Here is a 57,671-nt window from a genome sequence, read left to right as displayed (position 1 = left end):
GGTGGTGGTTCCATCGCTGTAGGATACGGAGAACGGATAGGCTGCACTAGACCATTGTCGAGTACCGTCATCGTACGAGGCTGCAAGCGCGTCGTCGGCAATCGTGTAGCCTTGTTGGGGGGGGGTGCCGTCGTACAGGGCGTAGCGGTCTCTTTCGACGTTGAAGGAATCGACCTTGTGTACGACGCGAACAGTGAACTGGTAGATGTAGTAGTGCTGCGTGCTCTCCGTGGTGCTTTTAATTGATAGCTCCATGGAGCATGTGCCTCCCACGGTTGCCGTCGACGGGATCGAAAGCGTAAGGAGTCCCGAGGGATCCACGTTGGCTGAAAGCGGAGCTTCGGCGGTTGTTACGGAAAAGCTGAACCCTTCGTCGTCGGCAGGGGGAAGGTCTCCTCCTTTGGGCAGGTAATCGATGAGGTTGATGGTCGTTGCTTGCCCAGGGTGGATGTTTACCACGTAGCCGGGGTTGTTTTTGCCATCCGCGGCGGCGAAGGCCTGTTGCGTGCCGATCGGCGAGAGCACGAGGATGGATACGGCGGCAAGGACGCATGCAATCAGGGCGAGGCTGACGAAGCGTTGGGGGGGGGTGCGTGTTTCTAAGCGGTGTTTGCCTGGTGATATCGAGTCGGTCATCGGAGGTTCCTTTCTGTGCGCACAACGTAAAGATGGTTCGAGTTCCTATGTATGCTGCTGCGGTATCGTTGGCAACGTATCGCCAACTTTCTTCTTAACCATTCCTGCTCCTTGTCCTGGTCATACGGCTGTCTTTAAAACATGATGAAAACAATCATATAAACTATACGTTTGGCCACAGAGGCGAACCATCATACGGTATGAGGTTTTGGATACTTTTTATGGAATTCAGTCGGATTACCTGCTCATACCCCTGTTCCGGCGTCGAGATGCGCAGCCCTTCGTCCGGTGAAGGCGCCGCCAGGGCCGAAGCGCGTACCCAAGCAGCGCGCTCGCGGCGCACGCACTATCGAAATCGCGGCGGAATGCGGCCCCGTGTTTCCGTAAACCGCTTTGGTTTCGAGCGCGCTTATCGTTTTCCCCGTTGCCTCCCAGGCAAGATGGAGTTGTGTGTGACTTGCCGCTGTATGCCGTGGGGGATTTCGCGGTTTAGGAGAGAAGGCGCGTGGGCTTCGTTGGCGGTGCAAAATGCAAAGCGCCCGGCCCGCTTCCGAGAGTCGGGCCGGGCGCTTTGCTTGGAACGCCGTTTAGCGGTCGGTCGGCTTATTCTTGCACCGACGGTACTCCTGCACGGCGGCGACGCCCATCGTGCAGCCGAACGCGAAGAGACCGAACACGGCGAGCTGCGCGAGTCCCGCAAGGCCGTCGCCGGTCTTTGCGAGAACGGGGGACCCCGGTCTGGTTCCTGATCCGCCGGATTCTCCACCGTAGGCGTAGAACACCTTGTCGCCGGTGCTTCCCGCCGGTATGACGGTCGCTGCCTTCTGCGCGAAGAACGGGTCGGCATACCAGGTGCCGGTATTCGGTGTCGCGGTTTCGAACGTAGGCGGCGCGATGGCCAGATCGTCGTCGAGCACCGTGTAGGAGTGCGGGTTGCTCGCGGGGTTCGTGCCGATGCCTGCGGCGTAGAACAGGGGATACTCGATGAGGCGCCACTTGGCCGAAAGGCTTTGGTCGCTTGTGGCTCCGCGCGGGAGGATCGTGACGGGCTGCGAGAACGAGCTGTCGGCATACCAGCCCTCGAACGCGTAGCCCTCCTTCGAGGGGTCGCGCAGCGTGACCGTCGTGGTGTCGTTGGTGAGCGTATCGGGGTTGTCCGAGCTGTTCGTCCCGCCGTCCAAATCGTAGGAGATGGCGTACTCATCCTGCGACCACGCGCTGTACAGCGTCGTCTGCCCGGGGCCGGGCGCGAACGGGGGCTCGAACGGGTCTGCCAGGTCAGCGTCGGTGAACCAGCCCTCGAACTGCGCGCTCACCATCGCGGGGGCGATGTCGGGCAGGGGCATGTGCTTCGTGAGGGCGTAGGTTGATCCGCTGGGCAGAAGGCCCTCGGTGTCGCAGGTGAGCAGATGGGCGGCGCGCTCAGGCACCACCGTGCCGTAGTTGACGATGAAGTACTCGACGATGGGCAGCACCGTATCGACCGTGGGGCTGTCCAGCGAAAGACGAGCCTCGACTTCAAACACCCGCGCGCCCTCGCCCCCCGAAGGCGTGGGGGGCCAGTAGAGTACATCGGAGAACGGCTGCTCGTGTTCAAGCGTATGCAGTCCGTCTGTGAGGGCAAAATCCTTGCTCGTTCCGAAATTGCGGCTGCCGTTCTCGAAGGTGTACCTGGTGAGGGTGATTTTGCCGAGGCACGGGTTGCCCTCAGCGTCCTTCACGGTGAAGGCCATGTTGAATTCGCAGCCATAGGGGACGAAGAATTCGTTGTGATGCTGGACGATGGTGCTGCCGTCGGTGGGCGTCAGTTCGAGCGAGACGGTCGGCACCATCCTGAGCGTCGCCGCAGCAGCGTCGGGGTCTGCGATTGCGTTCGTTTGCTCGACGCCCAGCCGCGCCGGTTGCGAGCGCACCGTCGGCACCACGCCGCTTGCGTTGATCGTCCGGTCCATCACGTCCACGCAAAAGAGCGTTCCGTTCCACAGGGTATCGGCCGCGTCGATGACGTAGTCGGGTCCCGTTTCGCCTACGATGGGTTTCCATTCCGCATAGGCGTCGTTGCTTATGTCGAGGTAGAACCACTGATAGCTCAGGGTTTCGCCGCGTTGGGAGTGCGCGCGTACGGAAAGCGTGACGGGGTCTCCCCCGAATACGCTCGTGGTTTTCGGCTGCTCGTCGATGACGGGGGCATCGCCGCCGATCGTAGTGCCGACGATCGCGGGCCCCAAGGCGCTCGGGTTGCGCTGGTCCATGCCGTCGTAGGCCTGGAACCGCACCTGTCGGGTATCGCCCGCCGTGAGGCCGGTTTGACACCAGAACCTGGTCGTCTTGGCGTCCAGCACGTTTCCTTGCGTCGTCCAGCCGCCGGTGCTCGTGGGCAGTGCCACGCCGTAGGCTTGTGCAGGGCGGGTGGTGTCGTTGCTCCAGGCCCAGATGATGCTGGTTTCGTTCGCGCTGTACGCAATGGGGTAGCGCGGAAGGCTCTTTGGCGCGGCACCCGACCCGGTTCCCCCCACCACGTAGCCGATGACTAGCGGGTACTTTTTCACAGCTTCGGTTTGCCATACGGTCAGACGCACGTCGTAGGAGTATTCGTTTCCTTTGTGCTCCAGATAGTCAAGGGGGTGCAGCGAGGGGAGCGTAGTGGAGAACTGCGCGCCTTTCGTTTGCGAGGATACCCAGCTGGCGCCGCCCGACACTTCGGCTTTCCACCCCGCGTGCCCGGTAAACGACATGGCGAAGAAGATCGTCTCTTCGGCCTGCACGCCCAAGGACATGCCTCCGCCTACGGTTATGTCGAACCCGTTGGTGAACTGCGTCGTATCGGTTACGGTTACGCCCACCGACGTTTCCGTGCCCACATCGGCGGTAATCGGCACGGCGTTGGCGCTTGAGATCATGGCGCCGTTGTGCACGTTTGCGATCGTGCTCGTTTGGGTGGGATAGGTGGTGGGATCGCCCTGCGTGTGCGGGAACACCTGGTCCATGTCGATGACCGGTATGTCTTCGGTTCCCGCGTTCGCCGCCGCTTTGTTGTAATCGTCGAGCGTCATGAGCCCGAGGGTCGCATCGTAGGTGTTGGTCACCTTATAGGCTACGTGGGTGTTTCCCGCTTTGGTACCCACCTTCTCCCGCCCCCATTTTTTGTTGGGCTCTGCGTGCTTGTTGTACTCGTCGAGGTATTGCTGCGTGACCGTGAACTCGGGCACGTATACGTCGTACTCGTAGACGACGACCGGCACCGCCGATGTGACGACCATGTTCCTGCCCGCGTATTCCCCGTACGACAGCGAGTGCTCGACGTTGCGTTCGCGGTAGTAGCTGCCCGCGTAGTTGAACATCGCCTCGAAATCGAAGCCGCCACCCAGCATCGCTTCGTTTCCGAAGAACCCGGCACCCAAGAGCAGCTCGGCGGACATGTTGAAGCCGCCGCCTAAGCTCCACCTGCCCTCGGTGCCCGCCGATTCGGATGACGAGATGCCGAAGGTTGTGGTTCCGATGCTCGTCTTCTCGTCGCCGAGCCTCTCGTCGCTAAGCTCGCTCCAATACGGTACGCTGGTTAAGACGGCAAGGGGCTGCGGTGCGCTCCAGCCGAACGATTTTGATTTCAGCGCGAACTTGAAGGCGTTGTTCTTGTTGATATCGCAGGCAGCGATGGTTAGAAATGTGCCGTTGTCATCGGTTTTCGCGTTGCTGATGAAGCTGGGGTCGGTATCCTGGGTTGTGAGCTTGCCGTTTTGGTCCTGCACCCAGCGCACGTCGTAAGTGACCGTGTAGTTGCTCGACTCCGCGGCGCCGCTCTGCACGACGAGCTGTTCGGTGCCGATGTTCGTTTTGGCGAAGTTGCCGGAAACCGCTTTGGTGATGAAATGGTTTCGGTAGCCCGTCAGATCCATATGGTACAGCGAGGTGAAGCTGCCGTCCTTGAAGTGCGCAGCCTCCGAATCGCCCTTTTTGTTGGTGGAAGAGAGCGAGAACACGTAGCCCTCCAAGAAGAGCAGATCGTTGGCCTCGGAGCGCAGGAACTTGCCCGTGGCGAGCGCTGCGGGCTCGCACATCTCGTACTGCACGTAGATATCGCTTAATGCAGATACGACCTGCGGGGTGTCCCAGACGAACTGGTAGATGCTCTTCGCCGCGTCGAACGTGAACATTTGCACGAGGTTCTTATCTGATTCCATCCAGCCAACCATATCGCCGGTGTTGTACATGTTGCAGTGTCCAGCAAGGATAAGCTCGGGTTCGCCGTTGCCGTTGAGGTCGGTCTGCAACGCCGAAGCGAACCGCATGCGATACGGCACGTAATTGGGGGTATATCGGTATACTTGCTCGAGTTTGGATCGCGAATACCCGGTTTTCCTCGAATAGATGGTCATGCTCGAGGATTGGTTGCGATCCCCGAGGCCGGCCTGGTAGGTGAGCGGCAGGCTCATGGTGATGACGAGGTCGTCGTAGCTGCCGTGCGAGAACGTAGCCAGGTGGACGATAGGCATACGCCAGTCGTTGAAGGAGCCTTTGAAGCCGTATTCGATGTCGCCGAGGTAGATGGTCTGCTCGTTGACGAGGACTCCCTTCGAGGAATCGAAGCGGTAGATGACGATGTGGGGACCTGCGGGGTAGGGGTTGTAGATGGCGAGCTCCTGGTTTCCGTCACCGTCGAAATCGCCGCCGACCATGGCCAAGAGCCCGAGCGAGCCCTCCTGCTGGATGTGCTCCATGATGAGCGGATCGTTTTTCGCGGTCAGGTCGTGGCGGGCTCTGGCCATCGTTTGAACCCGCCCGTTCGCGAAGCGCTGCAGTTGGATGTCCTGCCCGCTTTCCCGATCGTTGCTGTGGCTTGACTGATAGGTGCCCGTGTAGATGGTGTTCGAGACGATGAGCTGCTCTCCGCTATGTTCGAGCGTGCACGCGTTGTTCGCGTGGTACTGGTAATCCTTCCAGTTGGTGTCGAGGGATGTTGCTCCGAGGGTTTTGCGCGCCATGCTGTCGAGCTTCATCGAGGGTGCGGAGAGCGCCTCGAGGCTGTCTGCCACGTAGGCGCTCCCCCTGTCGTAGTCGGTTCGGTTCACGTAGCCTACGTAGAGGTTCTGCGGGTCGAGCGTTGTGAAACCCGCGAGGGGGTCGTTTGACGTGTCGCCGTTGAAGTCAGCGGGCACGTTTTGCACGTCGAGCTTGAAGTCCTTGTAGGAAGCCGGATCGGAAAAGTAATTCTGCGCACCGGCCTGCGATTGCGCGGTTATCGAGTCGTCGGTCGACGCGGTTTCGGCTGTATCTTGCTCCGGTTCGTCGGCGTAGGCGCTCGGGATCGTCGGGTCGAAACCCAAGGAGGCAAGCGAGCAGGAAAGCGCCAAAACACCTGTTCCCGCTACGAAAGTACGCCTTGACAGCTCCATGCTGCCGTCATGTTTCTCGGGCATATGCCCTCCTTGTCATATGAGGTGAATTTCATATCAGTACAGTCGAATATACGTGTTCTTAGGCGGCAGCACCATCATACGGTATGAGGTTTTGGGCTATACTTTCGTTTGTCAGCACGAAAAGCAGGACGAGAGGACGGTGCGTCGGTCATGGGTCGGAACGGTCACGATGGAAGGGGGCGCACGTGCCAATCGGGAGCAGGGATCCTGCCGTTGGGCCTGCGAGCCCGCAGGCCGATCTCATCCTGAGCGACAAGTTCGAACCGGCTGCGTTGCCGGACGTCTGCGCACCGCGCTTGCGCGTCGTCGATGCCCTCGACCGCGCCGCGCGCAAACGCTACGTCTACATCGGCGCTCCAGCGGGCAGCGGAAAGACGGTATCGACGCTTTTGTGGTTGCAGAAGACGAAGCTGCCGGCGGTTTGGATCGGCCTCGACCGCTACGACGACGTTCCCTCGATGTTCTACAAGCAGCTTGCAACCGGGCTGTATTCCGTCCAACCTGAAAACGCGGCCATGCGCGGGGTGCTGGCCAGCCCGTCGTTCTCGCTTTCTCCCGTGGAGCACACCATCCGCCTCATAGCCGAGATGCAGCCGCTCGATCATCGCTGCGCGCTCGTTTTCGACGACCTTCACTTCATCGAGAACCGTGAGATCGTCAAATCGCTTTCCGTTGTTTTGAAGCGCCTTCCCAAGGCGTTCGTCCTGTTTTTCCTGTCTCGGCGAGAACCTCCCGACGAGTGGACGGCGTTCGGCATCGACCGGGATCCCGCTGTGCTGGATGCAGGCGATCTGCGGTTTGCCGCCGATGAGATCAGAGCCTACTTCAAATCGCTCGGGCGCTCCCTGTCCGTCGACGAAAGCCGCATCGTGCTTGCCGCAACCGAGGGATGGGCTATCGGTGTGGCGGCGTTGGCCAAGTCGGGCCAGGTGACAAAAGGAGATAGCCGGTCCTTGTTCGGCGATTTCTTCGACGAGCAGGTGTGGAGCACGTGGGATGAGGATCTTCGGAGCTTCTGCCTTGCTACGAGCGTGGCCGACGAGTTCGACGCCGAGCTTGCCGAGATACTATCGGGTTGCGGCGACGCGGCTGAAATCATGGACGAGCTCGCGCGCTCGAACACGTTTCTCATGCGGCTTTCCGGCAACTCGTATCGCTACCACCACCTCTTCCGCGATTTTTTGCAGGATAAGGTGTGTGAAAGCGGTATCGATCGAGCAGCGCTCTGCAAGCGCGCAGCCGAGTATTCGCGCGCACGCTTCGACTATACGCAAGCGTTGCGGTTCTGGCTGGAAAGCGGCGATTTTTCCGGCATGGACACGTACCTGCTGCTCTACCTCTACGAGAACAGATCGGGCTCGGTGGCCGATTGCGCCGATTTCATGCGTACGCTCGCGCTGGACGAGCTCCCCGAGCATGCGTACCGTGATTGCCCCCCGCTGCACATCCTGGCGCTGTGGTACGACTACCTCACCGGACAGCGGGAGCGCTTCGAGCACCATCTTGACGAACTGTACCGCGCGCTGCCGCGCATCGCCGCGTTCGATTCGCGCTTCGTGGAATCGGCGACGCTTTCCTACAGCATCGACCACCGCACCACCATCATCGACAAGGCGAAGCGATTCTCGAAGTTCGGTCGTCTGATCAAGCGCTTTACCCCGAACGGACTCGCCACTACGCTGGTGTCGTTCACGCAGAACCTTCCGTACCCACACCGCAGCAATGTGGACTACTCCGCCATTGCGCTTGAGGAACGGGGCATGGAGCTGCTGGGCGCGACGTTCGGTCCGCTTCTGGGAACCGAATGGGGCTATATCCAAGCGCTTATTCCGGCGAGCTTCGCGTATGAGCGCAACCGGCTCGGCGAAGCGCTCGACGGCGTTCTCGATGCCGAGAGTGCGCTTATCCCCGAAAACAAAGCGGACGGGCGTATCTGCATCGGCATCATGCGCCACGCGACGCTCTGGCAGATGGGGCGGAAGGACGAAGCGGCTGGAGCCATGGCTTGCCTTGAAGCGTATGTGGAAAGCGACGCCCCGCACTTCCAGCACAATCTGCTGGCGTACCAGGCGAAGCTGGCGTTGTTCGACGCCGACGCGCGCGTTGCCCGCGAATGGCTCGACGGGTATTTCGTCGACGTTGTCGACCGTATCGATCTGGTTCGCGTGTTCCAGCATTTCACGACGGCACGGGCGTTCGCCGTGCTCGGTCGCGTGGAGGAATCCGAGCATCTGCTGAAGGCCCTGCTGGAGTTCGGGCGTGGTTTCTGCCGCCCGCTCGACATCGGCGAGGCAGGCGCTCTGCTCGCGTCGCTTCGTTGGGCATGCGGGAAGAGGGAAGAAGCGCTCGAGGCTCTTGCCGATGCGCTCGAGGTGCTCCAGCCCTACGGGTTCTTCCGCGTTGTCGCCGACGAGGGGGCGTCGATCGAGCCGGCGCTCAAGAGCCTGGCATCGCATATCGCGCGGCCCGATTACAGTGGACCGCTCGCTCGCGTCTTTGTGCAGGAGACGCTCTTGGCCTCCCACGATCGGGCAAAGCGCTTCCGCGGGGTCACGGCAAACCTCACCGCGAACGACAAGCCCGTCAGGCTTTCGCGCCAGCAGGCGCGCATGCTGGAGCTTCTGGCCAGCGGGATGAGCAACGCCGAGATCGCTGAGGAAACGGGGCTCTCCATCCCCACGATCAAGAGCCATACGGCAGCCGCCTATCGCAAGCTCGACGTGCACACCGCCATGGACGCCGTGCTGAAAGCGCGGGAACTGGGCTTGATCGGGTAGCCTTTCGCGCGAGGATCCGGGTGGAGATCAGAGTGGGGATCAAAGGGAGGATCCGGGCGCGGACCAGGGCGGGCATCGGCTCTGGCTCTAGCGGCCCACGGCGCGTTTCGCCGCGCTGTGAACGATGATCCGCATACTTGGTGCTCCTGTGTGCATTGCCCGAAACCTCTTGGCCTGCTATTGAAAACAGTTATCATTAGTAACAATACAAGCAGATTATCTATGCGAGGTGGCTGTAGGGCGCCTCGCACCGAAAGGAAGGGATGGGCAATGGACCAAAAAGTCTATGAGCTTCTGAACGATCAGATCAACAAGGAACTGTACTCGGCGTACCTCTACCTGTCGTTTGCGGATTACTACGAGGACGAGGGCCTTACCGGGTTCGCGAACTGGTATATGATCCAGGCTGCCGAAGAGCGTGATCATGCGTTGATCTTCCGCAACTACCTGCTCGACAACAGCTGCAAGGTCCAGCTCAAGGCCATCGACCAGCCCGACAAGACCTTCTCTGCCTACATCGAACCCCTCGAGGCTGCGCTTGAGCATGAGAAGTACGTTACCTCGCTCATCAACGACATCTACAGCGCCGCCCATGACGTGAAGGATTACCGCACCTGCAAATTCCTCGACTGGTTCATCGACGAGCAGCTTGAGGAAGAGGCGACCGCCGACGACATGATCACCCGCATGAAGCTGTTCGGCCAGGATGCGAAGGCCCTCTACGAGCTCGATCAGGAGTACGCTGCCCGCACCTACACCACCCCGAGCCCGCTTGCAAACGCGGAATAAGCTTCTTTGCGGTGCTTGCGCACCGGTTGTGTGAAACGAAAGGCCCACGGCAGCGCTTGAACTGCCGTGGGCCTTTTTCGTCTCGGATGGCATGCCCATGCGCCGATGCACCGCGCATGGGCATGCTGGTTATTGGCGATGGCGGAGCACCTGTTTTGCACGGGGCTCCGCCATCGCTCTCAGTACGCGAGTCGTGCGCTTTCAACGGGAGTCGGGTAGTCTTCTTCCATGATGGCGTGCGCTGCGAGCCAGGCGAGCGTGGTGCATCGCCCCATGCAGAGTCCGCCGTAATACTCGGGGTAGTTGCCATTGAAGAAGCCGCCCACATCGAGGCCCGACATGTAAAGACCCTCGATCGCTTTGCCGTCTTTGTCGACTGCTCTGAAGCTGTAATCGACATGCACGCCGCCGAGTGTCGCAAGCGCCCATCCTGACATCTTCGCGGCATAGAACGGGGGTTCGTCGAGTTTCGAAAGGCGCCACGGGGCTTTGCCGTGATCGGTGTCTTCGCCCGATTCGGCGATCGTATTGTATCGATCGACGGTTGCCTTGAGCGTATCTGCGGGAACGTTCATCTGCTTTGCGAGTTCGTCGATGGTGTCGCATTTGATGAGGTTGCCGTTCTCGACGTTCGGCTGGACGTACACTTCATCCCACTCCTCGGCGCTGCGGCAAGGGTAGTATTGGCCGAGCAGAAGACAGTTCTTCGCGCCTTCCTGTGCGACGACGCGACTGCAGATGGTCGTACCGAAGCTGACGATGTCGTCCCAACTGCTTGAATCGAATATCTGCCACCAGAAATGTCCTGGCTGTTGTACGCCGAGATTGAACTCGAAGTCGTAGGGGCCGTCCTCGTTGCAAAAGCGTTGTCCGAGTACATTGACTTTAAGAAACGGCTGCGAGCCCGGCCACCAGAGGTTCGGGTTCGTGCCGCCTTGGCCTCCAATGTCACCGTTCTCCTCATCGGTGGTAATGCATCCTCGATCGAAGATGAGCATTGAGCCAGCAAAGGAGGAATCGATTTCGGCACCTGCCCATGTAGCGAGCTTGATTCCATCGCCGTTGCGCCCGTCGCCGCCTGTGTGGTTGGAACAGTATTTGTGCGCCGCAACGCCGAGTTGGTCCATCATGTCCTTGTTGCCGAGAAAGCCACCGGTTGCGAGCACGACACCGCGCGAGGCGTTGTACTGCTTGATTCCGTCGGGCCCATCGGCGACAACGCCGGTCACCTTGCCAGAGTCGTCTTGTACGAGCTCGACGACCTTCGCGCCATACTGCACGACGCCTCCCGCTTCCTCGAGAAGCTCGAGCAACGCAGGCATGGCGACTTCCGAACCCATTGGGTTGGCGGTCTCCTCAAAAGGAGGTTTGTAAGCTGTGTGGTAGACGTTCGTGTAGAAGGAATCGGCGGGATAGAACTCCTTCTTGATGGAGTCGAGCATGACGTCGAGACCTTTTTTCTGAAGGTTTTCCTGGTACCAATCGACAAATGCCCCCGAATTATACGCCCATAGGCGAATGAGGTTCTCGTCGCATTTGCCGCTTGCATAGCGAACCAAATCGTGGATGATAAACTCCTTGTCAACCTCGAATCCCTGTTCGAGCATCAATTTGCTGTCGCAGGCATCGATGTCGCCTGCCCACATGGTGGCGGCGTTCGATTGCTCGAGCACGATTACCTCGCCACCGAGCTGCGCCGCTTCGAGTGCGCAGACGACCCCCGAGTTTCCTGCACCGACAACGATGATCTCGTGGTCTTCCGTTCCAGCGATCTGCGATGCGACCGATTCGGGTTGCGTATCCCACAAAGCTTCGGAAGCGGTTTCCGTCGTTTTGCCGGATGCCGTGTCTGCTTTTCCCTCGCCGCTTGCTGCAGGTGCGCAGCCGAACATCGTTCCGGCTGCTGCAAACGCTCCCGTGGCGGCAACGCCTGTGAGAAAGCTTCGCCGCGAAATGTCGTTTCGGCCCTGTGTCTTCATGGATCCCTCCTGGTTGATCGATTGCGGTACCGCCGGCTACCCAGTGTCTTGCTGTGTTGCCGAGCCTCTTAGTTCTACGCTCTCGAGTCGACTTCGGGAATCGCCGAAAATCGGGCTTTTAAAAAATCGCGCGTTTTCGCTTCGAAAAAAACGTTCACGCAAAACAGGTGAGAAAGTAACATAGAGCCAGATCAAGCATTGAAATGTACCGTGTTGCAAAAGCTGTTCAGGCGAGGCGGTCCTAACTATACTTAAAGCAATCATGGTTTCCGGCCGATCAAGGGGAATAGCAGTGAGGGCATTTGGCGGCGGTTTCAGCGCAGGCGATTATCTGAGCGACATCGCGGAGAACTTTAAGTTCAGATATCTCGGGCTAGGGTTTCTTTGGGCTTGGATATACTGCACATGGTTTACCCCGGTGCTCTTTCCCGAGTCCACCGGCTTAACGGTCAACAACGACATCTCCTGGTTTATCTCTGCCGCTTCGGTGATGGTGACGCTCTTCGTCATGTCGCTGTTTGTGAGACATCGCGATCTGTCAACCGTGCCGGTCATCGGGTCGATTGCCGGGCCTGCGACGACGCTCGGGGCTATCATGATGGCAATCGAGCCCCTCTTCGGTATATCGTTGCCGGTCGTTTCGTTTGTCGGAGCCGCGCTTACCGGCGTGGCTTCAGGGTGGCTGTGGATGCTGTGGGGCGAGTTTACCGGTAAGGTTGACCAGGAGCTTGCCGAGATGTTCGTGCCGTTCTGCGTAGCGGTTCCGCTTGCGGGTATCTTCACCTGCACATTCGTTACCGGCCCTCTCGCAGGGGTTGCGGTATGCTGCCTTCCGCTCGTTTCGGGGTGGCTCTTCGACCTCTCCATTCGCGATACCGAAGTGCTGAAGCCCGTGACGTTGCTCTCAGCCGAAGACAGGCCGAAGTACATGGGGGATTTCCTGAGGGTTGGCTTGGGGTCGCTCTCTATCTACACGTGCCTTTCTTTTGCGTGGGGCACGCTGGACTATGCAACGATGACGGGGTGGGGCGATACCCATCTGATCTCGTATATAATCGGCGCAGCCTTGGCGATAGTCGTCGCAGTGCTGTCAATCCTGTATTTAAAGCGGCTCGATCTGTTCGCGTTGTACCGCTGGCTGATTCCCGTGATACTTATCGGGCCAGCGTTGCTGGCTGTGGAGTCGTTTTGGGCGAGATTCTTCTCGCTTATGCTCGTGACGCTTGCCCAGTACGGTTTCGACATCATCGTCTGGATATACTTCAGCCGCATTGCGCGCAAAGGAGTGTGCTCGGGCGGCTTTGCGATCGGGATAAACCGCGGATTCGTTCAGGCGGGCTGTTTCACGGGCAGTTTGATTGCCATGGGTTTGCGTCCCCTGATCGAACAAAGCGAGACGATGCTTTTGTTCGTGGTGTTGATATTGAGCGGCGTTATGACGTCGGTGGTGCTTATGGTGCTGAACCGGAAAGACGAGATCGAGCGAATGACCACGAAGGATGCGGCGCAACCGGCGCCAAGCGATGTTCCTTCCGTCGATTACGAGGCGGTATGCGATCGCCTTGCCGAAACATGCGGGCTGACGGCGCGTTAGCGCGAAATTCTCGGTTATCTCGCCCGAGGACGATCGCTTCCCTATATCCGAGAGACGCTCATCCTCTCCAAGAACACCGTGAGCACTCATGCGAAGAACCTATACAAAAAACTGGGGATTCATTCTCGGCAAGACTTGTTCGATCTGATCGAGCAAGGATAGAGCAGCCGCTTGAACGAAAAAGCAGCCGCCCGAATCGCCAGGCGGCTGCTTTCGTCAAAGGGATCGTCCGCTGTGTGCCGTGGCCTTAGCGTCCGTTCGCACTTATTCGCTTCTCAGCGCTTCCACGGGATCTTTTCGGCTTGCGGCCCGTGAGGGGATGAGGCCTGCCAAGAACGTGAGCAGCATACTGATCGCTACGAGGATGAGTGCCGCCTGCCATGGCAGCGACGCCACATCCTTCACATCGAAGAGCGAGTAAACGATCGCGTTTGCGGGAATGCAGGCCAGCGCCGTTACGCCGATGCCGATGGCACCTGCCACGAAGCCGACGATGAGCGTCTCGGCGTTGAACACGCGGCTGATATCGCCCTTGCTTGCGCCGATGGAGCGCAGAATGCCGATCTCCTTCTTGCGTTCGAGCACGCTGATGTAGGTGATGACGCCGATCATGATGGACGACACTACAAGCGAGATGGCAACGAAGGCTACCAGTACGTAGCTGATCATGTTGATGATGTCGGTCACCGAGCTCATGAGCGCGCCTACGAAGTCGGTGTAGGTGATCACCTTGTCCTCTTCGCCGTCGGCCTTCATCTTGTCGTTGTAGCCGTCGAGAATATCGATGATCTTCGCCTTGCTCTCGAAATCGACGGGGTAGATGTCGATGCCGGAAGGCTTGTCGAAGCTCGCGTACCCGAGCTTTTTCAGGTTGTTGTCATAGGAGTGCTCCTCGACCCTCATGAGCGACATCATGAGCTCGGTGAGTTCGGTTTCGTCCATGTTCATCTGGAAGGCGTTCTTGAACGCTTCCTCGTCGATGTGCATGGCGTTCGCCATGTTGGTAGCCATCTGGTTCATCGATTGCTGGAGAGCCGAGGTCACCTGCGACTGCAGCGATTGCGCCATAAGGTTCATATAGGTGGTCATGGTCGTTTGCACGTAGCTTTGCAGCGCGGTGGCAACTTGAGATTCGAGCTGGTCGGTGTCCACCATACCCTGGAGACCCGCCGCGATCTGTCCCTGCACAGCCGGTTGGGCGAGGTACTCCTGCGCAGTCATCGGCTTGGCGTTGGGGTCGTAGTTCGGGTTGGGCGAGCCGTCTTCGAGGACGGGGGAGTTGTTCTTGTAGAACTCCTGCACGTAGTCGGCATAACCCTGCATGATCTGCGACATCAGCGCCGCTACTTGATCGGTGGGGATGTCGATGTCGAGCGAACCGGCGATTTCGTCCATGTTCGGCTGCGGTGCGTCGGGCAGATTGGCCGCGGCGCTCGAGAGGTCCAGCGAGTTCGACATGTCTACGGCAAGCGCGCTCTCGTCGATGACGAACGCCGATTGCAGCGCGTCGCCGTCGATGGTGAAGAGCGAGTTCATGTCGAAGCTGTTGTCCGCCTCCTCGTCTTCCTCGGTAAACGATTTACCCGAGAACACGTCGATCGTCGGATCAGCCAGCTGGTCTTTGACGATCTTGGTGTCGGCGGCCTGCTCGATCACGTGGTCGGTCAGATCGGACGTGTAGTAGATGCCGGTCGAAAGCGCAGTGATGGTGGCGTCGGGCTTCGGCATGACGATGCCGCTGATTTTAAGGTCCTCGCCGTTGGCGACGATGTCCTTCATGTAGGCCGTGTCGTCGGTCTTGTCTTTCCAGACGCCGTACTCTTCATCGTATTGGTAGTACTCGGTAGAATTGACCAGCTTGAACGACACACCGAGAATGTCGTCGTACGAAACCGCCATGCGGTCTTCGGGCACTTCCACATCCTCTTCCGCGGCGAATTGCTTCACCATTTCGTTCAGCTCGCCGGGATCGCGTAACCCGAGCGTGTAGAGCAGAAAGTCGCTCACGTTCCCGTTGCCGGTGAGCACGACGACCAGCTCGTCGTAATCTGCCGGCCACGAGCCCGCGACCACGTCGTACTGCTCTTCGATCAGACGCCGATCGTCGGCCATCTCGTAGAAGGTATCGGTGCTCATCGACATCGACATGAGGCTGTTGGAGCTTGAATCCGATCCGAGGCCGAGCGCCGAGAACGACTTATCGGGATTCACCTGGCGTACGCCGTCTTCGGTATCGGAGCTGAATATCTGGGGCGTTACGTCGTAGGAGTACTGGATGGAGTTTACGTACTGATCGATGTCGCTCTGCCCGCTGTCGAGGTACTCCTTGAGCGAGGCGAGATCGTTGCTGCCGATGCTCGAGAACATGCGGGTGATCATCTTGGTTTCGCGCACTTGGCCTTCGGCTTCGCTCGAATCGTCGTCCTCGGTAACGCTTGCGGCCGAGCCCATCATCATGGAGGTCAGATCGAGCCCGGTGCTTTGTATCTGCAGCGGATACTGCGAAAGCGTATCCTCCTCGACGCTCTTGATGTAGTTGTTGACGCCGTTGGCGAGCGCGAGGATGGCGGCGATGCCGATAATGCCGATGGAGCCCGCGAACGCCGTCATGAGCGTGCGGCCCTTTTTGGTCATGAGGTTATTGAACGAAAGCGAGAGCGCCGTCAAAAACGACATCGAGGTTTTGCGCGGAGCCTTTTCGCTTTGGTGCTCGGCGATCTCTTCGAGCGTGGGGTCGTACGGGTCGCTGTCGGAGGTGATCACGCCGTCGGCAAGGTTGACGATGCGGGTTGCGTACTCTTCGGCGAGCTCGGGGTTGTGCGTGACCATGATGACCAAGCGGTCGTTGGCGATTTCGGTCAAGAGCGCCATGATCTGCACGCTTGTCTTGGAATCGAGCGCGCCGGTGGGTTCGTCGGCGAGCAGGATCTCCGGATCGTTGATGAGCGCGCGTGCGATGGCGACGCGCTGCATCTGGCCGCCCGAGAGCTGGCTCGGCTTCTTGTCCATATGGTCGCCGAGCCCCACCTTCTTCAGCGCGTCGGCGGCGCGTTCGCGGCGCTCGGTTCGCGAAACGCCCGAAAGCGTGAGGGCGAGCTCGACGTTGGCGAGGACGGTCTGGTGGGGAATCAGGTTGTAGCTTTGGAACACGAAGCCGATGCGGTTGTTGCGGTAGGTGTCCCAATCGCGGTCTTTGTACTGTTCGGTCGAGATGCCGTCGATGACGAGGTTGCCCGAGTCGTAATGGTCGAGCCCGCCCACGATGTTGAGCATGGTGGTTTTACCCGAGCCAGACGGCCCGAGAACGGCAACGAACTCGTTATCGCGAAACGAGATCGATATATCGTCGAGGGCAACCTGCGAGAAGCTGGCCGTGGTATACGACTTGCGGATATCTATGAGTTGGAGCATATGGGGCCCTTCCGGCTCAGTGCAATCGTGTATGGTCAACCGGCACGGGCCGGATTCGTTTTCTGGGAACCCGCTTCGCGGTGTCGGGTTTGCGCTTTCAGCCGTGCGGCATCGGGTTCGCTCTTCCTGATTCCTCGAGAACTTGGGTTTATCCTAAACCGAACAGTTTAGTAGCTAAACTACTTTCAGCCGTGTGTGGCAAAACTACACAGATTTGTCGCTCGTTTGTAACCAAACCAAGGGATTTCTCGTCTGCTCGGTCGGCTGGCGGGCCGACGCACGGGCGGGCGGCCGTACAATTCGGCGTGGAGTCCGACCGTCAACGGTTTGGTGGTTCGAAGTAACAAAATGCTCGTTGTCTATTCAGGTTCACACAGAAACGGTCTATAATCGGCGTGTCCGACAGTGTTTCAAATAACGCAGTTTTATAAACTAAGACTATCTTCGCCAAGTTAGTGTCTGAAGCTTATATCCTGCAAACGCCCGTCGCTTCGGCGGGGGCTGGTAGGCTAAGAGCAAGCTTTAAGCGTACTGTCGGTATTCCTTTCGGCAAGGCCGGGCTTCGTGCCCGGCCTTGTTGCGCAAGACGATGATGGACGATTGCTGCGGGGGTAGCGAGACGATGAGCAGAGCAGTGGGCGACGATAGGGTGTCGCCAGGGGAGAAGGCGATGGATGCCGCTTCGCCGGATGCACGGCGAATGGCACCGGGGGGCGATGTCCCCGAGGCGCTTCGCGAAAAATTCGGGCTGCGACGGTGCGCGGGCGGCGGTTTGGTTTCGCTGTACCGTTCGCGCGAGCTGACCGAATCGACGGCGGAGGACGTCGTCGGGTTGCAAAGGCTCGGCATCGAGACGGTCTACGATCTTCGTAAGAAGGCGGAGCGCGATTTGGCGCCCGAACCCGGCATCATCGAGGAGTCGTTCGAGGTCCGCGTGTGCCCGGTCGATCTTCAGGACGATGAAAACCGAACGCGCGCGACGATGGCTTCCAACGTGAAGGCCGCATACGGCAAGCCGGGCCAGCGCATGATCGATCTGTACGGGATCATGGCTGCTCACGGCGATGCCGTGCGTGCGATCGTCGGCGCAATAGCGGATTCGGAGGCACCCGTGCTCGTGCATTGCGCGAACGGGAAGGACCGTGCGGGCATCGTATGCGCGAGCGTTCAGCGCCTCAGCGGAGTACCCTACGAGACGATCGTGGAAGACTATCTGGCTACCAACGCAATGAACGAGGAGATCAACCGTCGTGATTTGCGGCGGTATGCGGGCATCATGCAGCCCGAGGACGTGGAGGTGCTTGCCGCCATGTTCGAAGCGCGCGCCGAATACCTCGAAACGTTCTTCAAGGCGGTCGACGCGCGGTACGGATCGTTCGCGGCGTGGATGCGGGTCGGGGCGTAGCTCCTTGTCGCATCGGTTGTGGGACAAACGGGCGCTACCCGTCTGCCGTCTTGCTCGCGGGGCGTTGCGCCTCTCGCGCATACCCCGATTTCCCGCCGTGCCGCCGCACAAACCGCAGACGGTAAAACAGGTAACACGAAAGTAAACGCTCGCGCATTCCCGTTTCCGAAGGCGTACACTGACGTGCAGAATCGAAACGACAGGAGGTACGGCGTTGCAGGAAGCGCTTACATGGGCCGCGGCGGGAACGGGATTTACCTTTCTCATGACGACGCTCGGGGCGGCTGCGGTGTTTTTGTTCCGCAAGCGGGACAGCGTCACCATGCAGCGGCTGTTCCTCGGGTTTGCCGCCGGCGTCATGATCGCCGCCTCGGTGTGGTCGTTGCTCATACCCGCCATCGAAGCCGCCGAAGAGGCGGGCCAGATCGGATGGATTCCCGCGGCAGGCGGCTTCGCGCTCGGGGTCGCGTTTCTCATGGGTCTGCATGCGCTTTTGCCTCACCTCCATCCCGGCGAGAAGGATCCCGAGGGGCTTCCCTCGAAGTGGAATCGGCCGACCTTGCTGTTTACCGCCGTTACGCTGCACAACATTCCCGAGGGTATGAGCGTCGGCCTTTTGTTCGCGATGGCGGCGCAGTCGGGCGGAGATCCCGGCATGTTCGGTATGGCTGCCGCGCTCGCTCTCGGCATCGGCATTCAGAACGTCCCCGAAGGAGCTGCCGTGGCCCTGCCGTTGCAGCAGGAGGGCATGAGCGCGCCGAAAGCGTTCGCCATGGGCAGCCTGTCGGGGCTTGCCGAGCCGGTGTTCGGTATCCTCGTCGTGCTGTTTGCAGCGGCGATTTCGCCCTATATGCCGTGGATGCTCGCGTTTTCCGCCGGAGCCATGATGTACGTGGTGGTCGAGGAGCTGATTCCCGAAGCCCATCTCGGCGATCGGTCGAACGTCGGCACCCTGGGCGTTATGATCGGTTTTCTTGTAATGATGATCCTCGATGTTGCATTGGGGTAGAATGCCCAGAAAGCTTGTGCGGGAAAGGAAGCTCATGGAAGATTTCGAATTCGTATCGCCCACCCACTTCATATTCGGACACGACGCCGAACTGAAGGCGGGCGCTATGCTCGCCGAGCGCGGTGCACGCAAGGTCCTTATTCACTACGGTGGCGGAAGCGCCGTCGAAAGCGGGCTCATCGATCGAATGAAATCAACGCTTGATAACGCGGGTGTCGAGCACGTTCTGCTCGGGGGAGTGCGCCCCAACCCCGAAGTGGGGCTCGTGCGCGAGGGCGTGGCCCTGTGCAAGGAGCACGACCTCGACTGGATCCTCGCCGTTGGCGGCGGATCGGTCATCGATTCTGCCAAGGCGATCGCCGTGGGCGCGCATTACGACGGGGATGTATGGGATTTCTTCGAGACGAAACGCCAGACGAGCGACGTACTGCCGATTGCCGTCGTGCTCACCATTCCCGCTGCGGGCAGCGAGGCATCGAAGAACACGGTCGTTTCGAACGATGAGCTGGGATTGAAATCGGGATACCCGAACAATGCGCAGCGCCCGAAGCTTGCGTTCATGAACCCCGAGCTCACCTTCACCCTGCCCCCGTACCAGACGGCCGCCGGTCTCACCGATATGTTCTGCCACCTGCTCGAACGTTTCTTCGACGACGTCGGGTCGGTGCCCGTGACCGACAATCTCAACCTCTCGCTCATGAAGACCGTGCGCGCCGAGGCGCCGCGCGTTCTCGTGGATCCCGATAACTACGATGCGCGTGCGAACGTCATGTGGGCGGGCATGCTCTGCCACCAGGGCCTTGCGGGCGTCGGCCGCCACGAGGATTGGGCAACGCACGGGCTCGAACACGAGCTCTCGGCGCTCGATCCGTCCATCACGCATGGGGCGGGCCTGGCTGTCATGTTCCCCGCTTGGATGGAATACGTGTACGGCGAAAACCCCGCCCGCTTCGCTTACTACGGACGCGAGGTATTCGGGCTTGCCCCGACGGGGGATGTCGAGGACGATGCGCTGTCGGCCATCGACGAGACGAGGAGCTTCTTCGCATCGCTCGGCATGCCGGTCACGCTTGCCGAACTGGGCATCGGCGAAGACGATATCGAGAGCATGATTCCCACGCTCAAGGAGAACAAAGGCGAGCCGTTCGGAAGCTTCATGAAGCTGAGCATGGACGACGCGCGAGAAATATACCGGCTGGCGTTGTAGGAGGAAACCATGGATCAGCCCGGAACCGTCGAGTCTTACTTGCAGACTCTTGAATTCAAAAAGAAGAACTTCGGGGGGTGCGACGAGGAAGACGCCCTTGCGAAGGTCCACGAACTCGCTGCGCTCTATCAGACCGAGCTCGAACGGCTCGACAGGCGGGCGAAGGCAGCCGAGGAGCGCGCGGCCGACTACGAGCGGCGCCAAAGCGAGGTCCGTCAGCTCATGACGGCGGCTCAGAACATGAAGGATACGATGCTCGAAAAAGCCGAAGAGGATTCGCGGCAAGCCGTCGCAAAGGCCGAGCGCGAAGCCCAGAAGCTGATCGACAACGCGGCGTCCGACGCCGAAGACATCCTGGCTAAGGCCACGGCCGACGCCATCGTGATCGTATCGGAGGCGCGGGACGAGGCCGAGGCCATGCGCTCGCAGGCCGCACGCGATGCCGAGGACGCCAGGCGGGAGCTGCAGGAAACCACAGCGGCTCTTCTCGAGGCGCAGATGCAGATCAAGTCGGATGTGAAGCGTCATACCGACACCGCCTACGCGAAGGCGAAAGTCGCAAACGACAACCTGGGCAAGATCGTGGAGATGCTCGCGGAGTTGCGCGACAGCGTTTCTTCGTAGGGTGTGTTTTCCTGTGGCGAGCGAGCGCGGCGGCCCCGCTCCGAGGTCGATTGGACGGCGCCGTCACGGGTTGGATCGCAGCAACGAATATGTGCTGCGGCTTGCGGCTGCAGCACGGTCGCATCGGGCCTTGCTGCTACAGTGCGACGGGTTGGGCTAGTCCTTGCTGTTTCCGAGCGCGGCGTTCACGATGCCCGAGACGATGCTGATAACGATGCTCGCTACGAATGCGCTGCCGAACGTGGCTATCTCGACGCCCGATTGGAATATGCCGTTGGCGAGCCATGCCGCAATGTAGAGCATAAGCGTGTTGACCACCAGGTAGAAGATGCCGAGCGTCAGTACCGATATGGGCAGACTCAAAAGCTGCATGAGTGGTTTGATGCTGATGTTGATGAGCGAGAGGATCAAGCCGAAAATGGCGATGGAGACCCATGCTTCGTTGCCGCCGACCGTATCGATGCCGGGAACGAGCCACACGGCCACGCCGACGGCGATAGCGGTGACGAGCCAGCGAATGATGAATCTCATGAATGCCTCCTATCGATGATAGCAAAGGATTATGGCACGTGGGGTTTCCGGTGCTCCGTTTGGTTTTCTACCTGTTACTTCGCGCGCCGATCATCCTGCTGCGAGGCCGCGCATGCGTTTCGCGGCCATCCTCGGCTGTCGCGTTCGGCTCGCTCGCTTGCCGTCGCTGGCATTGTTCGGGCTCTCGTATCGGCCAGCCTGCAACGCATCGGGTAGCCCGCAATCGTGCGTTCGCGCGAAAAAAGTGCGACTTGGGTGCAAGTTTTTTCGGTTGTGCGGCTTGGGAACGTGTGCGAGGGGCTGGGCGGCACGCGTTTTATGCTGCCGATTTTCGCGAACTGGGCAAATGCTCTTTCCTGCGGCTTCGACCTCGGCGGTGTCGAGCATACACGAAGGTTTCGCCCCGCAAAACCGTCATTTTTTGCACCCAAGTCGGGTTCTTTTTAGCGCGAACTCGTTTTGAGCGTTTCAAACGGAATAAAGCGGCTTTGCGACCATCGCGTAGTTCGGCGGATTCTTTTGTGCCACAATAGCCGACATGAATACGAACAAATCAAAACAACACGGTAAGCCGAAAAGCAGCAAGGCGCACGCGAAAGCGGCTCCTCACGCAAATATCTCCCGCCCGAAGGCGGCACCCAAAGCGAAGGCAGCATCCAGCCCGAAGGCGGCGCCCAGATCGAAGAAAGCCTCGCCGCATCCGAGGGAGCGGTCTCGTCGGGAGTCGCCGCGGTCGGGCCAGCAGATGCAGGCCGTCGAACAGCAGCGATGCGCCGACGGTCAGTGGTGTCCGGTCGAGGATCGCTGCGGAGCGTGTCAGCTTTTGAGCATCCCCTACGCGCGGCAGCTTGCCGACAAGCAGGCGGCGATGGCAGAGCTCTTCGACGGCCTGGCCGGCGCTTCGGTCGTCATGCATCCCATTGCGGGCATGGACGAGCCGTTCTACTACCGCAACAAGGTTGCCTCCCCGTATGCGCCCGGCAGGCGCATCAAGCCGAAGGCTTTGGGGGGCGGCAAGGGCACCAAGGGCGGCAAGGAAGCGAAGGGCGAGAAACGCGCGGCGATGACGCGCGCGGAAAAGCACGCCCTCACGCACGAGATCCTCTGCGGCATGTACGCGGCGGGCACGCATCGCATCGTGCCGACGGACTCCTGCCTGATCGAGAACCGGATCGCGAAGAGGATCATCCTCGCAATCCGCGATCTTATGCCCGCCTATCGCATCGAACCGTATCGCGAAGACGCGAACACGGGCTTTCTCCGCCATGCGGTCGTACGGGTGGGGCATACGAGCGGCGAGGTGCTTGTGACGCTTGTGACCAACGGGCGGCAGTTCCCCGGATCGAAATCGCTGGTGCGCGATCTGGTGAAGCGGTGCCCCGAGATCACATCGATCGTGCAGAACATCAATACGCGCCAGACCAACGTGATTCTCGGCACCGACGAGATTCGGCTGTACGGCCCCGGCTTCATTCTCGACGAGCTGTGCGGGTTGAGCTTCCGCATATCTTCTCAATCGTTTTACCAGGTGAATTCTTCGCAAACCGAGGTCTTGTACCGACGTGCGATCGAGCTTGCCCAACTGACGGGAAGCGAGACGGTGATCGATGCGTATTGCGGAACGGGCACGATCGGCCTTGTCGCCGCGCGGGGCATCGGGGGTACGGGCCATGCAGCGCGGGTGATCGGCGTCGACGAGACGGCTGCGGCCATCCGCGATGCTCGCGCCAACGCGAAACACAACGGCATCGACAACGCCGAGTTCATCGCCGACGATGCGGGTGCGTTCATGCGGAGCCTCGCCGCCGTCGAAGCGGGAAGAGATTGCCCCGCCGAATCGGGGAGCTCGATCGATGTGGTGCTCATGGACCCGCCTCGTTCAGGCGCAACCGACGATTTCCTCGGGGCGCTCGTGGAGCTTGCCCCCAAGCGCGTGGTGTACATTTCGTGCAATCCTGCCACACAGGCGCGCGATGTCGCTTATCTCGTTGATCGAGGCTATGCAATCGAGGCCATTCAGCCTGTGGACATGTTCCCGCATACGGAGCATGTTGAGAATATCGTGGTATGCTGCAACCATGCGTAGAATACTCATATATACATGAGCTTTGCGAAAGGCGCAGCAATGGAAGAAGGCAACAGCGGGGCGTGCGCTCGGCATGGTGAAGAACCGATTTCGTCGGGCGATCTCGGCGATCAGACGGTTGAGGGTTTCGTCCTCAATGCCGTTATGGACGGCATGCACTCCAACGTGTACATAACCGATCCGGCAAACGATCGGATCCTGTTCATGAACAGGACGATGAAGGAAGACTTCGGGATCGAGCATCCCGAAGGCGAAGTGTGCTGGAAGGTTTTGCAGAAGGGGCTGCACGAGCGGTGTTCGTTCTGCCCGGTTGGCGAGCTCCTGAAAGAGAATGCGGCTCCCGTCATGCACTGGGAAGAGGACAACGCGCTCACCGGTCGTACGTACAGCAACTACGATAGCCTCATCACCTGGCTCGACGGCTCCACCGTCCACCTCCAGCAATCCGTCGACATGACCGAATGGAAGACCGCCAACATCGACGAGCTGACCGAGATGATGACGCGCCGTGCAGGCAAAGAGGCGCTGCGGGCTTCGCTCGAAGCGGCAACGGGCGGCAATCGGGTGATTTCGGTATGCCTCTATGACATCAACCACCTCAAGGACGTAAACGATCGGTTCGGCCACGCCGAGGGGGATCGCTTGATCCGCGTAATCACGCGGGCGGTTTCCAAATCGTTCGACAGAGGCGATTTCGGGTTCAGGCTCAGCGGCGACGAGTTCGTCTGCGTTATGAACACCGGTGCGGCCCAGGCGCGCAAGCGCATCGAGGGCGTGCTCGGAGAACTCGAAGGCTTGTCGAGAACGCAGGCATACCCGTATCGGATCGGGTTTTGCTTCGGCATCGTGGAGGTGCTGCCCGGAAGCGATTTGACCCTGGTCGAAACCATCGCGCGGGCGGATCAGCGCATGTACGATCAGAAGCGGCGCTTCCATATCGAGGAGAACGAGCGCAAGGCCCAATCCGAGAAGCCGAGCGTGTCGGAGATCGAACAGTTCGACTACAGCAAAGATTACCTGCTCGATGCCCTTCGGAAGAGCACCGACGACTATATCTACGTGTGCAACATGAAGACGGGCATCTTCTGCTATCCCAAAGCTATGGTCGAAGAATTCGACCTTCCGGGCCAGGTTATCGAGAATGCGGCGGCCATATGGGGCGCGAAAGTGCACGAGAACGACAAGCGCGTCTTTCTCGAATCGAACCAGGAGATCGTCGACGGGAGGACCACGTCGCACTGCGTCGAGTACCGCGCGATCAACCGCCGCGGCGAATGGGTGTGGCTCAGGTGCCGCGGAAACCTGGTTCTCGATGCGCGGGGCGAGCCGGACCTGTTTGCGGGCATCATCACCAACCTCGGCAAGAAAGAGAAGATCGACCACCTGACCGGGTTGCTGTCGAAGTACGAATACGAGGAGGCGATCAGCCGGCGGATCGAAGATCGGCCCGACGAGCAGTTCGGGATCATGGAACTTGGAATCGATGATCTGCGCCACATCAACGATTTGCACGATCGCACGTTCGGCGACGACGTCATCCGCATTACGGCTCAGAAGATACAATCGCTTTTGCCGCAGGGCGCAGCGGTGTACCGCCTTGATGGCGACGAGTTCGGCGTTATTCTCGACGGTGCCGACAAAGAGGCGCTCCATCGGTTCTACGGCGTGCTCGACGAAAGCTGCCAGAGCTTGCAGGAGTTCGAGGGGAAGCGCTATTATTGTGCGCTCTCGGCGGGGTGCGCCTGTTACCCCGATGATGCCGAAACCTATCTCGAACTGGCAAAATACTCAGGATACTCACTTGAGTACGCCAAGGCTCACGGCAAGCGGCGCTGCGTATGCTTCTCTCAGGAAATCCTGGGCGAGCGCTCCCGCGAACTCAAGCTGGTCGAGTTTTTGCGGGGGAGTATCGAAAACGGATTCGAGGGATTCAGCCTCAGCTATCAACCCCAGATCGATACGCATACGGGCACGGTAACCGGGGCCGAGGCGCTCGCGCGCTACCAATGCGATGAGTTCGGAGCGGTTTCGCCGGTCGAGTTCATTCCCCTTCTCGAAAAAACGGGCCTGATCATACCTATGGGCATGTGGGTGCTTCGGACGGCTGCCGCCCAATGCAAAAGCTGGACCGACATCGTTTCGGATTTCGTGATGAGCGTGAATCTTTCGTATCGTCAGATCGACGGCGATTCCCTGGTTCCGTTCATCGAAGATACGCTGCAGGAGTCGGGGCTTTCCCCGAGCAATCTCGTCATCGAGATGACCGAGAGTTACTTCGCCTCGGAAGATGCGCCCGTGCGCGCGGTATTCGACCAGGTGAGGCAGCTCGGCGTGCGCGTTGCGATGGACGATTTCGGAACGGGCTATTCGGCGCTCGGCATACTCAAGAAGTCGCCCGCCGATATCGTGAAGATCGACCGCATGTTCGTGAGCGATATTCAATCGAGCAGCTTCGACGCAACGTTCATCAAATTCGTCGTCGAGCTGTGCCATGACGTGGGCATCGAGGTATGTCTCGAGGGCGTCGAGACCGATGGCGAGTATGCGGCGGTAAGCGCGATGGGCCTCGACTACATTCAAGGTTTCCTGTTCGGCCGCCCGTATCCGCCCGACGAGTTTCGCCGCCGGTTCCTGCCGTAGCCAACGTCGGCGGCTGTAGAGTACAATAGGGGCTTCGAATAAGACAGGAGCCCCTTTTATGGACGAACTATCGCGTGCAATAGGCGAAACGCACCTGATCAAGCTAGAGAAGCTTTCTGCCGAACTCGACGCATCGGTCTACGTGAAATACGAGGCGGCCAATCCCGGAGCTTCGATCAAAGATCGAGCGGCGCTCTCGATGATCGATCATGCCGAGAGGCGCGGGGAAATAGCTCCGGGCAAGACGGTGCTTGTGGAACCGACGAGCGGCAACACCGGCATAGCCATCGCCATGATCGGGGCGGCGCGCGGCTACGATGTCGTGCTGACCATGCCCGAGTCGATGAGCCGCGAGCGGAGGGCTCTGCTTGCGGCATACGGAGCCGAGCTCGTGCTGACGCCCGCCGCAGAAGGCATGGCCGGTGCCCTCGCGCGTGCCGATGCGATCGTGGCCGAGCAAGCGGACGCTTGGGTGGTCGGGCAGTTCACGAACCCCGACAATCCTCGTGCGCATGAAGAGCATACCGCACCTGAGATCGAGCGCGATCTCGGTGCTGCTCCCGATTTCATCGTTGCGGGGGCGGGCACCGGCGGCACGGTCTCGGGTCTTGCGCACTACTTTCTCTCGCACGGGGCTCGAACGCGTTGCTACGCGGTGGAGCCGGCCGAAAGCCCCATCATTTCGCAGAGCTTGCGCGGCGAGGCCATCGCGCCTGCGCCCCACGGTATCCAGGGGATCGGGGCGAACTTCATTCCGAGGACGCTCGATCTGGCCGCCCTCGACGGCGCCCTTGCGATTCCCACCGCCGAGGCGATCGGGCAGGCGCGGTGGCTCGCTACCGAAGAGGGCCTGCTCGTGGGCATCTCGTCGGGTGCGAACATCGCCGGCGTGCGCAAGCTCGTGAGCGAGCAACCCGAAGCTCGCGGCGCGACCATCGTAACGATCGCGGTCGATACCGGCGAGCGCTACATCTCCACGCCGCTGTTCGACGGAGTGGGCTAGGGCGTGCCGGGACGTTGCGGCATTTCGGGCGTCAGGGCGGCGTCCGGTCGCATGAGGTTGGGGTGTAGCGAAGCGACGTGAGACGGCAGAACAGCCGCATGGCGCGGAGATTCGCGCGGGCAGCGCGAAGCGATGATCGGAAAGGAACGGCGCATGGGACATACCGAGGATATCTTCGATCGGGCGAAGCGGACGATTGCCGAGCGAGGGCTTGCGTCGGCTGAGACGCCGGTGCTGCTCATGGTTTCGGGAGGCTCCGATTCCACCGCTTTGGCCTATGTTGCACGCGACCTGCACGATGCGGGCATCGTAGGACCGATCGCGATGCTCCACGTCAACCACCAGCTTCGCGGCAAGGATGCGGAGGGGGATCAGGTGTTTGTCGAAAAACTCGCCCAGCTGCTCGACATCCCCTTGTTCTCGTGCGAGATCGACATAGCGGGCGAGGCGGCGCGGACCGGCGAAAACGTCGAAGCGGTAGCCCGCCACGAGCGCTACCTCGCGGCGAACGAGGCGCTCGAGAGTTTGTGCCTGCATACGGCCGCCCCCTTGTCCGAAGGGCGCATCTTCACGGCCCACACGCAAGACGATCGCGTCGAGAACTTCTACATGCGCTCGATCGTCGGTACGGGGCCGGGGGGATTTCGCTCCATGCTGTACCGCAACGGCCCGGTCGTCAGGCCCCTCATGGATACGAGTCGCGAAAGCCTGCGCGCCTACGTCGAGGAGCGGGCCGAGAAGGGCGGCATCGTGCAGCGCGACGAAAGCGGGAATCTGTGGCGCGAAGACGCGACGAACGCCCATACCGACCGGTTCCGTGCGTACGTGCGCCACGAGATCGTAGCGCGAGCGAAAGAGCGCAATCCCCAGCTGCTCGATACGCTCTGCCGAACCATGAACCTGATAGCCGACGAGGACGATATGCTCGAATCCCAGGCGGCGAAAGCGGTCGAGCGGTTCGCGGCGTGGATCGAGGCCGACGATGCGCTCGGCATCGACTACGGGGCAGGCTGCGTGCTCGCTCCCGATTACGCCTCAGAGCCTTTGCCCGTGCAGCGCCGTGCCTGCATGCAGGCACTGCAGCTCATCCTCGGTGCCGATGCGCGGGTCGAAACCGCTTCGATCGAGCGCGTGCTTGCGGGGTTTGCCGACGGCGAGCCTGTCGGCGGCTACACGAACAACATCCAGGGCGATCTTGCCGTGAGCGCCAACAAGCGCGGTGTCCGCATCGAGCCGATGGCCGCCTACCGCGCCCGCCGCAAGAAGGCGTGAAGCAGCAGGCCTTCTTGCGTTACAATACCGATCATGGATACTGAACAGAACAACGAAACCAACGAATCCGCCCCGGCTGCGCAACCCGAGCGGATCGATATCATACTGGCATCGGGAAGCCCCCGTCGCAAGCAGCTACTCGAAGATGCGGGCGTCTGCTTCACCGTGCACGTATCAAAGGTCGATGAGGCGCTCGACGCCGATCTGCTCGCCGAGCCCACCGAGGCGGCGAAGAAGCTTGCCGAGCGCAAGGCCGGTGCGGTCGTGCAGGAGGTCCTTGCGAGCGATTACCGCGGCGCAGCCATCGTGATCGGGGCCGATACGATGGTCGTGCACGACGGCACGATCTTCGGCAAGCCTCGCAGCCTTTCCGATGCTACGGGTATGCTCCGCAAGCTGTCGGGCGATACCCATGAGGTGCATACCGCCGTGTCGGTTTGGATGGTGATGGCCCCCGAGCCCGAAAAGGTCTCGCTCGGGTTCAGGACGTTTTGCGATACGAGCCTGGTCACGTTCAAGGAGCTCGCCGATGACGAGATCGCGGCGTACCTGAAGTGCGGCGAATCGTTCGACAAGGCGGGGGCGTACGCGATCCAGGGAAAGGGAGCCGATCTCGTAGACCGCGTCGAAGGTGAGCTCGATACGGTGATCGGCCTGCCGGTCAAGCGTCTTCTCGCGGAGTTTCCCGATCTGCTCACCGGCGAATAAGCCCAGCACAGTAAGGCAAGAGCACCCACATGTGAAAATCGTGGGGGCTGGTGCCGTGTTACCGGATTGTGATTTAATCCCAACCTCGTAATGATACACTTATCGCTTGTGAAGGAAGGCGGAGCGACTCGGCCGCAGCTGAGATTTCGCAGCGGGCTCGGATCGTCGCTCTGAAGGCACGGATCAATTCGGTCCATCGTCGTTGAAGGGCTTGTTGTGCACGAAGACATACAGGAAGTATTGTTCTCAGAAGAAGAGATTGCCGCACGGGTAGCCGAAATCGGCGCCCAGATCACAAAAGATTACGCGGGTGTCGTGGAGCAAGACGGCCAGGGGATCATCCTCATATCCGTTCTGCGCGGCGCTGCGATCTTCATGGCGGACCTCGCTCGCGAGATCAAGCTTCCCCTCGAGATGGACTACATGGCCATCTCGTCGTATGGAAACGGCGCGAAGAGCTCCGGCGTCGTGCGCATTCTGAAGGACCTTTCGTCTGAGGTCGAGGGACGCCACATCATCGTGGCGGAGGATATCTTGGACAGCGGTCTGACGCTCACGTACCTGATGAAAAACCTTGCTTCCCGCAATCCCGCATCGATCGAGGTCGCCACGCTGCTTCGCAAGAAGACGCTCGCGCAAGCCGAAATCGATTGCAAGTACGTCGGCTTCGAATGCCCCGACCAGTTCATCGTCGGCTATGGGCTCGACTTTGCGGAGCGCTACCGCAACCTGCCCTACATCGGTATTTTGAAGCCCGAGGTCTACTAGGCCCGCACACCCGATTCGCCCACGCAAACTCGGCAACAGAAAGATATAGGCTACATGGCAAACCAACAACAAAGACAACCGCAACCGCCTAGCACGAGAACGACTATCATTTCGGTTGTTCTGTTCATGATCGTTGCCTTCTTCGTCGGCAGCCAGTTCATGAACATGTCCAACACGACCCAGACCGATACGCTCATTACATCGGAGTTCGTCCAGGCGGTCGAGCAGGATCGCGTCAGCAAAGTCGTGTACAACGCGGGCGATTATACCGTTTCCGGTACGTACTATCCCGCCATCACGTCGGGTTCGACCGCGTCTGCCGCGTTCAACGCAGCGTTCGATGCGCTCAACGCGAAGATGGGGATGCAGAAGAACCCGATCGACGGCAAGCCTCTTGGGGGCATTGCCACCGAGGAACTCTCCATCCAGACGCTCGGCAACGAGCGCAACTACACCTCCACCTACGTCGGGCAGGATTCGCTCGGCGAACTGATGGCGGCCCATCCGAACATTCAGTACGAGATCAGGCTTCCCTCCGGCTTGCTTGAGCTTCTGGGAACGTTTCTGCCCTTCCTGCTGCTTGCGGGCCTGCTGATCTTCTTCTTCACTTCGATGCAGAAGGCCAACAACTCGCAGATGTCGTTCGGCAAGGCCAAAACGAAGAAGACCGCCGAGGAGCGCCCCGACGTCAAATTCTCCGACGTCGCCGGCGTTGACGAGGCCGTCGAGGAAATGACCGAGATCAAGGACTTCCTCGCCAATCCCGCCAAGTACCAGTCGATGGGCGCGAAGATCCCCCGCGGCTGCTTGCTCGTCGGACCTCCGGGTACGGGCAAAACGCTTCTGGCCCGTGCCGTTGCAGGCGAGGCCGGCGTTCCGTTTTTCAGCATTTCCGGTTCCGATTTCGTCGAGATGTTCGTCGGCGTCGGCGCTTCCCGCGTGCGCGATCTGTTCCAGCAGGCTAAAGAGGCATCGCCCTCCATCATCTTCATCGACGAGATCGACGCGGTCGGCCGCCAGCGCGGCGCAGGCCTCGGCGGCGGTCACGACGAGCGCGAGCAGACCCTGAACCAGCTGCTCGTTGAGATGGACGGCTTCGATTCGAACGATTCGGTCGTGCTCATCGCAGCCACGAACCGAGCCGATATCCTCGATCCGGCGCTTCTGCGCCCGGGACGCTTCGACCGCCAGATCGTCGTTGACGCACCCGACGTGAAGGGCCGCGAGAAGATCCTCAAGGTCCATTCCAAAGACAAGCCGATCGGCAGCGACGTCGATCTTGCCAAGGTCGCCAAGCTCACGCCGGGCTTCACGGGTGCCGATCTGGCAAACCTCATGAACGAAAGTGCGCTTCTGACCGCCCGTCGCGGCAAGAAGATCATCACGCAACAGGAGGTCAGCGAATCCATGGAGCGCGTCATCGCGGGACCTGAGCGCAAAGGTCGCGTCATGGACGAGCAGACCAAGCATACGATCGCCTACCACGAGAGCGGCCACGCGCTCGTCGGGCACACGCTTCCCAAGGCCGATCCGGTGCACAAGATCTCGATCATCTCGCGCGGCCGTGCGCTCGGTTACACGCTTTCGATCCCGAAGGAGGACAAGGTCCTCAACAGTTTGGGCGAGATGCGCGACGAGCTGGCCGTGTTCATGGGCGGTCGCGTGGCCGAAGAGATATTCTGCGAGGATATCACCACGGGCGCATCCAACGACCTCGAGCGTGCGACCAAGATGGCCCGCGCAATCGTCACGCAGTACGGCATGAGCGCCGAGTTGGGCACGCAGGTGTTCGGGCAACCCAACCACGAAGTGTTCCTCGGCCGCGATTACGGCAATACGCAGGATTACTCCGAGCAGACCGCCCGCCGCATCGACGACGAGGTTGCCCGCATCATGAAGGACGCGCATGACCGCGCCTACGAGATCCTCACGAAGAACCGCGAGCAGATGGACCTCATGGCGAGCGTTCTGCTCGAACGCGAGACCGTCGAGGGCGAGGCGTGCGAAGCGCTGCTCAACAACACCTGGTCTGACTACCTCCACCGCGAGAAGGATATCATCGCCCGCAAGGAGGCCGAAGAGGCCGAGGCCCGCCGCAAGGACGAGGAGGCCATGAAGGCCGCCGAGGAGGCGCGCAAGGCCGAGGAGCAGGCACAGCTTGCCGATCCGAACTGGCGCGACGCGGAGGTTGCTCCGGGCGATCAGAACCCGAACGACCCCGGCCGTCCGGCTGCGCCCGGGTCGCAGAACTTCTTCAACGAGCTGGAAAACCGCTTCCAAGAGCTGCTCGACGATTCGGCGGTCGATCCGAATGCGAAGAAGCCTTCGGACGGGAAGTCGACCGAGGCAGCCGAGGGTGACCATGCCGTCGATCCCCAACAGGACGGCAAGCCGGTTAAAAAGTCCGAAAAGAGCGAGAAAGATGGCGATAAATAGACGATGAAATGGTCTTGCGCTGAATTCGAATTCGATTGGAGGATGCCCATCTTGATGGGCATCCTCAACGTTACCCCCGATTCCTTCTCCGATGGGGGCATGCATGCCAATTGCGACGACGCGGCGGCGCATGCTATGCGCATGGTGGACGAAGGCGCTCGCATTATCGATGTGGGCGGCGAATCGACCCGCCCGGGTTCCGCCGAGGTGGCGGTCGAGGAAGAGCTTGCCCGTACGGTGCGCGTAGTCGGCGAGCTCGCATCCCGCGGTCTCTGCGTGAGCATCGATACCCGCCATGCCGAGGTTGCCCGTGCGTGCGTAGAGGCGGGCGCCTCCATCATAAACGACGTGTCGGGCTTCCGCGATCCGGCGATGGTCGAAGTCGCGCGAAACTGCAATGCGGGACTGGTGGTCATGCATATGAGGGGCGAGCCGAAGACCATGCAGGACGATCCCGTTTACGACGATGTGGTCGATGAGGTAAAACGCTACCTCGCCGATCGGGCGGCCGAGCTCGAAGCTGCGGGCATTGCGCGCAATCGCATCTGCATCGATCCGGGTCCCGGGTTCGGCAAGACGCCGAAGCAAACCAACGAGCTGCTGCTCAACATGCAGGAGTTTGCGCGACTCGGCTATCCGCTCATGGCGGCCGTTTCCCGCAAGAGCTACATCGGCGCGCTCTACGGCATCGAGAATCCGCTTGATCGCGACGAGGCGTCGGCGAGCCAGGCGCTCGCCGCCGTCGAGCTCGGGGCGAGCATCGTGCGCACCCACAACGNAAGGCCGAGGAGCAGGCACAGCTTGCCGATCCGAACTGGCGCGACGCGGAGGTTGCTCCGGGCGATCAGAACCCGAACGACCCCGGCCGTCCGGCTGCGCCCGGGTCGCAGAACTTCTTCAACGAGCTGGAAAACCGCTTCCAAGAGCTGCTCGACGATTCGGCGGTCGATCCGAATGCGAAGAAGCCTTCGGACGGGAAGTCGACCGAGGCAGCCGAGGGTGACCATGCCGTCGATCCCCAACAGGACGGCAAGCCGGTTAAAAAGTCCGAAAAGAGCGAGAAAGATGGCGATAAATAGACGATGAAATGGTCTTGCGCTGAATTCGAATTCGATTGGAGGATGCCCATCTTGATGGGCATCCTCAACGTTACCCCCGATTCCTTCTCCGATGGGGGCATGCATGCCAATTGCGACGACGCGGCGGCGCATGCTATGCGCATGGTGGACGAAGGCGCTCGCATTATCGATGTGGGCGGCGAATCGACCCGCCCGGGTTCCGCCGAGGTGGCGGTCGAGGAAGAGCTTGCCCGTACGGTGCGCGTAGTCGGCGAGCTCGCATCCCGCGGTCTCTGCGTGAGCATCGATACCCGCCATGCCGAGGTTGCCCGTGCGTGCGTAGAGGCGGGCGCCTCCCTCATAAACGACGTGTCGGGCGTCCGCGATCCCGCGGTGGTCGAAGTCGCGCGAAACTGCAANGCCCTCAAGGATCTGAGGCCGTATTGTTTCTTGGGGCTCGGGTCGAACGTTGCGCTCGTGGGCGAAGCGGGAGAAGAGCGCGAAGCGAAGATCGCCGTGCTCAACGAAGTGATCGGCAATCTGGTGGCGCTGCCCGATTCCCAGCTCATCGACATTTCGAGCTTCTATGAGAGCGAGCCTGCGTACTTCGAGGATCAGGATCCGTTCGTGAACGCCGTTGCTCTTATCCGTACCGGTATCGGACCCCATGATCTGCTCGCATACCTCCATGCGATCGAAGAGCGGTTCGGTAGGACGAGAACCGTCAAAAACGGGCCCCGTACCTGCGATATCGACATCCTCGATTACCAGTGTTACGTATGCGACGACGAGCGCTTGACGTTGCCGCATCCCCTGTTGACCGAACGCGATTTCGTCGTGAAGCCGCTGCTCGAACTGAGGCCCTGCCACGTGCTCGCAAACGGCACGCCGGTAACCGAGGCTACGGTCGAGGTGGGTCGTGCAATCAAACTCGACCAGCGGTTCTAGGCGGCGCCCGTGCTCGATGCGCAGGCTATAGCGAAGGGGATGGGGCCGACGCGCGTCCCGTATGCGATTCGGTGCTTCGAAGAAGTCACCTCGACTAACGAGGAAGTGAAGCGGCTTGTAGCCGCAGGCGCGCCCGAGGGCTCGGTTGTAACGTCGATCGTGCAGACCGGAGGTTACGGACGCCAGGGAAGGCGTTGGTCGAGCCCAGCCGGCAGCCTGTACCTCTCGCTTCTGCTTCGTCCTTGCGATCACGGTATCGCTGCATGCGATCTTTCCACGTTAAGCCTTGCGCTCGCCCTTGCGGTGCACGACATCCTCGTGCCGTATGCGGCCACCGCCGACATTGCGGTCAAATGGCCGAACGATGTGATGTGCGCAGCGGGAAAACTCTGCGGCATCTCGCTTGAGGCTGTGGGCAATGCGGTGTGCATCGGCATCGGCATCAATGCATTCGAGCCCGAAAACGTAGTGCACACCACCGGCTCCTATCGGGCCGCTTACCTTGAGCGCATTGCCGACCAGGCCATAATGGGACCAGGTAAGGAACAAACTGCTGTGCTCGAAGAGCTTGCGGCCAAGCTTTTGGTTTCGATCGATCGCCTGTACTTCCAATGGCTCGATAAGGGATTCGAGGCGTTGGCCGAGCGGTACAACGGGCGATCGTTTCTCAACGGTCGGGTTGTCGGCATTTCGTCGATCGACGGCACCGTTGTCGATGAAGGCGAAGTCCTGCATGTCGACGAGCGGGGAAGGCTCGTGCTTCTCGGCGACGATGGAACGAAGCGAGCGATCGCTTCGGGGGAAGCGCACGTCGTCCTGTAAGCGCGCCGATCGTATCGAGCCGGTGTTCGCGTTGCCGACCTTCCGCTACCGAAAATCATCCGTAGACCCGTCCGACGTGGGGTTACGGGGGTCGATCTTCTTCCATTCCCCCTCAATAAGAGTAGAATGATGGCTTTCGGAGGAAATCGCACAGCATAGCAGGGAAGGTACTTGGGCACATGTCAGCCGCAGCAGCACAGAAGCCGTCGACCGACGCACGCAACGGGAGCGCGGAGCCGTGTGAAAAGCCCGATGCCGGATTGTCGCAACCCGGCGATCCGCACCGTACCGACGGGCCCGGAAAGCCGGCTCGAGACGATCGGGTAAGCCGTATGGGAACGGCTTCGATCCCCATGCTCATCACCGAATTCGCCATTCCCGCTATCCTCGGCATGCTCGTCAACGGCGCCTACAACGTCATCGATTCCATTTTCCTCGGCCAAGCTATGGGCGAGATAGGGCTGTCGGCTGCGACGGTCGCCAACCCGATCATGACCGTGTTTCTGGCCATCGCGATGCTGATCGGCAACGGCGGCAACGCGCTTGCGGCTTTGCGGCTCGGACAAGGCAGGCGCGACGAAGCGGAACGCAGCCTCGGCAACACGGTATCGCTCAGCATCTTCTTTGCGATCGTTATCGCCCTGTGCGCAGCGAGTCCGCCCGTTCTCGATGGGCTCCTCACGCTTTCGAGCGCAACCGACGAGGTGCGACCCTACGCCGCATCGTTCATACGCATCATCTGCTTCGGCTTCGTGTTCCAGTGCATCGGCATGGGCGTGAACAACTTCATCCGTACCGCCGGTGCGCCGAACCGCGCGCTTGTGACCATGCTGATCGGCGCGGTTTCCTGCACGGTGTTCAACTACCTGTTCGTGATCCGGTTCGGCTGGGGCGTCGAAGGCAGCGCCCTCGCAACGATCTGCGGCCAGGCTATCTCGTGCGCAACGGTGCTCTGGTACTTCATCGTAACCAAAAACGTGCCGCTGAAGCTCCGCCTTGCGGCCATGGCGCCCGATCCGAAGGTGCTCGGAACCATCCTTTCGCTCGGTTTGGCGAGCTTTGTGGTGCAGGCGGGCATGGCGGTGGTCAGCTTCGTGATCAACCTTTTGCTCGTGAAGTACGGCGCGATGAACCCCATCGGCGCCGACGACGCCCTTGCCTCCATCGGCGTGGTGCAGCGCGTTGCCATATTCACGACGTTGCCGCTCGTGGGCGTGTCGATCGCCATCCAGCCCCTCCTTGGGTTCAACTACGGTGCGAAGCTCATCGGCCGCGTACGCAAGACGCTGTGGTACGGAATTGCCGCCGCAACGTCTATTGGCGTTCTCATGTGGGCCATCGTCCACCTGTTCCCCGAAGCGATCGTGGGAGCCTTCGGCATCAAGCACCAAAACCTTGTCGAGTTCACCGTATTCGCGCTCAAGGTGCAGCTCATGATGATGCCGTTCATCGGTTTCCAGATCGTCGGGTCGAACTACTTCCAGGCGACGGGACAGCCGCTCAAATCCATCATCCTCTCGCTCACGCGTCAGATACTGTTCCTCATTCCATTGCTGTTCGTCCTGCCCGAGATGCTGCCGCACGTGCTTTCCCAGTTCACGAGCCTCGATGCAATCTACTTCGCTGCGCCCATGGCCGACTTCCTCTCCATTTTCACGACGGCGGTGTTCATCGCATTCGAAATGAAGCGGCTCGGGAAGCTCGAACGTGGGGAGATTGCCGCGAAGTTCTAGGTTCCTGCGCAGCGTGCGGTTTGACGCGGGAGTGCGCTGCGCTCACCTGCTTGTCCGCCGCGCTTGTCGCGAGAGCGCTTCGCGTCACCCTCGCGCTGTCGCCGCGCTTGTTCGCCTCGGCCTCTTCTGGGAACATGCATGTCCGAGGAGGTTTCAGTGAATGATGCGATTGTGAAGAAGAAGACGGCGACGCGTACGCGATCGCTCGCGTTTTGCGGTTTGACGATTGCCCTTATGGCTGTTTCGGCTTGGATCTCGATTCCCTTGGGCCCGGTGCCGTTCACGCTCCAAACGTTTGTGATGGTGTTTGCGCTCGTTGCGTTGACGCCGGGGCAGTGCCTGGCTGCGATCGGGGGCTATCTGGTCATCGGAGCGATCGGCGTCCCGGTGTTCTCGTCGATGCGCGGCGGCATCGGCGTGCTTTTGGGGCCTACGGGCGGGTTTCTCTGGGGATATCTTATCGGTGCCGCCTTGGCGCTTGCGCTCTTGTGCGTGCTCGGCCGGTACGGCGGGGGGAGAAACGGTGAGAAAGGACGTGCTGCGGGCGGTTCGGCAAAGCGGAATCGCGCTGGTCTTGCCGTGAGCTTTGCCGCGGCGCTGCTGTTCATCGTTGTCATGTACGTGTGCGGTTGGGCTCAATACATGGCGGTGAGCGGTGTGGGTCCAGGCGTTGCGTTCGCTGTTGCGGTCGCTCCGTTCATCGTGGTCGACCTTGTGAAAACCGTTGTCGGCGTACTTACCGCACGCGCTGTCAAGCAGGCGATCCGCTGACCGCCCGCTTGACAGCGCGTGCGGGCGGCGGACGCTAAACCCACACTTGGTTGGGCTTGCGCACGGTGGCTATCGGCGCGAGCTTTTCGGAGATCATCGCAGCGACGGGTGCGGGAAGGACGCGGGCACCTTCGGGGCATGCGGATGCGCATCGCATGCATTGGAAGCAGGTTTGCCCGGTCGTGTTCGGCGCATCATGGGGTATGGCCTGAACGGGGCAGTTGATGGCGCATATGCCGCACAGGGTGCAGTCGTCGGTAACCGAGGGGGTCCAGGCTGCCGCAGGCGATTCCTTGTAGGGGCGGTTTCCCGGGATGTCTATCGGGGTGCTCACCCCCCTCTCGGCCGCCGAAGCGAGTTTTTCGGCGATGCGCTCTGCGAACGCCTCTGCGTCACCGCAATCCTCCGTATCGGGTCTGCCTGCGGCGACCGCGGGAAGCATGGAATGGCGGGCGATGAATGCGCCCGATGCTATGACCGAAAACCCTTGGCGGGCGAGGATGTCATTGAGTTCGACGAGCGCATCGTCGAAATCTCGATTGCCGTACACGACAACGCTTGCGGCCCGCATTCCGTTGCCCCTGATGCGGGAGATCATTGCAGCCGCAGGTTGCGGTACACGGCCGGCGAATACGGGAACGGCAAACACTGCGATATCGGAGTCTTCCGGTTTGCCTGTCGGTGCAGAAACGGGATGCTCGCCGCCGAGTGTTGCGGGATCGGCAAGGTCGATCATCTGAGCATCGGCATCGAGGGCGAACCCGAGAACCGATGCGATGCGCTTCGTTGTTCCCGCGGGGCTGAAGTGATATACGTATGCGCTCATGCGACTATCCTTTCGAGATGGCATCAGATCGGATGCGTGCTGCCAACGATCATTATACCTCCGAAGGAATACGCGTTGACAAGCGGAAACGATGTTCTATAGTATGTGGGAGCGATATCATGTAGGTACTTGCGAAATGGTGGTGCCTTGAAAAAAGCCCTTTTTGTTGCGATCTTCGCGACCGCTATCGCGTCGACGGTTGCGCTACTCGGCTGCATGTCGACCGACGCGGTTGATGCCTCGGAGCCCCAAGGCGATATCAGTGCGCCGCTGTTCAGCAGCATTACATCCGAAGAGGCGAAGCGTATGATCGATGAAGGCGACGTTGCCATCGTCGATGTCCGTACCGAATCGGAATACGACGAAGCTCATATTCCCGGAGCCATATCGCTTCCCTTCGACGAAATAGGAACGAACAAGCTGGGCTCGCTTCCCGATCTCGACGAGACTATCATCGTGTACTGCCGTACGGGCGTGCAGAGCAAATTGGCCGTCGGAAAGCTCATGTACATCGGCTACACCGATGTTTACGATCTGGGCGGCATCAGGGATTGGACGTATTCCACCGAACGGGGATCTTCGATCGGCTAGTGTTTGACCAGCGGAAATGAAGCTGTTCGGGGGATACTAACCAGAGTAGTATGCCGAAATTCCGATCCCATCACCTTATTTTTCGTATACAGTCACGCGTTTTTCATTTCATGCTCTCGATTCGGCCGCCCGGCGAATGGCGGATGCTTTCCTCAACGTTCACGACGAGGAAGGATGGGAGTGAGAGTATGGATAAATCGGAAGGCATCAAGGTCCCTCACGAAAAACCGTACCGCTATCAAGAAGGCGAATACACGGTAACGCGCGGAAGCGCATGGTCGGGTCCCGGGTGCCATCTCGGGTGCGGTGTTCTGCTGTACACCGACAAGGACGACAAGCTGGTGAAGGTCGAGGGCGACCCCGAAAACCCCTTCACCCAGGGACGGTTGTGCGTCCGCTGCTTGGACATGCCCGAAATCGTCAACCACAAGGATCGTCTCAAGTACCCGATGAAGCGCGCTCGCGAGGATCGCGGCAAAGACAAGTGGGAGCGCATCACCTGGGACGAGGCGTACGATATCACCGTCGAGGAGTTCACTAAGATCAAAGAGAAGTACGGTGCCGAATCGGTGGTGTTCATCCACGGCACCGGCCGCGATATCGCACCGTGGCAATCGCGCCTGTGCTGGTCGTTCGGTTCGCCGAATTACGGCAACGTGCTCTCCGGCAACGCGTGCTACCTGCCCCGCGTAGCCGGCATGGCGGCGACGACGGGATCGTTCTGGGTCGCCGATGTTTCCCAGCACTACATCGACCGTTACGACAATCCCGATTGGGTCATGCCCGAGGTCATGTTCATCTGGGGCAACAATCCGATCATCGCTAATTCCGACGGGTTCTTCGGCCACTGGGTCATCGACCTTATGAAGATGGGTATGAAGACGGTCGTCATCGATCCGCGCGTCACGTTCCTTGCCGCGAAATCGGATCTGCATCTGCCTATACGGCCCGGAACCGATGCAGCGCTCGCCCTCGGCATGCTCAACGTCATCATCAACGAGGAGATCTACGACAAGGAATTCGTCGATCTGTGGTGCTACGGCTTCGAGGAGCTCAAAGAGCGCGTGCAGCAGTTCCCGCCCGACAAGGTGGCCGAGATCACGTGGATTCCCGAAGAGAAGATCGTCCGCGCTGCCCGCATGCTCGCCGAGTGCAAGCCCGCAACGCTGCAATGGGGTCTCGCCATCGATATGACGCGCGAGGCGATTCCAGCAGGCCAGGCGATCGCTGCGCTCTTCCAGATCACCGGCAACGTCGACAACCCGGGCGGCATGGTGCCCCCCGCGGAGATCATGGCGTACTCCGGCGGCTGGGGCAGGGATCTTCTTCCTCCCGAGCAAGAGCCCAAGCGCCTCGGGCTCGATCGCTACAAGCTGCTTCAGATGGGCTTCAAGCAGTCGTCTCCCGACGTGCTCATCGAGACGATGGAAACGGGCGATCCCTACGAGATCCACGGAGCCCACTTCCAGACCACGAACGGCTTGGCGTGCATGGCCGCCGACCCGCAGCGCGTCTACAAGGCGTTCAATAAATGCGATTTCATCGTGTCGGTCGATCTGTTCATGACCCCGACGATCATGGCGCTCGCCGATGTGGTCATGCCGGCGGCAACGTTCGCGGAGCGCAACGGCATCCGCGTGGGCGACGGTCCGCAGCGCGGCGAGGTCATCAACAAGGTCACGCAGATCGGCGAGTGCAAATCCGACATGCAGATCAACCTCGAGCTGGGCAAGCGCCTCAATCCCGAAGCCTGGCCGTGGGAGACGCCCGAGGAGATGTTCACCGAGCTTCTGAAGCCGACCGGCTACACCTACGAGGAGCTGCGCGAAGCGGCGCCGGTGTATCTGCCCGTCGAGTACTACAAGTACAAGAAGGGCAAGATGCGCGCAGACGGCCAGCCCGGGTTCCAGACGGCGACCGGCCGCATCGAGTTGTGGTCGACGTTCTACAACGCGGCCGAACTCGATCCGCTGCCGTATTTCGAAGAGCCCGATCCGGGTCCCGGTTCGACCCCCGAGCTTTTCGAGCAGTACCCGCTTGTGCTCACGACCGGCGCCCGCAACTGGAACTACTTCCATTCGGAGCACCGTCAGGTCGAGCGCTTGCGCAAGATGCATCCCGATCCGATCGTGCAGGTTCATCCCGAGAAGCTCAAGGAGCTCGACATGGTCGACGGCGAGTGGGTCTGGATCGAGAACCAGAACGGTCGGGCGAAGATAAAGATCGAGGAGACGCCCATCCTGACCGATCCGCGCATCGTCGCTTGCGACCATGCCTGGTGGATGCCCGAGGCAGACCCCGAGAAGTTCTTCGATGTGTTCGAGTACAACATCAACAACCTTATGGTGTACAGCCCGGGTAAGAGCGGCTTCGGCTCGAACTACAAGACGAGCATCTGCAGGCTTTACAAGATCGAGGATGGTGAATAGTCTCATGACGAAGTACGGAATCCTGATTGACTACGAATGGTGCACGGGATGCCACTCCTGCGAGTTTGCTTGCCAGATGGAGCATCAGTATCCTGTCGGGCAGACCGGCATCCTCGTAAACGAGATCGGCCCCTGGAAGATCGAAGAGGATGTGTGGCAGCTGGCCTACATGCCGGTTCCCACCGACCAGTGCGATCTGTGCGCGGCTCGCACAGAGATGGGAAAGCTTCCCACGTGCGTATCCCATTGCCAGGCGAAGTGTATGGAATACGGAACCCTCGAGGAGCTTTCCGCTAAGCTGACGGAGAAGCCCAAGCAGGCGGTATTCTCTCTCGACTAAGTTTGGACCGGGGTTCGCCGACGATGCCGGCGAACCCCGGTTTGCACGAGCTTGCCCCGATCGATGCCCGAAGCGCGCGTCGGCCGGTGGGCTTTGCCGTTCAGCGCATGTGACCGATGGCATGCGCCGCTTCGAAAGGAAAGACAATGGACACCATGGTTTTGGTGGTAGCGGCGATAGCGGTTTGCGTCGTGATCGAGATGGTCGGGTTCAGAGCCTACAAGCGCCACAAGGCGAAAAAGGAATCCCGGTTCACCAAGGAGCATCTTGCGGAAGTCTACGACGATCTGCAGGATGCGCGTGCGTTCTGCTTGGCGGCAAGGCGCCGGTACAAGGACTTTGCGACGAGCGCTGTCGACGGGCATCGCCTGCGCGACGCGGCTATCCTCGAAGCCATGGCCGATGGCGAGAAATCCCATCTGACGGAGCTCGAGGAGTTCCGAGAGCGGTTGCACGCAGAGGCGGTGAGCCCGGCGAACCTGCAGGCAGCCGGAGCATCGCTCGACGATTCCCTGCGCGCTTTCGCGAAAACGGTCGACGGATGGGCCTCTGAGTCGTGTACGGATTTTGCCGCTCGTGCGCGCTTGCGTGGATACGGCGACATCGCACGCATGTACAAGCGCATGCAGGAAGTGGAAAACCTGTATGCAGGCATCTGCCTCGATATAGCGGAGGGCGTCGAGGACGGCCTCGACGATCTGTCGCGCTGCCCTACGTGCGGGACGATCGTAACGGGTCGAAGGCCGGCGTTCTGCACCGTGTGCACGCAGCCAGGATTCGAATTTGTCGGCGTGCCGGCGGCAGATGAGCGGCAAAAGGTCGATTCGGGTTTGAAGGAGCAGCAAGGTTGCCTGTGAAAAGCCGTGCATGCGTTGCCGATCGAATAGCGTTTTGATTTGAAGAAGAGGCGGATATCCGCCTCTTCTTGCGCTTCCGATCCGGATGCCCAATGCGTGATTGGAAGGCGTGCCCCGGCTTTCCGATGCGCGATCGCGACGAACTCGGGATTTCGCGCTGTCGCCGGGCTCTCCGCGGGATCGGCGTCGGCTTTGGTTCGATGCCGGCAGAGCGCTTCGCTGCTCGTGCCGGATCGCTGTCGGCAGGGGCTTTGTGTGATCTTGCTCGGAGGTAGCCGTCCATGGCTTCGAATGAGCGCGGGTCAGCCTCGGTTCGCGGACGGAGCATCTCGTCCGCCGGCAATCCAGCTTCGACGCCCTACTCGTAGATTCCGATGGCGATCTAAGGCTCTCAAGGTTTCGGACGTACGTGTGTCGATTCCGGTTTGCAGCAGAATCGCCCCTTTTGTTGCAACGATGCAACGCTGAAACGTAGCCGTGCTGCATCGTTAGGCGGGCTCTTGGGCGCTTGCCGACTGGCACAGCAACGCCTGCCTGCTGCGCCGTCGCAGGAGCAGAGCGCTTCCAGCCAGAAAGAAGCGGACCCGAACCTCGTGGGAGGTTCGGGTCCGCGGCTAACTCTTCGGGTTAGGCAGCTTGCGGTCAGTATCCCAGCATGCTGACGAGCGGAGCAAGGATGGTTGCGTGAAGAGCGACCATTGCGATAGTGGGGATGATTCCGGCTTTGAAGAAGTCGGCCATCTTCCATTGGTTGTACTTGAAGGTCATCATGTTGTTGCTGTCGACGCCGAGCAAGAACGTGCTGTTGGCGTTGAACGCGATGATGACGGCGAAAACCGCAGCAGAGACGCCCATGCTCGGGCCCATCGCCGCAAGGGGAATAAGGCTGATGGCGATCAGCGCCGGGCCTACGGGGATGATGAGGCGCATGAGCGGCAGGGCGACGGCGGTTGCCGCAACCACTGCGAAGGCGCTCACGGCGAGCTTGCCGACAGTTGCGCCGAACAGCCAACTTGCGGCACCCTGCTCTTTGATGCCGCCTGCGATCGATTGGACGCAGCCGATAAGCAGCACGATGCTCCACTGAACGCTGGCGATGTACTCTTTCCAGTTGAGCACGTCGATGCCCGGAAGGAAGAACACGGCGAGGCCGGCGACGGCGATGGCCGTGGCGTCCCAACCGGTCCAGTTGCTGGCAATCCAAGCTGCGATCATGGCGAGGAGGATGACGAGCACCTTCTTGTCGAATCCGTCGAGCTTGCCGATGGAAGCGCCGTTCTTCTCGATTGCCATCATCGTAGCTTCCGAGATACGGTCGGTTTTGAAGATGAGCGAGACCGAAAGCCAGCTGACGATGAGCACGATGATGGCAATCGGAGCGCAGATGATGATCCAGTCGAGGAACGAAATGGTGAACCCGGCGTTTGCCGCCAGCATGTTGAGCGTCATGATGTTGAGCGCGGAGCCGGCGGGCGTGATCATGCCGCCCATGATGGACGCGTACGCAATGCCGATCATGAGCGCTTTGCCGAGGTTCGCAGCGTGCTTGGCATCGCCGTTCTGCTTCTCGAGGTCGATGATGCTGCTCATGGCGATGCCTGCGAACAGCGCCGTGCAGGGCAGGTTGGAAACGAACGCAGAGACGACGGCCGTGGCGAGCATAAATGCGAGCACGGTTGTCTTTGCATTGCCCTTGGTGAGGTGCATGAGGGCAAACACGATTTTCGTCGGGATCTTCGTTTTCAGAAGTGCCGAAGTGATCCCGAACGAGGCGAGGATGAAGAAGATGACGTTGCTGATGAAGTTAGCCCAAACGCCCGGTGTGCCGTTGTAGGGAAATATTCCGAATCCTGGCATCAGGCACATCAAGGCGAGACCCGATATTGCCATCGGTACGGGTTCTGTGACCCACAAGACGATGCCGGCTACCATGATTGCGATGGCCATTTTCCCCTCGTAGGTCAATCCTTCCGGAACGGGAAGGAAGTGCGCGATGATAAGGATCACGATTGCAACGCCTATCAGGGCGAGGCGCTTGCCCAAAGGCTTCTCTTGCGTATCTTGTTTTGTTGCGGACATGTGATCAATCAACCCCCTTAGATATATGGTTCGTGGATACTGCTTGCACTGCGGCCACCCGTCCCCTTTCTCGCATGCCGCCGCAATGGCACAACTCTTGATGCCATTACTTTCCGCGTTTTCGCCTTCGAGGTAATCCGATTAATCTCACTAAAACGTGCTCCAATCATCAAAAAATGCGCCTGATGGCCCGCGAGTAGGCGAATCCTACTCTCAGTAGTACGGTTTTCGATGCTGCGGGGGAGAAGGCCGATTATTGTATATGAAGCGCATGCCGAACGAAAGACGGAAGACGCGCTCGATGCCGGGAGGCTTGCGCGATGCGCGAACAAAACGCAACGCTTTGTGAAGCGGATCGGATTCTCCGGTTGCTAGGTAATGTGGTATATTGTGCGACTTGGTAGGCGTGGGGCCTCCGAAGCGTTTTGCAGCAGGAAGAAAACAAGAGGGAATGCGTCGGGCAGGGCGTTGCCAACTTAATATTTTCGCAGCTCATCGACTTTACTACTATAGGTAGTATCGGTGCTCGTTCTCCCGATGGTACTCATTTTGCGATGAGCGAAGCGGGATTTTCCGTTTTCACGCCTGATTCGCAACCGATTGCCTGTCGGTATCGTTTCCCCTGGAAAGCCTCGGATAAGCATTCTTTGCCCGAAGCCGTTCACGTATTGCACGACGAGTAGAAGGGGATCGATCTGCAATGAAGGAAAAACGATTTACGGCAGACGGGGGGCCTTCGAGCATGAAGCGAGCGCTCTGCATCGGGATCGCGGCGGTTCTCATTGCGGCGGCGTGGCTGGGGCCGACCCCCGAAGGTTTAGGCGAGGCGGGAAAGATGTCGCTCGCCCTCATGGTGGCCGGCATTTTCCTCTGGGTGACCGAGCCGATACCCGTGGCCATCTCGGGTCTGATCATCATGGTACTCATGCCCGTCTTCGATATCATGGAGTACAACGCAGGGGTGTGGTCGGGGTTCGTAAGCAGCGTCATCTTTTTCATCATGGCTTCGTTCGGCATTACGGCCGCGCTTCTGAAAACGAAGATCCCGACGAAAATCGTGTTCACCCTCATGAGGCTCACCAAGGGAAACTCGCGGGCGACGGTGCTCGCATTCATGATCGCGGCGGCCATCCTCTCGTTCTTCATCTCGGACCTGCCGTGCACGGCGCTGTTTGCGGGTATAGCGGTGAGCAGCATTCTCGAAATCGAGGGGTGCGAAAAAGGGTCGTCGAAGCTCGGCAAGGCGCTCATGATCGGCATCACCTACGCGTCGGTGGTCGGCGGCCAGGCTATTCCGTCGGGCAGCGCCATGAACATCATGGCAATGAACGTGCTGGAGGCGAACACGGGCATTGCGATCTCGTTTCTCGATTGGACGCTCATCTGCATGCCCATAGCGATCATCCTGCTGTTCGTCTGCTGGTTCTCCATTACACTCGTGTTCAAGCCGGAGCCCATTTCCGAAAAGACGATCGCCTGCATAGACAAAAAGGGCATGGAAGTAGGCAGGTTCGAAGCAATCGACTGGAAGGTGCTCGGCATCATGACGATTGTCTTCACGTTGTGGATCGCGAGCAATTGGACGGGATGGGACGCCACCGCGATCGCCGTGCTCGCGCTCATCCTCTTCTTCGCACCCGGGATCGACGTGCTCGATTGGCGCGAGTACGTGGCCGCCGTTTCGTGGAACATCGTTCTGCTCATCGGGTGCGTGCAGTCGATTTCGGGCGGAGTCAAGGAACAGGGTGCTGCCAGTTGGCTCTTCGGCTCGACCGTCGGCAAGGTGGCGCTGAGCGGAACCGCGATCGTGGCCGCTTCCGCTGCGCTGCTGCCGCTTCTGCGCCTCGTCATCCCCGTGGGCCCGGCCTTCATCGCCATCAGCCTGATTCCCCTGTGCGCCATTGCCGGCGCCATCGGCGTGAGCCCCGTGGTGTTTACGGTCATCGTCGCGGTGAACGCGTCGACGACGTTTCTCATGGGCGTCGACGGGAACAACATGCTCTCGTATCGCTACGGGTACTGGAAGATGGTCGATTTCTTCAAGGCGGGCGTCATTCCCACCGTTGCCATGATCGCTCTCCATGCGACGATACTGATGCCGCTGGTTGCGCTGGCGGGGTACTAGGAAGCCGTCTTCTTATCCCGCTCGTTGATAAGGATGACAAGGAAAGACCCCGCCGAGATTGGATCGAGCGGGGTCTCGTGGCTTTCTGCGGCCGCTTTATCGGATCAGTGAAATACGACTTCGGTGGAATCGACGATCGTGATGAGCTCCTGCTGGGAGTTGACTCCCATTTTCTGGTAGATGTGGTACACATGGGTTTTGGCGGTATATGCCGAGATGTTAAGCTGCTCGCTGATGAATTGCGCATTGCGACCCTTAGCGAGGAACAGGAGTATTTCGGTTTCACGATTGGACAGTCCGTATTCCTCTGCGGCTTTCGTGCAGCGTTGCTTGAAATGCCCCCCTTCGGCGATTTCGTTATCGATGCTTTTGTCCGCAAAGGCGTTGTCCTTGAAGGGGACGAATGCGGCGAGCATGGCTAAAGCCAGTACAAGACCGAGGCCTATGAAGGGTACGAAATCGAAGAGTGCGGCGTTAGCCTTTTCGATCGCGAGGCACGCTGCCCAGCTGATGGCCATGCCGAGTGGGAGTACGAGCTGGCCTCGCGCGATGCGCCAGAACGGCGACGGCTGCCCGCTTGCAAACCCGACGAGCGCTGCGAGGTTGGCGAAATCGAAATAGATCAAAGCTCCTAGCAGGAAAAGGCAGCACGGCGTTCTGAACGACTCATCGAGGAAGGCGAGCCCGAGGAAGCCAACCGCCACGAGCAGCAGCGTAAGTTTTTCGGCGATTCCGAATGGAATATAGCGCTTGATGAGGGTCGTACAGCCCATTTGCACCAGTCCTCCGACGGCTATTGCCAAGGCGACCAAGGCAGGCTCGAGATTCTCGATGCTGTCGCAAAGATGATAGACCGCGAAGCCGAACAGCACGCCGAAAATTGCGACGGTGAAACCGGTAAGAGGGAAGAGCTTCGTCTGCTCGACGGGTTGGTCGGGCATTTTCCCGCTTCCTGCAACATGGGTGCGAAGATAAGCGAACGTTGCAAGCGAGCAGAGCGGGAAGAGCAGGAGGGCGATATCGCCGTAGGGAGCCGTGAGGTTGCAGGAGAACAGGTAGACGATCGCCCCTATGACGGCGCCTGAAGCAAGAAACGCCCCGACATCTTTTTGCCAGGCGATCATGAACACCTTGGGCCACTCGAGAAAGATCAGGGAAAAGCCGCCGCCCGCGAGCGCCCAGACGACTATGTCGAACCCTAAAGGAGCCGATCCCGGGCTGGCGATAAGATTGAGTACGCCGATTGGCAAGGTAAGCGCTAGTGCTACAAGCGGCATCGGATCGGGATTTGATCTGTCGAACAGATTGCGTTTGAGGTAAGCGAGCATCATGACGGCGAACATTCCGGTGAGGAAGGCAAGCTTCACAACCATTGAGGTTTCGTGGCCAAGATGCCGTGAAGCGCTGGGGCCGAACATGAGCAAATAGAACCACGCCCAGAAAAAAGCAAACCCGACTGATGCCATGGGAAGCATGGTTCTGACATGTGCCTTTTTGAGATTCAGGTCAATCAATGGCATAGGCTTCTCGCATATCGGATAGGGGATCGTCATGGAGCATTATAGCCGATTGTTCTCAGGCGACGATTGGCTGCCGGACCCGAGGAGCATCCGTGAACAGGGTGCTCCTCGGGTAGCGGCCGATTGGAGGTTTCAACTAGTGCTTCGGGGGCGCGGGAGGGGTTTTGGGTGCTCCGGGTGCGCCCGGGGCCGACGGTGCACCCGGAGCACTTGGGGCCGACGGTGCACCGGGCATGCCTGGCATGGCGGGACTCGAAGGAGCTTCGGCGCCGCATTCGGGACATACGGCGGTTCCCGCTGGACAAGTTGCTCCACATTGGGGACACGTTGCATCAAGCGATACTGCTGCTGGTCTGAAGCACATATTCTTCTCCTTGCATTCTCGGTTTGCAGATTACCTGAATGCTAGGCGATGGGCGACGCATCCGAAACACAAGGAAAGACGTATTCGTGCGAGAAGGGATACCAAGGTGGGTAGTAGGGATGGTAGTACGGTGGTTCATCCTTGGAATATGAAGCGGTGAAATGGGGAAACGTTATATTATTCCCGTGCGGGTTTCGAACTGCGTGCTTGTGCTTCTGCGCAGAACGCCTCGAACAGCACGTTGTTGTCGGCGAGGTATTCGGGGTGCCATTGTACGCCGATGCAGAATCGCTTCGACGGATCCTCTATGCCCTCGATCACGCCGTCGGCGCTTAGGGCGCTGGTGGAGAATCTCGGAGCAACGGTGCGGATGCTTTGATGGTGCATCGAGTTGGTTTCAATGCACGCCACATTGCCGAACAGCGCAGCGAGGCGCGTGCCGGGCTCGAGTAGCGTGACTTGGCCGGTGCGTTCGAATGGCCGCTCCTGCAGGTGGTTTTCGTCGGTAATGCCGCATGCGGCAAGGTCTTGATTGAGCGAGCCGCCGAATGCGACGTTCATGATCTGCATGCCTCGGCAGATGCCGAATGTGGGCATATCCTGCTCGAAGGCGGCACAGGCGAGGGCGATTTCGAATTCGTCGCGTTTGCGGGATACGTGGGAAACTTGTTCGAGCACTTTATCGTCGGTGTACAGGCGGGGATCGATATCGCCGCCCCCGGTGAGCATGAGGCCGTCGATGCGCACGAGAATCTCATCTATCGAAGAGCAATCTGGCTGGGGTGGCAGCAATATCGGCGTGCCCCCTGCTCGTTCGACGCTTTGCAGGTATTCGATCGTTACGCGTTCGATGTCGATGTCGTCGGTGGTCGTGCGGGTTGTCGTGATGCCGATGATCATAGCCGCTACGATACGGCGATCGAGGGGATTGCCACGATGAAGCAGGCGCCGCCGTCGGGCAGGTTGAGCGCCTCGACGGTGCCGTCGTGCGCTTCCACGACCGATTTGACGATGGCGAGTCCGAGCCCTGTGCCGCCCGTTCCGCGGCTGCGCGAGGTGTCGGCGCGGTAGAATCGATCGAATAACCGCTTCGGGTCGGTATCGCCGAAGCCTGCGCCGTCGTCCTTGACGGCTATCACGGAATTGCCGCGCAGGCCGAACAGCTCGATGGTGATGTGGCCGCCGGGTTCGATGAATCGGCTCGCGTTTTCCACCAGGTTGGAAAGCACTTGTTTCAAGCGGTCGGGGTTGCCGAGTACGTCGGGCGCTTCGCCGATGATTTCGGTGATTGCCCCGCGGTCGCGCAGGATAGGATCGAGTGCATCGAACACTTCGCGCGAGAGCGTCTTGAGATCGACGCGCTGCAGCTCGTAGCGGATGCTGTCGTCTTCGATGCGCTGCAGGGTCAAGAGATCGTTCGAGAGGCGGCCGAGCCGCTCGCTCTCGTCGATGATGATCTTGCAGAACTTCTCATGTAGCTCGGGGGGCAGATCGGGATCGAGCAGCATCTCAGCGTTGCCGTGGATGGCGGTGAGCGGCGTGCGCAGCTCGTGCGCCACATCGCTGATGAACTCGGCTTGCCTGCGTTCGCGAATGGCAAGGTCAGATTGCTGCACAAGGGCCTTTTCGGCGAGTTCCCCGAAGTTTTCAGCGAGACAGTCAGCTTCGTGAAGTCGTCCGTCGGGCGCTATGTGTACGCCGGCGTTGCCCGAGCAGAACGCTTTTACCTTCGCACAGAGGATGCGCAAAGGCTCGGAAAGAAAGTGTCCGATGAGCAGGCTGATTATGAAGGTGATGCATGCGGCGGGCAGAAGCAGGGCGAATGCCATGGCGGGCGCATCGAACGCCAGAACGCACACCAGCACGACGATCGTGCAGGCCAAAAGCGTCAACAACGTCGAAAGCAGCGAGAAATATGTCTGCAGCCGTTTGATGGCGAGCCTTGGCGTCGCGCCGGGCTAGGGGTTACTGCTTGAAACGGTACCCGTAACCACGCACCGTTTCAACGAGGCCGGGATCGTAGCCAGCAGCACCGATCTTGTCGCGTAGGCGCTTGATGTGGGTGTCGACCGTTTTCGTTTCGGTCAGGTACTCCCAGCCCCACGCATCGCGCAACAGGTCTTCGCGAGAAACGACCTTGCCGGCGCTCTTCATGAGGCTTGCAAGGAGTTCGAACTCGCGCGGAGTCAGATCGATTTCGCCGTTTTCTCCCGAAGCGGTATGGGCGTCTTCGTCGAGCGTGATGCCGCTTGCGGTGATGGCATGGTTCGCACCGGGAAAATCGCCGCCGTTGCCGCGACGCAGCAGCGCGCGAACGCGGGCGATGAGTTCGCGGACGCCGAACGGCTTGGCGAGGTAGTCGTCCCCGCCGATCTCCAGGCCGACAACCTTGTCGAGCTCGGTGTCGCGCGCCGAAAGGAACAGGACCGGTGCGGTCGTCTTCGCGCGCAGTCTGCGGCATAGCTCGTAGCCGTCCATGCCAGGGAGCATGATGTCGAGAACGAACAAGTCGTAGGCGTTCTGCATGGCGAGCGCAAGGGCGTCTTCGCCGTTGTCGACGACATCGGTGTAGAAGCCTTCCTTCTTCAGGGCGTAGCTTACGAACTCGGTGATGGACGGTTCGTCATCCACCACGAGGATGCGGCTGGGGGATTCGTTCATGTCCGACCTTTCTGAACAGGTATCAACGCCAGGGGGCGTCCCGTGATTGCTATAATAGCACTATAGACAGTATGGTTCTCGGTCAAAGGGATTGTCAAAAACATGTTACTTGCTATCGACGTCGGCAACACTCAAACGGTATTAGGCCTGTACGAAGCAGACAAATTGCTCCATATGTGGCGGGTTGCCACCAACAAGCTGCACACCTCCGACGAACTTCGCATCAAGGTTAAGCCGCTTTTCGAATCGGAAGGCATCGATGCTTCAGGGGTCGATGGTGCCGCGCTTGCGTCGGTGGTTCCCCGGCTGACGGAGTCGTGGCATGACGCCATGGTTACGATGCTCGGGAAAGAGCCGCTTGTGGTGGACGCCCGGGCTGCGGGCGACCTGTTCAAGTCGACGTATGCGCACCCGGCCGAAGTCGGTGCCGATCGCGTCGCCGATGCGGTTGCCGCCCGCATCCTTTTCGGGCCGCCCTGCGTCGTCGTCGATTTCGGTACGGCTACCAACATCGAAGTTATCGACGAGCAGGGGTACTTCATCGGGGGCGTCATCGCTCCCGGGGTCGAAACGTCGGCAAATGCGCTGTTCTCGCGCGCGACCAAGCTCGCCGCGATCGACCTTGTCGATCCGGGTACGGCTATCGGGGGCACGACCGAGCAGGCCATCCAAGCGGGCATCGTATACGGCGAAGCCGATCGGGTCGACGGGCTCATGCGCCGCATCTTCAAGCAGCTCGGTTACGAGACGCAGGTCATCGCGACGGGAGGCTTAGCGGAATCGGTGGCGCGCATCTCAGAAACCATTACCGTGGTTGTGCCCGAACTGACGCTTGACGGTTTGCGACTCATTTACGACGCTCAGAAGTAGCGGGCCCGTTCGCGCGCGGCTGCTCCATCGTGCGGCTGCTCCATTTCGAAGCTTTGGGCCGGCCCCCTTCCAGCTCGGCCGCGGGAGCGCCTCGTCGTTGCCCGTTCGCCGCCCGCCGTTGCGCAGCATCGGGCGTCGTCCGATGCTGTGAAATCCCGAGCCGCTGCGGGGCGTTTCTGGTTTCTCGCGGGATCGGCCTTCCGCTGCATGAGATTTACGATTGTGAACCCCATGGAGCCTGATTCCGGGCGATATCTTTAAGCATCTGCACTAGAACGCCTGATCAAAAAAGTAATATCTTATATCCTTGAGGTCACAATCGTAAATCTCATGCAGAATCGTTCCTTTCCGTCCCATGCAGAATCCCACCCGCCTTCCTGACGATTTGGGATCGGCAGGCTGTTCATACCGTTTTGGGCGATCGACGGAAGCCGGCTCCAAGCTCATCCATCCGCCCTCGCGCCCGCGTCCGGTCTGCCGCCCTCGGGTATCCCGCGTTTCCGTCCCCTCGGCTGGTCATCTTGTGCGCTTGGTGAAATACGGTATACGCTCGGTGCGCCGAACAAGTAGAATTGCCTGTATCCGGTGCGTGCGCCCGGGCGTTCAGACGAGTACGAAATGAGAAAGTGAGGGCCTTCGTGTTGAGCGACATTGAAATTGCCCAAGCAACAACCCCAAAGCACATCCGCGAGATAGCCGAGGCCGCCGGCGTACCCGAGCAGTACCTCGAGTTGTATGGGAACCACAAGGCGAAGGTCGATTACAACCTGCTCGCCGACGTCGACCATACGCCCGGAAAACTCGTGCTTGTGACGGCGATCAATCCGACGCCGGCTGGGGAGGGCAAAACGACCACGACCGTCGGTCTTTCCGACGCGCTTGCCCAGTTGGGCAAAAACGTTGTTGTCGCGCTGCGCGAACCGAGCCTCGGACCCGTGTTCGGCATCAAGGGCGGCGCTGCTGGCGGCGGGTATGCCCAGGTCATTCCCATGGAGGATATCAACCTCCACTTCACAGGCGATTTCCATGCGATCGGCGCGGCCAATAACCTGCTCGCTGCCATGATCGACAACCACATCCAGCAGGGCAACGCCCTCGGCTTCGACGTGCGCAAGATCACCTGGAAACGCTGCGTCGACATGAACGATCGTCAGCTTCGCAACATCGTCGACGGTTTGGGTGGAAAGCCCAACGGCATGCCGCGGGAAGACGGGTTCGACATCACGGTTGCAAGCGAGATCATGGCCATCTTCTGCCTTGCCACCTCGATTATCGATCTCAAAGAGCGCCTTGCGCGCATCGTGGTTGGCTACACGGCCGCCGACGAGCCGATCACGGCGGGCGATCTCAAGGCTCAGGGCGCCATGGCCGCACTTTTGAAGGATGCGCTCAAGCCCAACCTCGTTCAGACCCTCGAGGGAACTCCTGCCTTCGTGCACGGCGGGCCGTTCGCCAACATCGCGCACGGCTGCAACTCGATCATGGCGACGCGCATGGCCATGGCGCTCGGCGATTATTGTGTGACGGAAGCCGGGTTCGGCGCCGATCTGGGTGCCGAGAAGTTCCTTGACATCAAGTGCCGCCTCGCTGGGCTCAAGCCCGATGCGGTCGTAGTCGTCGCTACGGTGCGCGCGCTCAAAAACCATGGCGGCGTTTCCAAAGACGAGCTCGGCAACGAGAACCTCGAAGCCCTCGAGGCGGGCCTTCCGAACCTTCTCCAGCATGTTGAAAACATTACGGGAGTCTACAAGCTGCCCTGCGTGGTGGCCATCAACCGATTCCCCACCGATACCGAGGCCGAGTTGGCTCTCGTCGAAGAGAAATGCAAGGAGCTCGGCGTGAACGTTGCGCTTTCCGAGGTGTGGGCAAAGGGCGGAAAAGGCGGCATCGCGCTCGCCGAGGAGGTCGTGCGCCTGTGCGAGGAACCCAACGATTTTGCGTTCTGCTACGAGAGCGATCTTTCGCTTGTCGAGAAGATCGAGGCCATCGCCACGCGCATCTACCGCGCCGACGGCGTTGATTTCACACCCGCTGCGAAAAACGAGCTCGCTCAGCTCGAGTCTCTCGGGTTCGGGCATATGCCCGTCTGCATGGCGAAGACGCAGTACAGCTTTTCTGACGATGCGGCGCTGCTCGGCGCACCGCGCGGCTTCCGCATCACGGTTAAAAAGGCGAAGGTCTCGGCGGGTGCCGGATTCGTCGTGGCGCTTACGGGCGACATCATGACGATGCCGGGGCTTCCCAAAGAACCTGCGGCCTGCCGTATCGACGTCGATGAGACCGGCAAGATTTCAGGGCTGTTCTAAAACGAAGCACGGCAGCCCGAGATCCGGGCGTCGAGTGCAGGCAAGAGAGATGCCGCATGGGCGGCGAGGCGACCGAGCGCGACAGGAGAAGAGCATGCTCGATACGACGTTCATTATGGATTTGGCGAGCAAAGCCCCAACGCCGGGCGGGGGAGGAGCCAGTGCGTACATGGGCGCCCTTGCGACGGCGCTCGGATCGATGGTGGGAAACCTTACCGTGGGGAAGAAACGCTACGAATCGGTAGAGGCCGACACCTACATCGTTTTGGAGAAGCTCGCCGACCTGCGCACACGGTTGATCGAGCTCGTCGATGAGGACGCGCGCGCCTTCGCACCCTTGGCGAAGGCGTACGGTATGCCGAAGGCAACGCCTGACGAGCAAGCCGCGAAAGATGCCGCCATGCAGCACGCCCTTACGGGTGCTTGCGAAGTGCCGCTCGATATCATGCGCTCGTGCGCCCGGGTTATCGAACTGTGCGAATTCTTGGCGTACAACGGAAGCCGCATGGTGCTTTCCGATGTGGGCGTTGCGGTCGTGTGCGCGAAAGCCGCACTCAACGGCGCAAGTCTCAACGTGTTCATCAATGCGAAGGATATCGCCGATCGCGAACGCGCCGAGGGCTACGCCGGCGAGGCCGATCGGCTCATCGGGGATTCGGGCGCCCTGGCCGACAAACTGTATGCGTACGTGCTCGACGAGATCAGATAGGTTGATTCATGGCAAAGCGTTTAGCCGGCAAGCCGGTAGTCGAGAAGATTGCAGAAGAAATCGGGGGCCGCGTTGCATCTTTAGCGGATAAAGGCATCGTGTGCGGGCTCTCGCTTCTGCGCGTGGGCGAGCGTCCCGACGACCTGTCGTACGAACGTACGGCGGAGAAGCGGGCCGAATCGCTCGGCATCGAAGTGCGAAAAACCGTGCTTGACGAGGGGGTTTCCCAGGCTGGTATCGAAGCAGCCATCGACGAGGTGAACGGCGACGAGTCGATTCACGGATGCCTGATGTTCCGTCCGCTGCCGAGTGATATCAACGAGCAGGCCGTATGCGACGCGCTCGCAACCGAAAAGGATATCGACGGCATTTCGTCGGCAGCGCTTGCCGCCGTGTTCATGGACCGCGATTTCGGATTCGCCCCGTGTACGGCTGCTGCATGCATGAGGGTACTCGATTGCTACGACGTTCCCCTCGAGGGCGCCCATGTCGTCGTGGTGGGTCGCAGCCTCGTGATCGGCAAGCCGATCGCCATGATGCTTCTACGCCGTAACGCTACGGTGACACTCTGTCATTCGAGGACCAAAGACCTTGCTGCGGTGATGCGGGCTGCCGATATCGTGGTGTGCGCAACGGGCCGTGCTCGCATGTTCAAGGCAGAGTGCTTTTCGCCCGATCAGGTTGTGCTCGATGTCGGTATCAACTTCGACGAGGCGGGAAAGCTCTGCGGCGATGTCGATTTCGACGAAGTCGAGCCGATCGTAGGCGCCATTACACCGGTTCCCGGCGGCATTGGCTCGGTGACCACCTCGGTGCTTATGGCCCATGTGGTCGAAGCCGCCGAGCGGACGACCTCGGCCTAGCATGTTCAGCAGGAAGTTCGTCATAGCCGACCCCGGTAAGTGCATCGGCTGCAAAACGTGTATGGCGGCGTGCCTCCATCGACACGATATCGAAGGCGACGTTGCCCTGCCCCGGTTGCAGCTCGTTACAACGCACACCGTTTCGGCGCCTGTCGGCTGCCATCATTGCGTCGATGCCCCTTGCGTCGAGGCGTGCCCTACCGGGTGTCTCTACTCCGATGACGAGCGCGTGGGCGTGCGCAAGGAGAAGTGCATCGGATGCCGCAACTGTATTCTCGCCTGCCCGTACGGCGCGGTCGATATCGTAACCGAAGTGCTGGCAGCGCCCGAGCAGAGCGAAGAGGACGGCGACAAGAAGCCGAAGCGACGGCGCAGCCGCAGAAAATCGACGGTGATCAAGTGCGATCTGTGCGAGGGCCATGCGCAGGGATCGGCCTGCGTGAGGGCGTGCCCCACCCATGCGCTCAGGCTCATCGATCAGCGGTTTTTAGAAAAGGGAGCGCAGGGCAAACGCAGGGAGGCCGCGAAGGCTACGGCTGCGTACTCGACGCTGCATTTGAACCAGGACCTGGGCGGAAGGTAGGGCCATGGAGAAGCATATAACCGTATGTCCGTACTGCGGGGCGGGTTGCAAGATGAACCTGGTGGTAGAAAACGGCTATGTCGTCGAGGCAGAGCCTGCCGACGGCGTGACGAACCGAGGAGAGCTCTGCCTGAAGGGCCTGTACGGCCACGACTTCGTCAACGATACCAAGATTTTGACGCCGCGCCTTACCCATCCGATGATCCGTCGCGAAAAGGGTGCCGAGCTCGAACGCGTGAGCTGGGACGAGGCACTCGACTTCACCGCTGAGCGCCTCAAGCGCATCATTGACGAGCACGGTGCCGAAGCGATCATGCTCACCGGCTCGTCGCGTGGACCGGGCAACGAAGCGAACTTCGTCATGCAGAAATTCGTGCGGGCGTGCTTGGGCACGAACAACATCGACAACTGCGCCCGCACCTGCCACGCGGCTTCGGTCATCGGGCTCATGGAATCGGTTGGATCGGGTGCCATGAGCGTGAGCATCCCCTTGCTCGAGGAAACCGATTGTATCTTTCTTATCGGCTACAACCCCGCGGCCAGCCATCCGATCGTTGCGAGCCGCATCGTGAAGGCGAAGGAACGGGGGGCGACTCTCATCGTCGCCGACCCGCGCGTCATCGAAACGGCGCGCATCGCCGATATGTACCTTGCGCAGAAGAACGGCTCGAACATCGCGCTCCTGAACGCACTCGCCTATACGATCGTCGCCGAAGATCTGGCAGATTGGGATTTCATCGAAGGGCATACGGTCGGCTTCGACGAATGGTGGAAGACGGTCGAACGCTACGCTCCCGAGGCGGTTGCCGATGTAGTCGGCGTGGCGCCTGAGCAGATTCGGCAGGCGGCGCGCTTGTACGCGATGGCGGAAACCGCCGTTATCGGATGGGGCATGGGCATAAACCCCGTCTCTTTTACACATCT

The 57,671-nt window shown here is 60.2% G+C and carries 43 protein-coding genes (1 of these 43 running past the window's edge); 32 read left to right on the top strand and 11 right to left on the bottom strand.

Annotated elements, in window-relative coordinates; translation table 11 throughout:
- Nucleotides 1-636 carry the 5' portion of an MBG domain-containing protein gene (locus C1722_RS14585; RefSeq protein ID WP_102380080.1) on the bottom strand. 846 nt of this gene lie to the left of the window's left edge, so only the first 636 of its 1,482 coding nucleotides appear in the window; its start codon is at nt 634-636; the stop codon falls past the left edge of the window.
- Nucleotides 637-1,223: 587 nt separating this feature from the next.
- A complete protein-coding gene (locus tag C1722_RS14580; RefSeq protein ID WP_102380079.1) occupies nt 1,224-6,053 on the bottom strand; it encodes an InlB B-repeat-containing protein in 4,830 nt (1,609 codons plus the stop codon).
- A 185-nt stretch (nt 6,054-6,238) separates the two neighbouring features.
- Here C1722_RS14580 and C1722_RS14575 point away from each other — a divergent pair, with 185 nt between their 5' ends.
- Nucleotides 6,239-8,830 (top strand): winged helix-turn-helix domain-containing protein, encoded by a 2,592-nt coding sequence (locus C1722_RS14575; RefSeq protein ID WP_219724324.1) that lies wholly within the window; start codon nt 6,239-6,241, stop codon nt 8,828-8,830.
- Between the two features lie 270 nt (nt 8,831-9,100).
- On the top strand, nt 9,101-9,619 hold the full coding sequence (locus C1722_RS14570; protein ID WP_102380077.1) for a ferritin: 519 nt from the start codon (nt 9,101-9,103) through the stop codon (nt 9,617-9,619).
- A 179-nt stretch (nt 9,620-9,798) separates the two neighbouring features.
- Here the strand turns inward: C1722_RS14570 and C1722_RS14565 are convergent, their stop codons facing one another.
- The gene (locus C1722_RS14565; protein ID WP_102380076.1) at nt 9,799-11,598 is read right to left on the bottom strand and encodes an FAD-dependent oxidoreductase; all 1,800 of its coding nucleotides are present in this window, start codon (nt 11,596-11,598) and stop codon (nt 9,799-9,801) included.
- 292 nt (nt 11,599-11,890) lie between these two features.
- On the opposite strand from C1722_RS14565, the gene C1722_RS14560 reads away from it, so the two are divergent.
- Nucleotides 11,891-13,192, top strand: coding sequence for a hypothetical protein (locus tag C1722_RS14560; protein ID WP_102380075.1), 1,302 nt, complete (start codon nt 11,891-11,893; stop codon nt 13,190-13,192).
- A gap of 6 nt (nt 13,193-13,198) precedes the next feature.
- A complete protein-coding gene (locus tag C1722_RS17920; protein WP_102380074.1) occupies nt 13,199-13,354 on the top strand; it encodes a helix-turn-helix transcriptional regulator in 156 nt (51 codons plus the stop codon).
- Nucleotides 13,355-13,456: 102 nt separating this feature from the next.
- Here the strand turns inward: C1722_RS17920 and C1722_RS14550 are convergent, their stop codons facing one another.
- Nucleotides 13,457-16,603 (bottom strand): ABC transporter ATP-binding protein/permease, encoded by a 3,147-nt coding sequence (locus C1722_RS14550; RefSeq protein WP_102380073.1) that lies wholly within the window; start codon nt 16,601-16,603, stop codon nt 13,457-13,459.
- A gap of 622 nt (nt 16,604-17,225) precedes the next feature.
- On the opposite strand from C1722_RS14550, the gene C1722_RS14545 reads away from it, so the two are divergent.
- The 4 genes from C1722_RS14545 (at nt 17,226) to C1722_RS14530 (ending at nt 20,848) form a co-directional block, all read left to right on the top strand.
- Nucleotides 17,226-18,008, top strand: coding sequence for a tyrosine-protein phosphatase (locus C1722_RS14545; RefSeq protein WP_180995284.1), 783 nt, complete (start codon nt 17,226-17,228; stop codon nt 18,006-18,008).
- Nucleotides 18,009-18,222: 214 nt separating this feature from the next.
- Nucleotides 18,223-19,017, top strand: coding sequence for a ZIP family metal transporter (locus tag C1722_RS14540; RefSeq protein WP_102380071.1), 795 nt, complete (start codon nt 18,223-18,225; stop codon nt 19,015-19,017).
- Nucleotides 19,018-19,051: 34 nt separating this feature from the next.
- Nucleotides 19,052-20,224: an iron-containing alcohol dehydrogenase gene (locus C1722_RS14535; protein WP_102380070.1), complete on the top strand. Its 1,173-nt coding sequence runs from the start codon at nt 19,052-19,054 to the stop codon at nt 20,222-20,224.
- A 9-nt stretch (nt 20,225-20,233) separates the two neighbouring features.
- Entirely contained in the window at nt 20,234-20,848 is a 615-nt protein-coding gene (locus tag C1722_RS14530; protein WP_102380069.1) for a DivIVA domain-containing protein, read from the top strand.
- Nucleotides 20,849-21,004: 156 nt separating this feature from the next.
- Here C1722_RS14530 and C1722_RS14525 read toward each other — a convergent pair whose 3' ends face one another.
- Complete coding sequence (locus C1722_RS14525; protein WP_102380068.1) at nt 21,005-21,379, bottom strand: phage holin family protein; 375 nt, start codon at nt 21,377-21,379, stop codon at nt 21,005-21,007.
- A gap of 745 nt (nt 21,380-22,124) precedes the next feature.
- Here C1722_RS14525 and rlmD point away from each other — a divergent pair.
- The 12 genes from rlmD to C1722_RS14465 all read left to right on the top strand — a co-directional run bounded on the left by rlmD (nt 22,125) and on the right by C1722_RS14465 (nt 37,624).
- Complete coding sequence (rlmD, locus tag C1722_RS14520) at nt 22,125-23,465, top strand: 23S rRNA (uracil(1939)-C(5))-methyltransferase RlmD (protein WP_102380067.1); 1,341 nt, start codon at nt 22,125-22,127, stop codon at nt 23,463-23,465.
- A gap of 39 nt (nt 23,466-23,504) precedes the next feature.
- Nucleotides 23,505-26,105 carry a bifunctional diguanylate cyclase/phosphodiesterase gene (locus C1722_RS14515; RefSeq protein ID WP_180995283.1) on the top strand — a complete coding sequence of 867 codons (2,601 nt, stop codon included), beginning with the start codon at nt 23,505-23,507 and terminating at the stop codon, nt 26,103-26,105.
- Nucleotides 26,106-26,163: 58 nt separating this feature from the next.
- Complete coding sequence (gene cysK / locus C1722_RS14510; protein ID WP_102380065.1) at nt 26,164-27,108, top strand: cysteine synthase A; 945 nt, start codon at nt 26,164-26,166, stop codon at nt 27,106-27,108.
- 153 nt (nt 27,109-27,261) lie between these two features.
- Nucleotides 27,262-28,380: a tRNA lysidine(34) synthetase TilS gene (gene tilS, locus C1722_RS14505; RefSeq protein WP_244902598.1), complete on the top strand. Its 1,119-nt coding sequence runs from the start codon at nt 27,262-27,264 to the stop codon at nt 28,378-28,380.
- A gap of 33 nt (nt 28,381-28,413) precedes the next feature.
- Entirely contained in the window at nt 28,414-29,088 is a 675-nt protein-coding gene (locus tag C1722_RS14500) for a Maf family protein (protein ID WP_102380063.1), read from the top strand.
- Nucleotides 29,089-29,304: 216 nt separating this feature from the next.
- Nucleotides 29,305-29,856: a hypoxanthine phosphoribosyltransferase gene (hpt, locus tag C1722_RS14495; RefSeq protein ID WP_102380062.1), complete on the top strand. Its 552-nt coding sequence runs from the start codon at nt 29,305-29,307 to the stop codon at nt 29,854-29,856.
- Between the two features lie 54 nt (nt 29,857-29,910).
- A complete protein-coding gene (ftsH, locus tag C1722_RS14490) occupies nt 29,911-32,292 on the top strand; it encodes an ATP-dependent zinc metalloprotease FtsH (RefSeq protein ID WP_102380061.1) in 2,382 nt (793 codons plus the stop codon).
- Between the two features lie 3 nt (nt 32,293-32,295).
- Complete coding sequence (gene folP / locus C1722_RS14485) at nt 32,296-33,378, top strand: dihydropteroate synthase (RefSeq protein ID WP_102380060.1); 1,083 nt, start codon at nt 32,296-32,298, stop codon at nt 33,376-33,378.
- Nucleotides 33,375-34,298: a 2-amino-4-hydroxy-6-hydroxymethyldihydropteridine diphosphokinase gene (folK, locus tag C1722_RS14480; RefSeq protein WP_102380059.1), complete on the top strand. Its 924-nt coding sequence runs from the start codon at nt 33,375-33,377 to the stop codon at nt 34,296-34,298. Before folP ends, folK begins: the two co-directional genes overlap by 4 nt.
- A gap of 9 nt (nt 34,299-34,307) precedes the next feature.
- Nucleotides 34,308-35,120, top strand: a complete 813-nt coding sequence (locus tag C1722_RS14475; RefSeq protein WP_146040697.1) for a biotin--[acetyl-CoA-carboxylase] ligase — start codon at nt 34,308-34,310, stop codon at nt 35,118-35,120.
- A 179-nt stretch (nt 35,121-35,299) separates the two neighbouring features.
- Nucleotides 35,300-36,853 carry an MATE family efflux transporter gene (locus C1722_RS14470; RefSeq protein WP_102380057.1) on the top strand — a complete coding sequence of 518 codons (1,554 nt, stop codon included), beginning with the start codon at nt 35,300-35,302 and terminating at the stop codon, nt 36,851-36,853.
- A 156-nt stretch (nt 36,854-37,009) separates the two neighbouring features.
- Complete coding sequence (locus tag C1722_RS14465; protein WP_244902597.1) at nt 37,010-37,624, top strand: biotin transporter BioY; 615 nt, start codon at nt 37,010-37,012, stop codon at nt 37,622-37,624.
- 34 nt (nt 37,625-37,658) lie between these two features.
- Here the strand turns inward: C1722_RS14465 and C1722_RS14460 are convergent, their stop codons facing one another.
- Nucleotides 37,659-38,450, bottom strand: coding sequence for a 4Fe-4S binding protein (locus C1722_RS14460; RefSeq protein WP_102380055.1), 792 nt, complete (start codon nt 38,448-38,450; stop codon nt 37,659-37,661).
- A 147-nt stretch (nt 38,451-38,597) separates the two neighbouring features.
- Here C1722_RS14460 and C1722_RS14455 point away from each other — a divergent pair, with 147 nt between their 5' ends.
- The 4 genes from C1722_RS14455 to C1722_RS14440 all read left to right on the top strand — a co-directional run bounded on the left by C1722_RS14455 (nt 38,598) and on the right by C1722_RS14440 (nt 42,667).
- Complete coding sequence (locus C1722_RS14455) at nt 38,598-39,041, top strand: rhodanese-like domain-containing protein (protein ID WP_102380054.1); 444 nt, start codon at nt 38,598-38,600, stop codon at nt 39,039-39,041.
- Nucleotides 39,042-39,229: 188 nt separating this feature from the next.
- Nucleotides 39,230-41,470 carry a molybdopterin-dependent oxidoreductase gene (locus tag C1722_RS14450; RefSeq protein ID WP_102380053.1) on the top strand — a complete coding sequence of 747 codons (2,241 nt, stop codon included), beginning with the start codon at nt 39,230-39,232 and terminating at the stop codon, nt 41,468-41,470.
- Nucleotides 41,471-41,474: 4 nt separating this feature from the next.
- Nucleotides 41,475-41,810 (top strand): oxidoreductase, encoded by a 336-nt coding sequence (locus C1722_RS14445; RefSeq protein ID WP_102380052.1) that lies wholly within the window; start codon nt 41,475-41,477, stop codon nt 41,808-41,810.
- Nucleotides 41,811-41,956: 146 nt separating this feature from the next.
- Nucleotides 41,957-42,667: a hypothetical protein gene (locus C1722_RS14440; protein WP_102380051.1), complete on the top strand. Its 711-nt coding sequence runs from the start codon at nt 41,957-41,959 to the stop codon at nt 42,665-42,667.
- Nucleotides 42,668-43,309: 642 nt separating this feature from the next.
- On the opposite strand, the gene C1722_RS14435 is transcribed toward C1722_RS14440, so the two are convergent.
- The gene (locus tag C1722_RS14435; RefSeq protein WP_102380050.1) at nt 43,310-44,746 is read right to left on the bottom strand and encodes an SLC13 family permease; all 1,437 of its coding nucleotides are present in this window, start codon (nt 44,744-44,746) and stop codon (nt 43,310-43,312) included.
- Nucleotides 44,747-45,446: 700 nt separating this feature from the next.
- Between C1722_RS14435 and C1722_RS14430 the strand changes: the two genes are divergently transcribed.
- Nucleotides 45,447-46,871 carry an SLC13 family permease gene (locus C1722_RS14430; RefSeq protein WP_102380049.1) on the top strand — a complete coding sequence of 475 codons (1,425 nt, stop codon included), beginning with the start codon at nt 45,447-45,449 and terminating at the stop codon, nt 46,869-46,871.
- Between the two features lie 104 nt (nt 46,872-46,975).
- Here the strand turns inward: C1722_RS14430 and C1722_RS14425 are convergent, their stop codons facing one another.
- From C1722_RS14425 to C1722_RS14410, 3 genes are all read right to left on the bottom strand, one after another.
- The gene (locus C1722_RS14425) at nt 46,976-48,244 is read right to left on the bottom strand and encodes a helix-turn-helix transcriptional regulator (protein WP_180995282.1); all 1,269 of its coding nucleotides are present in this window, start codon (nt 48,242-48,244) and stop codon (nt 46,976-46,978) included.
- A gap of 688 nt (nt 48,245-48,932) precedes the next feature.
- Nucleotides 48,933-49,655 (bottom strand): gamma-glutamyl-gamma-aminobutyrate hydrolase family protein, encoded by a 723-nt coding sequence (locus C1722_RS14415; RefSeq protein ID WP_102380046.1) that lies wholly within the window; start codon nt 49,653-49,655, stop codon nt 48,933-48,935.
- A 5-nt stretch (nt 49,656-49,660) separates the two neighbouring features.
- A complete protein-coding gene (locus C1722_RS14410) occupies nt 49,661-50,584 on the bottom strand; it encodes a sensor histidine kinase (RefSeq protein WP_102380419.1) in 924 nt (307 codons plus the stop codon).
- Between C1722_RS14410 and C1722_RS17635 the strand changes: the two genes are divergently transcribed.
- The gene (locus C1722_RS17635; protein WP_279611933.1) at nt 50,583-50,717 is read left to right on the top strand and encodes a hypothetical protein; all 135 of its coding nucleotides are present in this window, start codon (nt 50,583-50,585) and stop codon (nt 50,715-50,717) included. The two genes, C1722_RS14410 and C1722_RS17635, sit on opposite strands and share 2 nt — an antisense overlap.
- Before the next feature lie 3 nt (nt 50,718-50,720).
- Here the strand turns inward: C1722_RS17635 and C1722_RS14405 are convergent, their stop codons facing one another.
- A complete protein-coding gene (locus tag C1722_RS14405) occupies nt 50,721-51,416 on the bottom strand; it encodes a response regulator transcription factor (RefSeq protein ID WP_102380045.1) in 696 nt (231 codons plus the stop codon).
- Between the two features lie 102 nt (nt 51,417-51,518).
- Here C1722_RS14405 and C1722_RS14400 point away from each other — a divergent pair, with 102 nt between their 5' ends.
- The 6 genes from C1722_RS14400 to C1722_RS14375 form a co-directional block, all read left to right on the top strand.
- Nucleotides 51,519-52,286: a type III pantothenate kinase gene (locus C1722_RS14400; RefSeq protein ID WP_102380044.1), complete on the top strand. Its 768-nt coding sequence runs from the start codon at nt 51,519-51,521 to the stop codon at nt 52,284-52,286.
- 638 nt (nt 52,287-52,924) lie between these two features.
- Complete coding sequence (locus tag C1722_RS14395; protein ID WP_102380418.1) at nt 52,925-54,592, top strand: formate--tetrahydrofolate ligase; 1,668 nt, start codon at nt 52,925-52,927, stop codon at nt 54,590-54,592.
- Between the two features lie 94 nt (nt 54,593-54,686).
- Nucleotides 54,687-55,301: a cyclodeaminase/cyclohydrolase family protein gene (locus C1722_RS14390; protein ID WP_102380043.1), complete on the top strand. Its 615-nt coding sequence runs from the start codon at nt 54,687-54,689 to the stop codon at nt 55,299-55,301.
- An 8-nt stretch (nt 55,302-55,309) separates the two neighbouring features.
- Complete coding sequence (locus C1722_RS14385; protein WP_102380042.1) at nt 55,310-56,164, top strand: bifunctional 5,10-methylenetetrahydrofolate dehydrogenase/5,10-methenyltetrahydrofolate cyclohydrolase; 855 nt, start codon at nt 55,310-55,312, stop codon at nt 56,162-56,164.
- Nucleotide 56,165: 1 nt separating this feature from the next.
- Nucleotides 56,166-56,747 (top strand): 4Fe-4S dicluster domain-containing protein, encoded by a 582-nt coding sequence (locus C1722_RS14380; RefSeq protein WP_102380041.1) that lies wholly within the window; start codon nt 56,166-56,168, stop codon nt 56,745-56,747.
- Between the two features lie 4 nt (nt 56,748-56,751).
- The coding region (locus tag C1722_RS14375; protein ID WP_180995281.1) for a molybdopterin oxidoreductase family protein at nt 56,752-57,671 on the top strand (920 nt) is incomplete at its 3' end.

It is taken from the genome of Raoultibacter timonensis, from assembly GCF_900240215.1.
GTDB lineage: Bacteria > Actinomycetota > Coriobacteriia > Coriobacteriales > Eggerthellaceae > Raoultibacter > Raoultibacter timonensis.
This window is presented reverse-complemented; position numbering and strand designations above follow the sequence as displayed.

What these genes read in the sequence shown, in the direction of transcription:
- C1722_RS14580 (WP_102380079.1), bottom strand. Translation starts at nt 6,053, where the DNA reads ATGCCCGAGAAACATGACGGCAGCATGGAGCTGTCAAGGCGTACTTTC.
- C1722_RS14570 (WP_102380077.1), top strand. Translation starts at nt 9,101, where the DNA reads ATGGACCAAAAAGTCTATGAGCTTCTGAACGATCAGATCAACAAGGAA.
- C1722_RS14565 (WP_102380076.1), bottom strand. Translation starts at nt 11,598, where the DNA reads ATGAAGACACAGGGCCGAAACGACATTTCGCGGCGAAGCTTTCTCACA.
- C1722_RS14550 (WP_102380073.1), bottom strand. Translation starts at nt 16,603, where the DNA reads ATGCTCCAACTCATAGATATCCGCAAGTCGTATACCACGGCCAGCTTC.
- C1722_RS14545 (WP_180995284.1), top strand. Translation starts at nt 17,226, where the DNA reads ATGAGCAGAGCAGTGGGCGACGATAGGGTGTCGCCAGGGGAGAAGGCG.
- C1722_RS14535 (WP_102380070.1), top strand. Translation starts at nt 19,052, where the DNA reads ATGGAAGATTTCGAATTCGTATCGCCCACCCACTTCATATTCGGACAC.
- C1722_RS14530 (WP_102380069.1), top strand. Translation starts at nt 20,234, where the DNA reads ATGGATCAGCCCGGAACCGTCGAGTCTTACTTGCAGACTCTTGAATTC.
- C1722_RS14525 (WP_102380068.1), bottom strand. Translation starts at nt 21,379, where the DNA reads ATGAGATTCATCATTCGCTGGCTCGTCACCGCTATCGCCGTCGGCGTG.
- rlmD (WP_102380067.1), top strand. Translation starts at nt 22,125, where the DNA reads ATGCAGGCCGTCGAACAGCAGCGATGCGCCGACGGTCAGTGGTGTCCG.
- C1722_RS14515 (WP_180995283.1), top strand. Translation starts at nt 23,505, where the DNA reads ATGGAAGAAGGCAACAGCGGGGCGTGCGCTCGGCATGGTGAAGAACCG.
- cysK (WP_102380065.1), top strand. Translation starts at nt 26,164, where the DNA reads ATGGACGAACTATCGCGTGCAATAGGCGAAACGCACCTGATCAAGCTA.
- tilS (WP_244902598.1), top strand. Translation starts at nt 27,262, where the DNA reads ATGGGACATACCGAGGATATCTTCGATCGGGCGAAGCGGACGATTGCC.
- C1722_RS14500 (WP_102380063.1), top strand. Translation starts at nt 28,414, where the DNA reads ATGGATACTGAACAGAACAACGAAACCAACGAATCCGCCCCGGCTGCG.
- ftsH (WP_102380061.1), top strand. Translation starts at nt 29,911, where the DNA reads ATGGCAAACCAACAACAAAGACAACCGCAACCGCCTAGCACGAGAACG.
- C1722_RS14470 (WP_102380057.1), top strand. Translation starts at nt 35,300, where the DNA reads ATGTCAGCCGCAGCAGCACAGAAGCCGTCGACCGACGCACGCAACGGG.
- C1722_RS14460 (WP_102380055.1), bottom strand. Translation starts at nt 38,450, where the DNA reads ATGAGCGCATACGTATATCACTTCAGCCCCGCGGGAACAACGAAGCGC.
- C1722_RS14450 (WP_102380053.1), top strand. Translation starts at nt 39,230, where the DNA reads ATGGATAAATCGGAAGGCATCAAGGTCCCTCACGAAAAACCGTACCGC.
- C1722_RS14445 (WP_102380052.1), top strand. Translation starts at nt 41,475, where the DNA reads ATGACGAAGTACGGAATCCTGATTGACTACGAATGGTGCACGGGATGC.
- C1722_RS14440 (WP_102380051.1), top strand. Translation starts at nt 41,957, where the DNA reads ATGGACACCATGGTTTTGGTGGTAGCGGCGATAGCGGTTTGCGTCGTG.
- C1722_RS14435 (WP_102380050.1), bottom strand. Translation starts at nt 44,746, where the DNA reads ATGTCCGCAACAAAACAAGATACGCAAGAGAAGCCTTTGGGCAAGCGC.
- C1722_RS14430 (WP_102380049.1), top strand. Translation starts at nt 45,447, where the DNA reads ATGAAGGAAAAACGATTTACGGCAGACGGGGGGCCTTCGAGCATGAAG.
- C1722_RS14425 (WP_180995282.1), bottom strand. Translation starts at nt 48,244, where the DNA reads ATGGTTGTGAAGCTTGCCTTCCTCACCGGAATGTTCGCCGTCATGATG.
- C1722_RS14415 (WP_102380046.1), bottom strand. Translation starts at nt 49,655, where the DNA reads ATGATCATCGGCATCACGACAACCCGCACGACCACCGACGACATCGAC.
- C1722_RS17635 (WP_279611933.1), top strand. Translation starts at nt 50,583, where the DNA reads ATGGCGGGCGCATCGAACGCCAGAACGCACACCAGCACGACGATCGTG.
- C1722_RS14410 (WP_102380419.1), bottom strand. Translation starts at nt 50,584, where the DNA reads ATGGCATTCGCCCTGCTTCTGCCCGCCGCATGCATCACCTTCATAATC.
- C1722_RS14405 (WP_102380045.1), bottom strand. Translation starts at nt 51,416, where the DNA reads ATGAACGAATCCCCCAGCCGCATCCTCGTGGTGGATGACGAACCGTCC.
- C1722_RS14400 (WP_102380044.1), top strand. Translation starts at nt 51,519, where the DNA reads ATGTTACTTGCTATCGACGTCGGCAACACTCAAACGGTATTAGGCCTG.
- C1722_RS14390 (WP_102380043.1), top strand. Translation starts at nt 54,687, where the DNA reads ATGCTCGATACGACGTTCATTATGGATTTGGCGAGCAAAGCCCCAACG.
- C1722_RS14385 (WP_102380042.1), top strand. Translation starts at nt 55,310, where the DNA reads ATGGCAAAGCGTTTAGCCGGCAAGCCGGTAGTCGAGAAGATTGCAGAA.
- C1722_RS14380 (WP_102380041.1), top strand. Translation starts at nt 56,166, where the DNA reads ATGTTCAGCAGGAAGTTCGTCATAGCCGACCCCGGTAAGTGCATCGGC.